At 60.1% G+C, this 57671-nt stretch carries 45 protein-coding genes, 1 pseudogene and 1 riboswitch (1 of these 47 cut by a window edge); of the genes and pseudogenes, 24 read left to right on the top strand and 22 right to left on the bottom strand.

The window, feature by feature from the left end; genetic code table 11:
- Positions 1-141 precede the first annotated feature (141 nt).
- The 3 genes from clpX to tig all read right to left on the bottom strand — a co-directional run bounded on the left by clpX (position 142) and on the right by tig (position 3507).
- Positions 142-1416, bottom strand: coding sequence for an ATP-dependent protease ATP-binding subunit ClpX (clpX, locus tag G5380_RS01180; protein ID WP_005336977.1), 1275 nt, complete (start codon positions 1414-1416; stop codon positions 142-144).
- Between the two features lie 70 nt (positions 1417-1486).
- Complete coding sequence (gene clpP / locus G5380_RS01175) at positions 1487-2110, bottom strand: ATP-dependent Clp endopeptidase proteolytic subunit ClpP (RefSeq protein ID WP_005336979.1); 624 nt, start codon at positions 2108-2110, stop codon at positions 1487-1489.
- Between the two features lie 86 nt (positions 2111-2196).
- Positions 2197-3507 (bottom strand): trigger factor, encoded by a 1311-nt coding sequence (gene tig, locus G5380_RS01170; RefSeq protein WP_421249223.1) that lies wholly within the window; start codon positions 3505-3507, stop codon positions 2197-2199.
- A 441-nt stretch (positions 3508-3948) separates the two neighbouring features.
- Between tig and G5380_RS01165 the strand changes: the two genes are divergently transcribed.
- Complete coding sequence (locus tag G5380_RS01165) at positions 3949-4383, top strand: YccF domain-containing protein (protein WP_005336982.1); 435 nt, start codon at positions 3949-3951, stop codon at positions 4381-4383.
- A gap of 92 nt (positions 4384-4475) precedes the next feature.
- Positions 4476-5066, top strand: a complete 591-nt coding sequence (yfbR, locus tag G5380_RS01160) for a 5'-deoxynucleotidase (protein WP_421249222.1) — start codon at positions 4476-4478, stop codon at positions 5064-5066.
- Positions 5067-5154: 88 nt separating this feature from the next.
- Here the strand turns inward: yfbR and lolE are convergent, their stop codons facing one another.
- The 3 genes from lolE to G5380_RS01145 all read right to left on the bottom strand — a co-directional run bounded on the left by lolE (position 5155) and on the right by G5380_RS01145 (position 8418).
- Positions 5155-6396: a lipoprotein-releasing ABC transporter permease subunit LolE gene (gene lolE, locus G5380_RS01155; protein WP_005336986.1), complete on the bottom strand. Its 1242-nt coding sequence runs from the start codon at positions 6394-6396 to the stop codon at positions 5155-5157.
- On the bottom strand, positions 6396-7094 hold the full coding sequence (gene lolD / locus G5380_RS01150; protein ID WP_421249221.1) for a lipoprotein-releasing ABC transporter ATP-binding protein LolD: 699 nt from the start codon (positions 7092-7094) through the stop codon (positions 6396-6398). The genes lolE and lolD overlap by 1 nt, the downstream gene beginning before the upstream one ends.
- An 88-nt stretch (positions 7095-7182) precedes the next feature.
- The gene (locus tag G5380_RS01145) at positions 7183-8418 is read right to left on the bottom strand and encodes a lipoprotein-releasing ABC transporter permease subunit (RefSeq protein WP_421352232.1); all 1236 of its coding nucleotides are present in this window, start codon (positions 8416-8418) and stop codon (positions 7183-7185) included.
- Positions 8419-8494: 76 nt separating this feature from the next.
- On the opposite strand from G5380_RS01145, the gene G5380_RS01140 reads away from it, so the two are divergent.
- Together G5380_RS01140 and mfd are read left to right on the top strand one after the other, a co-directional pair.
- A complete protein-coding gene (locus G5380_RS01140; protein WP_005351323.1) occupies positions 8495-9070 on the top strand; it encodes a hypothetical protein in 576 nt (191 codons plus the stop codon).
- A gap of 55 nt (positions 9071-9125) precedes the next feature.
- A complete protein-coding gene (gene mfd, locus G5380_RS01135) occupies positions 9126-12593 on the top strand; it encodes a transcription-repair coupling factor (protein ID WP_421352379.1) in 3468 nt (1155 codons plus the stop codon).
- Between the two features lie 245 nt (positions 12594-12838).
- Here the strand turns inward: mfd and fbp are convergent, their stop codons facing one another.
- A complete protein-coding gene (gene fbp / locus G5380_RS01130; RefSeq protein WP_005336993.1) occupies positions 12839-13873 on the bottom strand; it encodes a class 1 fructose-bisphosphatase in 1035 nt (344 codons plus the stop codon).
- A 382-nt stretch (positions 13874-14255) separates the two neighbouring features.
- Here fbp and G5380_RS01125 point away from each other — a divergent pair, with 382 nt between their 5' ends.
- Positions 14256-15872 (top strand): peptide ABC transporter substrate-binding protein, encoded by a 1617-nt coding sequence (locus G5380_RS01125; RefSeq protein ID WP_421352231.1) that lies wholly within the window; start codon positions 14256-14258, stop codon positions 15870-15872.
- A gap of 104 nt (positions 15873-15976) precedes the next feature.
- On the opposite strand, the gene G5380_RS01120 is transcribed toward G5380_RS01125, so the two are convergent.
- The 3 genes from G5380_RS01120 to sixA form a co-directional block, all read right to left on the bottom strand.
- A complete protein-coding gene (locus G5380_RS01120) occupies positions 15977-16894 on the bottom strand; it encodes a DMT family transporter (RefSeq protein ID WP_266133916.1) in 918 nt (305 codons plus the stop codon).
- A 164-nt stretch (positions 16895-17058) separates the two neighbouring features.
- Positions 17059-17265, bottom strand: a complete 207-nt coding sequence (locus G5380_RS01115; RefSeq protein WP_005336998.1) for a DUF1107 domain-containing protein — start codon at positions 17263-17265, stop codon at positions 17059-17061.
- Positions 17266-17398: 133 nt separating this feature from the next.
- Complete coding sequence (sixA, locus tag G5380_RS01110; RefSeq protein WP_005351311.1) at positions 17399-17866, bottom strand: phosphohistidine phosphatase SixA; 468 nt, start codon at positions 17864-17866, stop codon at positions 17399-17401.
- Between the two features lie 162 nt (positions 17867-18028).
- Here sixA and G5380_RS01105 point away from each other — a divergent pair, with 162 nt between their 5' ends.
- Positions 18029-20815, top strand: coding sequence for an insulinase family protein (locus G5380_RS01105; RefSeq protein ID WP_421352230.1), 2787 nt, complete (start codon positions 18029-18031; stop codon positions 20813-20815).
- 332 nt (positions 20816-21147) lie between these two features.
- On the opposite strand, the gene G5380_RS01100 is transcribed toward G5380_RS01105, so the two are convergent.
- From G5380_RS01100 to G5380_RS01090, 3 genes and pseudogenes are all read right to left on the bottom strand, one after another.
- Entirely contained in the window at positions 21148-21795 is a 648-nt protein-coding gene (locus G5380_RS01100; protein ID WP_421352229.1) for a thiopurine S-methyltransferase, read from the bottom strand.
- 292 nt (positions 21796-22087) lie between these two features.
- Positions 22088-23458 (bottom strand): annotated as a pseudogene (locus G5380_RS01095) (leucine-rich repeat-containing protein kinase family protein).
- A 251-nt stretch (positions 23459-23709) separates the two neighbouring features.
- Entirely contained in the window at positions 23710-24501 is a 792-nt protein-coding gene (locus G5380_RS01090) for an alpha/beta fold hydrolase (RefSeq protein ID WP_040066426.1), read from the bottom strand.
- 118 nt (positions 24502-24619) lie between these two features.
- Here G5380_RS01090 and G5380_RS01085 point away from each other — a divergent pair, with 118 nt between their 5' ends.
- Genes G5380_RS01085 through G5380_RS01075 form a run of 3 tightly spaced genes read left to right on the top strand, consistent with a single transcriptional unit; the run spans position 24620 to position 25881 of the window.
- The gene (locus tag G5380_RS01085; protein WP_421352228.1) at positions 24620-25003 is read left to right on the top strand and encodes an MmcQ/YjbR family DNA-binding protein; all 384 of its coding nucleotides are present in this window, start codon (positions 24620-24622) and stop codon (positions 25001-25003) included.
- Positions 25000-25488, top strand: a complete 489-nt coding sequence (locus tag G5380_RS01080; protein ID WP_216948452.1) for a GNAT family N-acetyltransferase — start codon at positions 25000-25002, stop codon at positions 25486-25488. The genes G5380_RS01085 and G5380_RS01080 overlap by 4 nt, the downstream gene beginning before the upstream one ends.
- Before the next feature lie 57 nt (positions 25489-25545).
- On the top strand, positions 25546-25881 hold the full coding sequence (locus tag G5380_RS01075) for a DUF3802 family protein (protein WP_005333735.1): 336 nt from the start codon (positions 25546-25548) through the stop codon (positions 25879-25881).
- A 261-nt stretch (positions 25882-26142) separates the two neighbouring features.
- On the opposite strand, the gene msrA is transcribed toward G5380_RS01075, so the two are convergent.
- Complete coding sequence (gene msrA / locus G5380_RS01070; RefSeq protein ID WP_421352227.1) at positions 26143-26775, bottom strand: peptide-methionine (S)-S-oxide reductase MsrA; 633 nt, start codon at positions 26773-26775, stop codon at positions 26143-26145.
- 268 nt (positions 26776-27043) lie between these two features.
- On the opposite strand from msrA, the gene argA reads away from it, so the two are divergent.
- Positions 27044-28372, top strand: coding sequence for an amino-acid N-acetyltransferase (gene argA, locus G5380_RS01065; RefSeq protein ID WP_005345063.1), 1329 nt, complete (start codon positions 27044-27046; stop codon positions 28370-28372).
- A gap of 107 nt (positions 28373-28479) precedes the next feature.
- Positions 28480-28703: riboswitch (Lysine riboswitch) on the top strand.
- Positions 28704-28793: 90 nt separating this feature from the next.
- On the top strand, positions 28794-30146 hold the full coding sequence (gene lysC, locus G5380_RS01060; RefSeq protein WP_227340700.1) for a lysine-sensitive aspartokinase 3: 1353 nt from the start codon (positions 28794-28796) through the stop codon (positions 30144-30146).
- Positions 30147-30228: 82 nt separating this feature from the next.
- Here the strand turns inward: lysC and G5380_RS01055 are convergent, their stop codons facing one another.
- On the bottom strand, positions 30229-31314 hold the full coding sequence (locus G5380_RS01055; protein WP_266133911.1) for a hypothetical protein: 1086 nt from the start codon (positions 31312-31314) through the stop codon (positions 30229-30231).
- A gap of 255 nt (positions 31315-31569) precedes the next feature.
- On the opposite strand from G5380_RS01055, the gene G5380_RS01050 reads away from it, so the two are divergent.
- On the top strand, positions 31570-33825 hold the full coding sequence (locus G5380_RS01050; protein WP_421352226.1) for an LTA synthase family protein: 2256 nt from the start codon (positions 31570-31572) through the stop codon (positions 33823-33825).
- Positions 33826-33917: 92 nt separating this feature from the next.
- Here the strand turns inward: G5380_RS01050 and aroG are convergent, their stop codons facing one another.
- From aroG to G5380_RS01025, 5 genes are all read right to left on the bottom strand, one after another.
- Positions 33918-34973, bottom strand: a complete 1056-nt coding sequence (aroG, locus tag G5380_RS01045; RefSeq protein WP_421221552.1) for a 3-deoxy-7-phosphoheptulonate synthase AroG — start codon at positions 34971-34973, stop codon at positions 33918-33920.
- A 220-nt stretch (positions 34974-35193) separates the two neighbouring features.
- Positions 35194-36477: a 3-phosphoshikimate 1-carboxyvinyltransferase gene (aroA, locus tag G5380_RS01040; RefSeq protein ID WP_247822662.1), complete on the bottom strand. Its 1284-nt coding sequence runs from the start codon at positions 36475-36477 to the stop codon at positions 35194-35196.
- A gap of 227 nt (positions 36478-36704) precedes the next feature.
- On the bottom strand, positions 36705-37793 hold the full coding sequence (gene serC, locus G5380_RS01035) for a 3-phosphoserine/phosphohydroxythreonine transaminase (protein WP_421270293.1): 1089 nt from the start codon (positions 37791-37793) through the stop codon (positions 36705-36707).
- 225 nt (positions 37794-38018) lie between these two features.
- Positions 38019-38945: an electron transfer flavoprotein subunit alpha/FixB family protein gene (locus tag G5380_RS01030; protein ID WP_406595290.1), complete on the bottom strand. Its 927-nt coding sequence runs from the start codon at positions 38943-38945 to the stop codon at positions 38019-38021.
- On the bottom strand, positions 38942-39694 hold the full coding sequence (locus G5380_RS01025; protein WP_069553891.1) for an electron transfer flavoprotein subunit beta/FixA family protein: 753 nt from the start codon (positions 39692-39694) through the stop codon (positions 38942-38944). The genes G5380_RS01030 and G5380_RS01025 overlap by 4 nt, the downstream gene beginning before the upstream one ends.
- 169 nt (positions 39695-39863) lie before the next feature.
- Here G5380_RS01025 and G5380_RS01020 point away from each other — a divergent pair, with 169 nt between their 5' ends.
- From G5380_RS01020 to G5380_RS00970, 11 genes are all read left to right on the top strand, one after another.
- Positions 39864-41507: an electron transfer flavoprotein-ubiquinone oxidoreductase gene (locus G5380_RS01020; RefSeq protein WP_421208345.1), complete on the top strand. Its 1644-nt coding sequence runs from the start codon at positions 39864-39866 to the stop codon at positions 41505-41507.
- A 505-nt stretch (positions 41508-42012) separates the two neighbouring features.
- Positions 42013-42960 carry a magnesium/cobalt transporter CorA gene (corA, locus tag G5380_RS01015; RefSeq protein ID WP_266133904.1) on the top strand — a complete coding sequence of 316 codons (948 nt, stop codon included), beginning with the start codon at positions 42013-42015 and terminating at the stop codon, positions 42958-42960.
- A 146-nt stretch (positions 42961-43106) separates the two neighbouring features.
- The gene (locus G5380_RS01010; protein WP_421352225.1) at positions 43107-43583 is read left to right on the top strand and encodes a DUF2919 domain-containing protein; all 477 of its coding nucleotides are present in this window, start codon (positions 43107-43109) and stop codon (positions 43581-43583) included.
- A gap of 299 nt (positions 43584-43882) precedes the next feature.
- Complete coding sequence (locus G5380_RS01005; RefSeq protein ID WP_005352687.1) at positions 43883-44332, top strand: hypothetical protein; 450 nt, start codon at positions 43883-43885, stop codon at positions 44330-44332.
- A gap of 4 nt (positions 44333-44336) precedes the next feature.
- Positions 44337-47327 (top strand): YncE family protein, encoded by a 2991-nt coding sequence (locus G5380_RS01000; protein ID WP_421352224.1) that lies wholly within the window; start codon positions 44337-44339, stop codon positions 47325-47327.
- The gene (locus G5380_RS00995; RefSeq protein ID WP_421352223.1) at positions 47327-48166 is read left to right on the top strand and encodes an FTR1 family iron permease; all 840 of its coding nucleotides are present in this window, start codon (positions 47327-47329) and stop codon (positions 48164-48166) included. The genes G5380_RS01000 and G5380_RS00995 overlap by 1 nt, the downstream gene beginning before the upstream one ends.
- 102 nt (positions 48167-48268) lie before the next feature.
- Positions 48269-49693 carry an FAD-dependent oxidoreductase gene (locus G5380_RS00990; protein ID WP_421352222.1) on the top strand — a complete coding sequence of 475 codons (1425 nt, stop codon included), beginning with the start codon at positions 48269-48271 and terminating at the stop codon, positions 49691-49693.
- Between the two features lie 126 nt (positions 49694-49819).
- A complete protein-coding gene (locus tag G5380_RS00985) occupies positions 49820-50380 on the top strand; it encodes a hypothetical protein (RefSeq protein WP_337072111.1) in 561 nt (186 codons plus the stop codon).
- A gap of 106 nt (positions 50381-50486) precedes the next feature.
- The gene (locus G5380_RS00980; RefSeq protein WP_421249293.1) at positions 50487-51815 is read left to right on the top strand and encodes a hypothetical protein; all 1329 of its coding nucleotides are present in this window, start codon (positions 50487-50489) and stop codon (positions 51813-51815) included.
- Between the two features lie 58 nt (positions 51816-51873).
- Positions 51874-53568, top strand: coding sequence for a hypothetical protein (locus tag G5380_RS00975; RefSeq protein WP_421352221.1), 1695 nt, complete (start codon positions 51874-51876; stop codon positions 53566-53568).
- A 113-nt stretch (positions 53569-53681) separates the two neighbouring features.
- Positions 53682-54893, top strand: a complete 1212-nt coding sequence (locus tag G5380_RS00970) for a Bcr/CflA family multidrug efflux MFS transporter (RefSeq protein ID WP_201936403.1) — start codon at positions 53682-53684, stop codon at positions 54891-54893.
- A gap of 85 nt (positions 54894-54978) precedes the next feature.
- Here G5380_RS00970 and nhaD read toward each other — a convergent pair whose 3' ends face one another.
- Both nhaD and G5380_RS00960 read right to left on the bottom strand, forming a co-directional pair.
- Positions 54979-56403: a sodium:proton antiporter NhaD gene (nhaD, locus tag G5380_RS00965; RefSeq protein WP_058060016.1), complete on the bottom strand. Its 1425-nt coding sequence runs from the start codon at positions 56401-56403 to the stop codon at positions 54979-54981.
- 107 nt (positions 56404-56510) lie between these two features.
- The gene (locus G5380_RS00960) at positions 56511-56978 is read right to left on the bottom strand and encodes a DUF4357 domain-containing protein (RefSeq protein ID WP_005333716.1); all 468 of its coding nucleotides are present in this window, start codon (positions 56976-56978) and stop codon (positions 56511-56513) included.
- Between the two features lie 197 nt (positions 56979-57175).
- On the opposite strand from G5380_RS00960, the gene G5380_RS00955 reads away from it, so the two are divergent.
- Positions 57176-57671 carry the 5' portion of an ABC transporter ATP-binding protein gene (locus G5380_RS00955; protein WP_421254796.1) on the top strand. The gene runs 185 nt beyond the window's last position, so only the first 496 of its 681 coding nucleotides appear in the window; its start codon is at positions 57176-57178; its stop codon lies beyond the right edge, outside the window.

The raw sequence follows: 57671 nt of genomic DNA, 5'->3' as shown, positions 1-57671 counted from the left end.
ATATGTCCTCTCGGCTTGTTATACCGTTGGCAAAGCGCTTGGCTGAGTATATGGGGGCGCTGAGATGAGATTCAATCGCCGAAACCGTAAAAAGCATGAAAGGGGCAAAAAGCCCCTTCCATTTGATTAAAAATCAGACATTTACTCTGATGCAGCAGCCTGGGTTTCGGGATTTTCGTAGATCATCAAGGGCGCGGAGTCCCCTTTGATCACGGTCTCGTCGATCACCACCTTGCTGACCCCTTCCAGAGAAGGCAGGTCATACATGGTATCCAGCAACACGGCTTCCACGATGGAACGCAGACCACGAGCACCGGTTTTACGCTCCATCGCCTTGCGGGCAATGGCGTTGAGTGCGTCGTCACGGAACTCCAGCTCGACCCCTTCCAGATCGAACAACGCAGCGTACTGTTTGGTCAGCGCGTTTTTCGGCTCTTTCAGGATCTGGATAAGCGCAGACTCGTCCAGCTCGGTCAGGGTCGCGACCACCGGCAGACGGCCGATGAACTCGGGGATCAGACCATACTTGATCAGATCTTCCGGCTCTACCTTGGCGAAGGTCTCGCTCAGGGTGGCCTTGGCATCCTTGGATTTCACCTCGGCGCCAAAACCGATACCGGTTCCCTTCACGGAACGCTGCTCGATCACCTTGTCCAGACCGGCAAAGGCACCGCCACAGATGAAGAGGATCTTGGAGGTATCAACCTGCAAGAACTCCTGCTGCGGATGCTTGCGACCACCTTGCGGCGGCACGGAAGCGATGGTCCCTTCGATCAGCTTGAGCAGTGCCTGCTGTACCCCTTCCCCGGAGACATCGCGGGTGATGGAGGGGTTGTCCGACTTGCGGGAGATCTTGTCGATCTCGTCGATATAGACGATGCCACGCTGGGCTTTCTCTACGTCGTAGTCGCACTTTTGCAGCAGCTTCTGGATGATGTTCTCCACGTCCTCGCCCACATAACCGGCTTCGGTCAGGGTGGTCGCATCGGCCATGGTGAACGGCACATCCAGCAGACGAGCCAGAGTCTCGGCCAGCAGGGTTTTACCGCTACCGGTCGGGCCAATCAGCAGGATGTTGGATTTGCCGAGCTCCACACCACTGTTTTCGCCGCTGTTGCGCAGACGCTTGTAGTGGTTGTAGACGGCAACGGCCAACACCTTCTTGGCGTACTCCTGCCCGATCACATAGTCATCGAGATGAGCGCGGATCTGATGAGGGGTCGGCAGCTCGTTACCATCGCGCTTGGGCGAGATCTCGCGGATCTCTTCGCGGATGATGTCGTTGCACAGCTCGACACACTCATCACATATGTAGACGGAAGGGCCAGCGATCAGCTTGCGCACTTCATGCTGGCTTTTGCCGCAAAAAGAGCAGTAGAGCAGCTTATCACCCTCACCCTTGCGTTTCTCTGTCATTCAGCAACCTCGTTTTATCAATAGAGGATGGATCGGCCTGTTGAGTTTACAACAGACCGGGACACCCTGCTCAGCTACGCTGGCTCAGGACACCGTCTACCAGACCATAGGCCACGGCCTGCTCGGCGGACATGAAGTTGTCACGATCGGTGTCACGCTCGATGGTAGCCATGTCCTGACCGGTGTGGAACGCCAGGCGCTCGTTCAGGGTATTTTTAATCTTCAGGATCTCCTGGGCGTGGATCTGGATATCAGATGCCTGACCCTGGAAGCCACCCAGCGGCTGGTGGATCATCACACGGGCATTAGGCAGGCAGAAACGCTTGCCCTTGGCGCCACCGGCCAGCAGGAAGGCACCCATGGAGCAGGCCTGCCCCATGCAGACGGTGCTGACATCCGGCTTGATGAACTGCATGGTGTCGTAGATGGACATGCCCGCAGTCACCGAACCACCCGGCGAGTTGATGTAGATATAGATGTCCTTGTCCGGATTCTCGGACTCGAGGAACAGCAGCTGGGCAACCACCAGATTAGCCATGTGATCTTCAACCTGACCAGTCAGGAAGATCACCCGCTCTTTCAGCAGACGGGAGTAAATATCGTAGGAACGTTCACCCTTGGCAGTCTGTTCGACCACGATGGGGACCAGCGCATTGCTGGGAGAATCGGTCATATCGTTATAGTTCTTGTACATAAGGCATTGTCCCTAAAATAAAATGGCCCGAGTGGAGATCACACGAGCCATTATACTTAACAGTCTTGACCTTAAGTCAAATGTTCTTAGGCAGCGGCGCCAGACTTGTTGATCACTTCGTCAAAGGCAACTTCTTTTTCGGTCACTTGCGCTTTGGACAGGATCAGGTCGATGGCTTGATCTTCTACTGCCAGGTTACGAACGCCGTTCAGCATCTGTTCGTTCTTCTGATAGTACTCGATCACTTCCTTCGGATCTTCGTAGGCAGTCGCCATGGACTCGATGATGCTGTTTACACGGGCATCGTCAGCCTTGATCTCGTTGGTGCGGATCACGTCTCCCAGCAGCAGGCCTACGCGTACACGACGCTCGGCTTGAGCCTGGAACAGTTCAGCCGGCAGCTCGGGAGCGTTACCGCCCTGGAAACCACCGAAGCGCTGCAGAGCCTGCTGACGCAGAGCATCGATCTCTTGAGCAACAGCTGCTTTCGGCAGGTCGATTTGGTTGGCTTCAACCAGACCGTTCAGAACCTGCTCTTTCACGCTGTTTTTCAGGGCTTGAGCCAGTTCGCGCTCCATGTTCTTGCGCACTTCGGCTTTCAGCTCTTCAACAGAACCGCTCTCGATACCGAAACGCTTGACGAACTCTTCGGTCAGCTCAGGCAGGATCTGCTCTTCAACCTTGATCAGCTTGGAAGCGAACTTGGCTTCTTTGCCTTTCAGGTTTTCAGCGTGGTAGTCAGCCGGGAAGGTCACTTCAATGGTGAACTCGTTGCCCGCTTTCTTGCCCAGGATGGCGTCTTCAAAGCCCGGGATCATGCGGCCAGCGCCCAGCACCAGGTTGAAGCCTTCAGCTTTGCCGCCGTCGAACTCTTCACCGTCGATGGAACCGACGAAGTCCATGGTCACACGCATGCCATTGGCAGCGGCAACATCGGCATCAGCCCAGGTAGCGTGCTGCTTGCGCAGGGTGTCGATCATGTTGGCCAGATCTTCATCCTTCACGGTCGCAACCGGCTTCTCGACCTTGATGGTCTCGAGACCTGCAACTTCGAACTCCGGGTACACTTCGAAAGTGGCGGTGAACTCGAAATCCTGACCTTCTTTGATCTCTTTCGGATCCATGGTCGGGGCACCGGCCGGGCTCAGTTTGTTTTCGATGATGGCTTTGATGAAGTTGCTCTGCATCATTTCATCAGCAACGCGGGCGTGAGCCATGGCGCCGAACATCTTCTTGATGATGGCAACCGGAGCCTTGCCAGGACGGAAACCGTCGATGCGACGAGTTTTGGCCAGGCCATTCAATTCTTTACGCACAGCGGCGTCTACGGTAGCAGCCGGTACAGTGATGGTAAGACGGCGTTCCAGACCCTGGGTTGTCTCTACAGAAACTTGCATTCTTCTACCTCGTTCAACTCAGCACTGTGTGCTGACCCTTTATTGCCCCTGGGCAAAGCCCGGAGTCTTCCTGTTTATAAAGACAACGATATGTCTTTGTGATGAGAAAATATGACGCGGCATTATAGCGGCGCACTTTGGTCGAGTCGAGCCACACATCCCCCACATTGAGCGGCGTGCAAGCACAATTCGTGCAAAACTGCCCTTTATATGGGGAGAGAGGTGCCCGACTTCAACTATCCGATGGCAATAATTTTGCGTTTGTTCACCTTTTTTCATCCGAACGCCGCTTTATTGCCCATTTTTCACCGAAAAACAGCCCACCGTTGCGGGCGGCGACTCAATTTGTCCAGCCAAATGGCGATTGGGCCAATCAACCATTGCGTCCCTACCCCTCCCTCGTTATGGTGGCAACCAAATTGATGATCTGGAGTCACTCACATGGCCTTTTTCCGCTTCTTGTTCAATCTGCTCTGGTTTGTACTGGGAGGTGTCTTTATGGGCCTGGCCTGGTGGCTGGCCGGTCTTGTCTGCTTTATCTCGCTGGTCGGCATCCCCTGGGGACGTGCCTGCTTCGTGATCGGCACCTTTACCTTCTTCCCGTTTGGCAAGCAGGCCGTCAATCGCAAGACCATGACTGGCCAGAGCGATATCGGCACCGGCACTCTGGGGCTGATTGGCAATATCCTCTGGTTCGTGCTGATCGGTGTCTGGCTCGCCATCGGCCACATCGCTTCCGCGCTGGCCTGCTTCGTGACCATTATCGGTATCCCGTTCGGTATCCAGCATCTCAAGCTGGCACTCATCAGTCTGGCGCCTATCGGCCAGATGATTGTGACCAATCAAGAGGCTGAATCGGGCCGCTATATCCGCTAAACACGGGAAATGCGCGGGCAGACGCTGCCCTGCAACGAAAAAAAGGGCAGACTAGGGTCTGCCCTTTTCTATTCTCTTTTGTTGAGGCCGTCATGTTACCCAGCCACTTTTTCGCCAATCTCGCCCGCATGAAACTCATCTACCGCTGGCCCCTGATGCGCAACATCCAGCCGGAAAACATTGCCGAGCACAGCCTTCAAGTGGCCATGGTGGCCCATGCCCTCGGCATCATCAAAAATCGACTGTTTGGCGGCAGCGTGAATGCCGACCGCGCCGCCGTGATGGCCCTCTACCACGATAGCAGCGAGGTGCTGACCGGCGATCTGCCCACCCCGGTCAAATACTTCAACCCCGAAATTGCCCGCGAGTACAAGAAGATAGAGCTGGCCGCCGAGCAGCGTCTGCTTGGCATGCTGCCGCCGGAACTGGTGGAGGACTTTCGCCCCCTGCTCGATTCGGCAGCCCAGGATGACGAGCTGGCCAGGCTGGTCAAGGATGCCGACACCCTCTGCGCCTATACCAAGTGTCTGGAGGAGATCAACGCGGGCAACCGGGAGTTCGAACCGGCTCGCAAGCGCCTCGAGGCCATGCTGGCAGCCCGGATGAGCGAGGAGATGCGCTACTTTATCGATATCTTTGTGGCCAGCTTCTCCCTGCCGCTCGATGAGCTGAACGCTCACTAAGCCAGTCTACATGACCTGAAAACAGAAGAGCCCGCCGGTTTAACACCGGCGGGCTCTTCGTCTTTATCAGCGGATTAGATGCAACCCATCAGTGACCCAGCTCGCGAGATGGCACCAGACCGCTCGCCCGCCAGGCGGGATAGAGGGTCGCCACCAGACTCATCAGGATGGCGGCGCCCGTCACGATAAGCAGATCCTGCATATGCAACTCGGTCGGCAAAAAGTCGATAAAGTAGATATCCGGATTGAGGAAGCGGTGACCGATGAGCTTTTCGACAACGCTCAGGATCTGGGTCAGCTTGCTGGAGAGCAGCCCGCCCAGCAGGGCGCCGAGCAGGGCACCGGCCACGCCGTTGACCATCCCCTGAATGACGAAGGTGAGCCGGATCTGGCCGGGGCTCGCCCCCATGGTTTTCAGGATAGCGATCTCGCTGCGCTTCTCGTTCACCGCCATCACCAGGGTGGAGACGATGTTGAAGCAGGCCACTGCCACCACCATCAGCATCACCACATACATGACGGTACGCACCATCTGGATGTCCTGATAGAGATAACCCTGGCTGTTCATCCAGCTGCGGATGTAAACATGATGAGGGAACTGCTGCGCCGCGGCGATCGTAATATTTTGTGCATTAAGCACATCGCTCACCCGCAGGCTGAAGCCCTCCACATCGCTGCCCATGCCGGTGATCGCTTGCGCATCGGCCAGATGCATAAAGCCGAGCAGGCCGTCGAGCTGACCGCCGATCTCCAGCAGCCCTACCACGGTCAGGGCTTCGCGGCGGGGATTCTTGATCCCCGCCTGATCGCCCCCTTGCGGCAGCAGCAGGGCAACAGAATCCCCCACCTTGACCCCCAGCTTGTCGGCGATGGTCTTGCCAAGGATCACCCCACGTTCACCCGGTTGCAGCTCACGCAGACCACGGCCCGTCATGTATTTGCCGGCATCCGACAGATTGGCTTCCAGATCGGGCAGCACGGCGCGCAGTTGCACCCCCTTGAGGGCAGAGCCATGCTCCAGCAGGCCATTGAGGCGAATGACCGGCGCAGCCGCCTCAACGCCCGGCTGGGCCAGCAGATAGTCACGCAGACGTGGCCAATCCGGCAGCGGCCGCTCGACGGCGTCCAGCTCACCTTGCGGCACGACCGAGAGCACCCGATCTTTAAGCTCCCGCTCGAAACCGTTCATGGCGGAGAGGCCCAGGATCAACGCCATCACCCCGAGGGCAATACCGATCAGGGAAGAGGCAGAGATAAAGGCGATAAACCCGTTGCGACGGCGGGAGCGGCTGTAACGCAGGCCCAGAAAGAGGGGCAGCGGTTTGAACATCAGGCAACCTCCGCCATCACGCCGCTCACCAGGGTCACCCGGCGATGGAGCTTGGCCGCGAGGCTCAAGTCGTGAGTCACTACCACAAACGCAGTGCCCAGTTCACGATTCAGTTCACACAGCAGTTCGTACACCGCGGTGGCACTGGCGTGATCCAGATTGCCGGTAGGCTCATCCGCCAGCACCAGACTCGGTTCGTTGACCAGCGCCCGGGCAATGGCCACCCGCTGACGTTCGCCACCGGAGAGCTCGGAGGGACGGTGATTCAAGCGATGGGAGAGCCCCACCCGCCCCAGCATCTTGGTTGCCTTTTCGGTGGCAACCGCCACCGACTCACCGGCGATCAGCAGCGGCATGGCCGCATTTTCCAGCGCACTGAACTCGGAGAGCAGGTGGTGGAACTGGTAGACAAAGCCCAGCTCGCGGTTGCGAAAACGGGCCTGGCTACGGCTGTCCCAATGGTGGATATCCTCCCCCTTGAACAGCACGGCGCCGCTGGAGGGGTTGTCCAGCGCCCCCATCAGATGCAGCAGAGTGGTCTTGCCGGAGCCCGAGCTCCCCACCACCGCCAGCATTTCACCGGGCGCGACGCAGAGATCGATCCCCTTGAGCACCTGAGTCTCCAGCTCCCCCTCTTTATAGACATGATTGAGCGCCTGGCAGCGCAGCAGAGGTTCACGGGATACGGCTTCATTCATAACAGGGGCTCCACTTGCCTCGGTAACAACGCTGGCACCCGCAACTACGGGGGCACCAGTCACAACAGAAGATGTATTATTCACGGCATTACTCATAACGCAGCGCCTCGGCCGGTTTCACCCGCGCAGCGCGGGCCGCCGGATAGAGGGTGGCACTGAAGCTCAGCAGCACGGCGCCCAGCAAGATGGTGATGACCTGAGCCGGCTCGACAATCACCGGCAGGCCACTGCCGCCCGCCGCCATATAGAGGTTGAGCCCCACCGCATTGAGCAGAGGGTTGAGACCCAGGGAGAGCGCAAGGCCTGCCAGTCCGCCAAACAGGGCGCCAATCACCCCGCTGGAGGCGCCAAGCACCATGAAGATTTTAACGATCCCTGATTCACTCATACCCATGGTGCGCAGGATGGCCACTTCGCCCTCCTTGTCCGTCACCACCATCACCAGCGCGGAGAGGATGTTGAAGGTAGCGACGGCGATGATCAGTACCAGCATCAGCCCCATCATCCGTTTTTCCATGGCGACCGCCTGGAACAGCTCGCCCCGCTCGCGGCGCCAATCCTGCCAGACCAATCCGTCAGGCAACGGCGTCTTGATCACCTCATCGGCCGCAAACGGATCATCGAGCCAGAGGCGAATGCCACCGACGGTTTCTGGCGGCAGACGCAGCAGCCGCTGGGCATCCCCCAGCGCGATCAGCGCAATCTGGTTATCCACATCGGCGCCAACCCCGAAGATGCCGGAGACGGTAAAGAGGCGCTGGGCCGGTACCCGGCCAAACGGGGTGAAGCGGGTCCCTTCGGTCAGGATCAGGCGAACCTGATCGCCGATGGAGACATTGAGGCGGCGTGCCACCCCCTGCCCCAGCACGATGCGGTAGTGACCCGCCTGCAGGGTATCGAGGCGCCCCCCCAGCATCTGGCTGTGGAGGATGTCATCCTTGGGCCACTGCGCAGGGTAGATCCCTTGCACGCTCACCCCGGTCAGCTGGCCGGGGCTTTGCAGCATCCCTTCGCTGTCGAGCATGGGGGCCGAGGCGACCACATGGGGTAATTTGGCCAGATCCGGCAAGCCTTGCGGGTCGGCATCAATGCGGCCAGCCTCATTGGTCACCACCACATGGGGGATCACCCCGAGGATGCGCCCTTTGAGCTGCCCTTCGAAACCGTTCATCACCGAAATGACCACCATCAGGGCGGCGACCCCGATGGCGATGCCAAAGGTAGAGAACAGGGAGATAAATGAGACGAAGCGATTGCTGCGCTTCGAGCCTGCATAACGCAGGCCGATGGCCAGCGAAAGGGGCTGAAAAAGTCCGGTCTTCAAGGATATGTACGTTGCCAACAAAATAAGATACCGGATAATAAAGGGAAACCGTCCATGACAACAAGGGATAGCCTCCATGCAGGAACAGTTCTTCAGCGTCACTCATGCCACGCCGGTCAATGTGATCCCCATGCCGGCCGACTTCCACCTCCCCTCGCTGGAGGAGCTGGACGCTGAGCTGCCGGAGCCCTTTCGGATCTCTTCGGCCATTACCTCCATCGATCTGGTGACCACTCGCCTGCTGCGCAACCAGAACGAGTCGATGCACGATCTGATCGAGATCGTCAATCAGCAGTCCCGCAAGATCGACATGATCATGGGCTATGTGCTCTCCCTGCAGGACCATCCGGAGCAGCGCTTTCACACCCTGCGCTTCGGGGCTGGCCAGCTCACCTACCTACACCCCTATCATGATCACGGGGATGCGCCGCACCTGCACCAGATCGTCCGCCTCAAGATCTTCCTGCGGGAAGAGGCGGCCGCCATCTACTGCTATGGCCAGGTCAAACAGCTCGACGGCGGTGAACATGGCACCCATGTGCAGCTCGACTATGTGCGGATCCGCGAAGATGACCGTGAACTGCTGGTTCGAGCCAGCCTCCACGTGCAATCGAAGCAGCTCAAGCTGCGCGCCCAAGAACGCCAGCGCTAACCAGAGCGAACGTCGCGATAGATAACGTCAACGTTAAAAGAATCGAATCATGCCAATGACACTCCCCGCCTTGCCCGCCAAAGCGGGCCAAAAGATCACGCTCGGCCAGCTGGTCGGCAGCAGCCTCTCGCTGATTGCAGCCCGTCTCACCAATGAAGCCAAGGGGCCGGTACTGCTTATCACCGCCGATACCCCGAGCGCCCTGCGCCTGGAGCAGGAGCTTCAGTATTTGCTGGCAGACAAGCAGCTAGCCGATCAGTCCGCCCCCGTATTACTGTTCCCCGATTGGGAGACCCTGCCCTACGACACCTTCTCTCCCCATCAGGACATCATCTCCCAGCGGCTCGAGACTCTCTACAAGCTGCCGCAGATGAACAAGGGGGTGCTGATTGTCCCCATCTCCACCTTGATGTTGCGCTGCGCCCCCCGGGTCTATCTCGACAAATACAGCCTGATGGTGAAGGCCGGTCAGCGCCTCAATCTGCAACAGCTGCGCGGACGCCTGGCCGAGGCGGGTTACGTGGCGGTGGATCAGGTGCTGGAACATGGCGAATTTGCCGCTCGCGGCTCCCTGCTCGATCTCTTCCCCATGGGCAGTAGCAGCCCCTATCGCATCGACTTCTTCGACGATGAAGTGGACTCCATCCGCCCGTTCGATCCCGAGACCCAGCGCTCCAGCGAACCGGTCAAGACTGTCAGCCTGCTACCCGCCCGGGAATACCCTACCGACGAGGCGGCCATCGAACTGTTTCGCGGCCAGTTCCGCGAGCAGTTCGAGCTGTCGCGGGCCGAGGGCTCCGTCTATCAGGAGGTGAGCAAGGGGCGCTGGCCCGCCGGCATCGAGTACTATCTGCCGCTCTTCTTCAACCAGACCGCCAGCCTGTTTGACTACCTGCCGGAAGAGACCCTGCTGCTCACGGTGGGGGATATCTACCCCGCCGCCCAGCGTTTCTGGAACGACATCGGCCAGCGCTATGAAGACAGACGCTGGGACAACACCCGCCCCCTGCTACCCCCAGCCCAGCTCTATCTACCGGTGGAGCAGCTCTTTGCCTCTCTGGGCCAATATGGCGCGGTGCGGCTGCAAGAGGCCGCCACTGCGGGCGATGCAGGTCAGCACGATCTGCCTATCTCGGCGCTGCCGGATCTGCAACTCGATCACAGCAAAGAGCAACCCCTGCTGGCGCTTAACCAGTTCCTCCAAGATTTTGCCGGGCGCACCCTGTTTGCGGTGGAGTCCGAAGGACGGCGGGAGGTGCTCGGCGATCTGCTGGCGCGTATCTCGCTGCAACCTAAAGAGTTCCCCTCCCTCGACGCCTTTATGGCGAGCCCGGATCGCCACGGCCTATTGGTTGCACCGCTTGAACGTGGCTTCCTGTGGCAGGAGGCAGGTCAGGATCCATTGGCGCTGATCACCGAGACCGAACTGCTGGGCGGCAAGGTGCGCAGCAAACGGGCGCGAGAGAAGAGCAAAAACTTAAGCTCCGATGCGGTGATCAGAAACCTGGGCGAGCTGACCCAGGGTCAGCCGGTGGTCCATCTCGATCACGGGGTCGGCCGCTATCTGGGGCTCGAAACCATCGACGCCGGTGGTCTACCCACCGAGTTTTTGACCCTCGAATATGCCGGCGGCGACAAGCTGTTCGTGCCGGTCACCAGTTTGCACCTTATCAGCCGCTACACCGGCTCTGATAACCCACCCAGCCACAAGCTCGGCGGCGAGGCCTGGAGCAAGGCGCGGCGCAAGGCGGCGGAGAAGGTGCGCGATGTGGCAGCCGAGTTGCTGGATGTCTACGCTCATCGCGCCGCTCGCGCCGGTTTTGCCTTCAAGCACGACAAAGAGGCCTATCGCCAGTTTGCCGCCAGCTTCCCGTTCGAGGAGACCGACGATCAGCTCAACGCCATCAATGCGGTGCTGGGGGACATGTGTCAAGCCAAGAGCATGGACCGACTGGTGTGCGGCGACGTGGGTTTCGGCAAGACCGAAGTGGCTATGCGGGCTGCGTTTGTGGCCGTGCATGGCGGCAAACAGGTCGCCGTGCTGGTGCCCACCACCCTGCTGGCGCAACAGCACTACGACAACTTCCGCGACCGCTTCGCCAACTGGCCGGTGCGGGTCGAGGTGCTGAGCCGCTTCCGCTCCACCAAGGAGCAGAGCGCTGTGATGAAAGAGCTGGCGGAGGGCAAAGTGGACATCATCATCGGCACCCACAAGCTGCTCGGCTCCGAACTAACCTTCAAGGATCTGGGACTGCTCATCGTCGATGAGGAGCACAGATTCGGGGTGCGCCAGAAGGAGAAGATCAAGGCATTGCGGGCCGATGTGGATATCCTCACTCTCACCGCTACCCCCATTCCGCGCACCCTCAATATGGCGATGTCGGGCATGCGGGATCTCTCCATCATCGCCACCCCGCCCGCCAAGCGGCTCGCCATCAAGACCTTCGTGCGTCAGCACGAACCGGCGGTGGTGCGCGAGGCGGTGCTGCGGGAATTGAAGCGTGGTGGTCAGGTCTACTACCTGCACAACGACGTCGAGAGCATCGAGAAGTGCGCCGCCGATCTGGCGGAGCTGGTGCCAGAGGCCCGCATCGGCATCGCCCACGGCCAGATGCGCGAACGCGACCTTGAGCGGATCATGTCCGACTTCTACCACCAGCGCTTCAACCTGCTGGTCTGCACCACCATTATCGAGACCGGTATCGACGTACCGAGCGCCAACACCATCATCATGGATCGGGCGGATCATCTCGGTCTGGCCCAACTGCACCAGCTGCGGGGCCGGGTTGGCCGCTCCCACCATCAGGCCTACGCCTACCTGCTCACCCCCCATCCCAAGCTGATGACCAAGGATGCGGCGAAGCGGCTGGAGGCGATCGCCTCGCTCGAAGATCTCGGCGCCGGTTTTGCGCTGGCGACCCACGATCTGGAGATCCGTGGCGCAGGCGAACTGCTCGGCGACGATCAGAGCGGTCAGATCGAATCGGTCGGCTTCACCCTCTACATGGAGATGCTGGAGCAGGCGGTCGAGGCACTGAAAAATGGCAAAGAGCCGTCGCTCGAGCAGCTGATGAGCCAGCACACCGAGGTAGAACTGCGCCTGCCTGCGCTGCTGCCGGATGACTATATTCCGGACGTCAATATGCGCCTCTCCATGTACAAGCGGATCGCCAGCGCGGCGGACGAGCAGGAGCTGCGGGAGCTAAAAGTGGAGCTGATCGACCGCTTTGGCCTCTTGCCGGAGGCGACCAAAACCCTGCTGGAGCTGGCGGCCTTCCGTCAGCGTGCCACCGCCCTTGGCATTCGCCGGGTGGAGATGAGCGAGCGTGGCGGCTATCTCGACTTCACCCAGGAGACCAAGGTCAATCCGGCCTATCTGGTCAAGCTGCTCTCCAGCCAGCCAAGGGTCTACAAGATGGACGGGCCGACCCGGCTGCGCTTCCAGGTACCGACCCAGGATCGCGCCATGCGCCTGAAACTGGTGGATGGTTTGCTGGCTGATCTGGCCAACAACAGTCTGTGAATCTCTGCAACGCTAGCGGCGAGCCAGAGAGAGAATGCCAACTAAAACGGGAGCCAAATTGGCTCCCGTTTTGTTTACGTTGGCTGGTGACTAGCGTCTCCCTTCTCCCCTTGTGGGAGAAGGGTCGGGGATTAGGGGGCAGTGAAAACCATTCCTCTCACCCTGCCCTATCCGTTCAGGAGAGGGAATCGCACCGGTAAATGTTGGGCTTCGCTGCGCTCAGCACCAACCTACACCTCTGACGATCAGCCCTGGTTGGCTGGATCCTCATGGGCGGAGAACTCGCGCATAAAGGCCTCGGCCCGCTCCACCATCTTGGTCGAGCCAACAAAGTAAGGGGTGCGCTGGTGCAGCGCAGTGGGTTGGATATCCATGATCCGGCCAAAACCGTCGGAGGCCTTGCCACCAGCCTGCTCCACCAGAAACGCCATCGGGTTACACTCATAGAGCAGGCGCAGCTTGCCGTTCGGCGAGTTGGTGCCGGACGGATAGATGTAGATGCCGCCCTTGAGCAGGTTGCGATGGAAATCAGAGACCAGGGAGCCGATATAGCGGGAGGTGTAGGGTCTGTGGGTCGCTTCGTCGCGCTCCTGACAATATTTCAGGTACTTCTTCACCCCGTCCGGAAACTTGATGTAGTTGCCTTCGTTGATGGAGTAGATCTTGCCCTCTTCCGGAATGCGGATGTTCTCGTGGGAGAGGCAGAAGCAGCCGATGGAGGGGTCGTAGGTAAAGCCGTTGACGCCAAATCCTGTGGTGTAGACCAGCATGGTGGAGGAGCCGTAGACCACATAACCGGCGGCGACCTGACGGTTGCCCGGTTGGAGGAAGTCCTCCAGCGTCACCGGCGAACCCTGCGGGCTCAAACGGCGGTAGATGGAGAAGATGGTCCCGACCGAGACGTTGACGTCGATATTGGAGGAGCCATCGAGCGGGTCGATCAGCACCACATACTTGGAGTTTTTGGAGAGCGGTGAGTCAAAGGCGACGAAGTCCTCTTCCTCTTCCGAGGCCATGCCGCACACCTCGCCGCGCGCTTCGAGCGCCGCCTTGAAGCGTTCGTTGGCATAAACATCCAGCTTCTGCTGCACCTCGCCCTGTACGTTTTCAGCGCCCATGGAACCGATGATATCCGCCAGTCCCGCCTTGTTGATCTCCCGGTTCACCACCTTGGCAGCAAGGCGGATCGAGCTGAGCAACGAGGTCAGCTCGCCGGTCGCGGTAGGATAATCCGCCTGCTTTTTGACGATGAACTCACCCATGGTGATCATGTTTCGCATTTTTGTTCCTTTAGATCGCATCCGTTGGCATTGAAAACGTTTGCAGGCGTCGGCAAAAAAAATGCCGATCACCGGCGGCCTTGATTTGTAACCTAATGTAACGTCTGTTTTTTGTTTTTGCAGCGAATTAAGCGGCCTATTAAATAAGCTATTTCGCCTCACGTTATGGTAAAAGACGCGTTTCATTCGGTTTCAATCGATAACTTTCGGACCCTTAATTCGTGGCAATAACCTGCGACAAGCCATGAGCTGACTGGCCTTGAGCCATTAAAAATGGAGTCTGATGGGCCTGCCGTTCCCTCAACCATTGCCTCTTGAGATCCGATCGCCAATCCAGCACACTGATTTCGCTTTGGAAGCAAATAAAACTCAAGGATTATCAATGAACAAGACTCTCATTGCCGGCATGGTAGCCGGACTGTTTGCCCTTCCCGCCTGGGCTGCCCAGGTGCCTGCCGGTACCAAGCTGCTGCCGGATGCCCAACAAATCTACGTGACCAATATCGGCACCGAACCTACCACCATCGACCCCCAGCTGGTAGAAGAGACCGCCGGTAGTGCCATCGTCAACGATCTGTTTGAAGGGCTCTACGAGCTGGATAATACCGGCAAGATCAAGCCAGCAGGTGCCATCAGCTACGAGGTCGACAAGACAGGTACCGTCTACACCTTCAAACTGAGGCCCGAGGCCAAGTGGTCAAACGGTGAACCGGTCACCGCCGCCGATTATGTCTACGGCTGGCAACGGGCGGCCGATCCCAAGACTGCCTCCAACTACGCCTGGTTTATCGAGTTGACCGGTGTGGTCAATGCAAGCGAGGTGACCCACGGCAAGAAGAGCCCGTCAGAGCTCGGGATCAAAGCGCTCGATGACCACACCCTGCAGGTCACCCTGAAAAATCCGGTCCCCTTCTTCCTGAAGACGCTGGCCCACTACACCACGTTCCCGGCCCCCAAAGACACCATTGAAAAATTCGGCAAGGATTGGGTCAAACCGGGCAATATCGTCTCCAACGGTGCCTTTGTACTCAAGGAGTGGACCCCCAACGAGCGGCTAAGTGCCGAGCGCAATACCCACTACTGGAACAACCAGCACACCGTCCTGAACAAGGTGATCTATCTGGAGATCGTCTCCGAAACCGCCGCCTACAACCGCTATCGCACCGGTGAACTGCACTACACCCCTTATCCGTTGGAGCAGTACAAGCAGCTCAAGAGCAAGAGCCCGGAAGAACTGGTCAGCGTCCCCACGCTGGCCAGCTATTACTATGTCTTCAATACCCAGCGCAAACCGTTCGATGACCCGAAAGTACGCAAGGCGCTTTCGCTCGCCATCGACCGGGAGACCATCACCGACAAGATCCTGGGACAGGGACAAATTGCCGCATATAGCTTCACGCCCCCCATTGTGGACGGTTTTGAATTGAAAAAACCGGCCAGCCAGCTGCAGAGCAAAGAGGAGCGGATCAAGCAAGCCAAAGCCCTGTTGGCCGAAGCGGGCTATGGCCCGGACAAGCCACTCACAGTGGACATTCTCTACAACACCAACGAGAGCCACAAAAAGATTGCGCTGGCCGTCTCCTCCATGTGGAAACACAACCTAGGGGTCACTGCCACCCTCAACAACATGGAGTGGAAGACCATGGTCTCGGCGCTGAACGAGGGGGATTTCGGGGTTAGCCGCTATGGCTGGAACGGGGATTATAACGACGCCTCCACCTTTCTCGACATCATGACCTCCAGCAGCAGCGCCAACAGCGGCAAGTGGTTCAACAAGGAGTACGACGCCCTGCTGGCCAAGGCCCACGACTCGCTGGATCCCGCTGAACGCAATGCCCTGTATCAGCAGGCAGAGGCGCTCATTGATGCGGATGCCCCCATCGCCCCCATCTATTTCTCGGTCAAATCAAGGTTGCTCAAACCTTTCGTGAAAGGCTATCCCCACCTTAACCCGCAGGATGTGGTCTACAGCAAGGAGCTCTATCTGGTTGCCCAGTAACCGGCTCGGCAAGATGTGACCATAAAAAAGCGCCGGCATTGCTGCAGGCGCTTTTCATTGGCGGCCAAGCGGGCCATTGGGCCCATCTACGCTTTCACGCAAGATTACTCTTCGGGACAAGGAGCCAACACCTCCCGGCGACGACCCATCACCACCGGACGCACCAGCAACTGAGCCAGCAAAACCCCCAGCAGAGTCAGACCGCCCCCGATCAGGTGATAGCTGGTCAGCCGCTCTCCCAGCAGGGTGATGGCAAGGCCAGCCGTCATCACTGGCAGCAGATTCATAAAGATGGCGGTACGATTGGCACCAAGCAGGGTGATCCCCTGCATCCAGAGCCAGGGACAGAGGGCCGACGCGGGGATCCCCGCATAGAAGATCAGCCAGATCGCACGCCCCTCTGGCAGCTGACCATCCACCAGCAGAAAGAAGGGGGTCAGGATCAGCACACTGCAGAGCACCTGACCGTAGAGCAGCGACCAGTTGTCGAGCCCCAAATCCCACTTCTTGAGCAGCACGCTATAAAGGGCATAAGTGCCCGCCGAGAGCAGCATGTAGACAGAGCCGATATGAATACCCTGGGTAAACAGTCGGGTCGGATCCCCCTGCCCCAGCAAGATAGACAAGCCAAAGATGGAGAGCAGCGCCCCCAGCACGGCGCCCCAGGTGGGCCGCTCACGCAGCAGCCAGATGCTGAGTAACACGGTCAACAGTGGCGTCAGCCCCATCATCAATCCCATCTCGGTGGCCCCCATGGTCTGTGCGGCGTAGTACCCAAAGGTCTGATTAAGCACCATGCCCAGCGAGGCCAGCATGGCGATCTGCCAAAGGCCGGCACGAATGCGGGCACGCGCACGCCATACTCGACGGGCCAGAAACGGACTTAATACCAGCGCAGCCACCACCCAGCGCGACCAGGCCAAGGCTGCCGGGGACAACACACCAACCGCCAGTTTGCTGACGATGCCATTGCCAGCCCAAATGGCAATGCAGGAGAAAGGAAACAGAAAGGCAAAGGGCATGAGAGGATCCAGACCGAAGAGACAACAGCGGGCCAGTATAGGGGGCGATGGAAGATAAACAAAGGTGTGGGCCTGAACAGCCACATGGTGAACGCCAGTAGCCAGAAACAAATATGCCCGCAAAAGTGCGGGCATATCAGTGCAGAAACAGGTTCAGAAGCGCATCACGCGGCATCCATGTGCAGTCTGGAGATCAGCTCGTTGACCTCGGTGACTGTCTGGCGATGGGGAATATCCGCCGGATTCGGCATCAGCAACAAACCGGATTGGAAATCAAACCGCCCCCGACCATGAATGTAAATCCGACCTTTAAAGAAGGTTTTGACATGCTTTGCCACCATCAGTGGCAGGTACTTCTTGAACACTCTCATCGTTTGCAACCTCTTGCAGTTGTATCCGTATGACAGCAGCTTCTGCGAATTAATTCCGTAAAATATTTATAAAAATCCGGAAAACTCGCCCATCTCTTCCCAAAAAATTCAATCTATAACTTTTTATTAACTTTTAGCCTATTGTATGCGGCCCTTCGAGCCAGAGCAAGGCTCCTTTGCCATCGTGCCACTCGATACAGGCGATCCCCGAGGTGGCAAACATGGGTGCTCCTGCGGCCGGACAGAGGCTTTGCACCAGATAACCCACTAGCGGCAGATGGCTGACCATCAGGATCTGGTCATGTTGCTGCGCCAAAGTGGTAAGGTAGCTGGCCACGAAAGCGGGATCACCGTAAGGGGTAATGTCGCCACTCTCTTCAACGGCTGCTGCGTCAGGCAATTCACTGCATATGGCTTGCCAGGTCTGGCGTGCCCGCAGATAGTTGCTGTGGATCACCCGATCCAGCGGGCCAATCAGCTGAGGCGCCAGCCAGCGGGCCATCTGGATAGACTCTTCAATACCCTGCTCGGTCAATGGACGCTGTTCATCTGTTTTCGCATTCATGCCAGCCTGGCCATGACGCATGATATAGATCTTCATTACAACCTCGCCCAACGGGCCTGTTTTGATAGCCGGGGGATCTTACCCCGCCACGGGTGTGGAAACAATTGCGCTACCTCTCAGAAAAGGGTTTGCCTGACGGTATAGCGGGGTCGATAATCATGTTTAAATTCAAATAAATCCAACGTGAGTCACACGCCAATGAGCCCATATGCCAGTCCCAATGACCATCGGCAATACCATTTTCTGGAGCTGGCCAACCGGCTCAGGGTCTTGTTGATTTGTGATCCCGACACCGACAAATCCGCCGCCTCACTGGCGGTCAATACCGGCCATTTTGACGATCCCGCTGACCGGCAGGGAATGGCCCATTTTCTGGAGCACATGCTGTTTCTCGGCACCTGCACCTACCCCAAGCCTGGTGAGTACCAGCAATTTATGAGCCGTCATGGCGGCAGCAACAACGCCTGGACCGGCACCGAGTTCACCAACTTCTTCTTCGAGATCGACAACGGCTTCTTCGAAGCAGGGCTGGATCGCTTCTCCCAGTTCTTTATCTGCCCCACCTTTGATCCGGAGTGGGTGGACAAGGAGCGCAACGCGGTCGACTCCGAGTATCGCCTCAAGCTGCAGGACGACATGCGCCGCAGCTATCAGGTGCATAAAGAGACGGTCAACCCGGCGCACCCCTTCTCCAAGTTCTCGGTAGGCAACCTCGATACCCTGGCCGATCTGCCGGGACGGGATCTGCGCTCCGACCTTATCCGTTTTTACGAAAGCCACTACAGCGCGGATCGCATGGCGCTGGTGATGATCTCGCCGGAATCCATCGATACCCAATTGCAGTGGTGCTGTCGCTACTTTGCTCCCATTTTGAATCGCAATTTGGGAACCCCGACCCTCACCATGCCGCTCTACCGACTCGACGATCTCGGCGTGCGCATCCACATCAATCCGGTCAAGGAGACCCGCAAGCTGTCGCTCTGCTTCCCCCTGCCCAATGTGGACGAGTTTTACGACAAAAAGCCCCTCACCTTCCTGAGCCATCTGATTGGCTACGAGGGGGATGGCAGCCTGCTCTCCCTGCTCAAGGCGAAAGGCTGGGTCAATCAGCTCTCGGCGGGCGGTGGCATCAGCGGCGCCAACTTCAAGGATTTTGGCGTCAACTTCGGCCTCACCCCTCTGGGCCTTGAGCATGTGGACGACATCCTCGCCGCCCTGTTTGGCTATCTGAAACTGATTGGCCGCGAAGGGCTGCAGAGCTGGCGCTATGACGAAAAACGGACCGTGCTCGACTCGGCGTTCCGCTTTCAGGAGCGCGGCCGCCCCCTCGATACGGTGTCGGGGCTGGTGCTCAACATCTTTAGCTACCAGCCTGAGGATCTGCTCTACGGCGACTACATGATGCGCGAATATGACGAGGGGCTGATCCGCCGCTTCCTCGCCAAGCTCACCCCGCACAACCTGCGTATCACCATCACTGCGCCGGAAGTGGCAACCGATCGGCTGGCCCGCTGGTATCAGACCCCCTACAGCGTGGCAACCATTACCGAGGCCGAGAAAATTCGCTGGCAGCAGAGCGAACCGGATCCGGCGCTGGCGCTACCCAAGCCCAACCCCTTTATCAGCAGTAGGCTCGATCCGCGCACGCCAGAGCTTGCCGCCGACATGCCCGCCTGCCTTATCGATCGCCCCGGTTTTCGCCTCTGGCACCTCCATGAGCACCTGTTCAGCGTGCCCAAGGGCAATCTTTATATCTCCATCGACAGCGAACATGCGGTCAAAAATCCGCGTAATATCGCCATGGCGCGCCTCGCCGTGGAGCTGTTGGCAGACCACCTCAACGCCCTCACCTATCCGGCGGAGCTGGCGGGGCTGGGCTACCAGATCTATGCCCATCAGGGGGGCTTTACCATCAACCTGAGCGGTTTTGCCGACAAGCAGCCGCTGTTGCTCGACATGATCCTCGGCAACCGCACGCTGGGGTATCCGGATCCGGGCCGCTTCGCCGAGATCAAAGAGCAGCTCATTCGCAACTGGGACAACCAGTCCAAGGCTCGCCCCATCTCCCAACTCTTTAACCAGCTCACCAGTTTGCTGCAACCCAACAACCCGCCGTTCGAGCAGTTGCTGCGCCACCTGCGCACCGTCGAGCTGGAAGAGATGCCCGGCTTCGTGGCACAGCTGTTTGGCGAGGTGCATGTCGAGGCGCTGGTGCATGGCGACTGGACTGCCGCCGAAGCACTGGAGCTGGCCGCCCTGATGGAGCGCCACCTGAGCGACATCAATGGCACCAGCAGCAAGCCGAGCTGCGAGACACGCCGCCCGCTCATATCCATTCAGGACAGGGGCACCCTTATTCGCGAGCAGGGTTGCGATCACGAGGACTCGGCACTGCTGGTCTACTACCAGTCCCGCACCACCCGGGCGCGGGATCTCGCCTGCTTTACCCTGGCGAACCACATCATGTCCTCCACCTTCTTCCACGAGCTGCGCACCCGCCAGCAACTGGGGTATGTGGTGGGCGCTGGCAACCTGCCCCTCAATCGCCACCCGGGGCTGATCTTCTATATCCAGTCGCCGGTGGCGGGACCGCAGATCCTGCTCGATGCGGTGGAGGAGTTTATCGACCTCTTCCCACTGGCCATGCTCGAATTCACCGAACAGCAGTGGCAGGAGAGCAAGGCGGGGCTGCAAGCCCAGCTGAGCGAGCGGGATGCCAACCTGCGCAGTCGCGGCCAGCGGCTGTGGGTCAGCATCGGCAACAAGGATCTGGGGTTCGATCAGCGGGAGCGGGTCTGCGACGAGGTGGGCAAGTTGAGCCGCGCCGATCTGGTGCGCTTTATCACCCAACTGCGTTCGCGCACCTCCGATCGGCTGATCCTCTGCAGCTATGGTCAGGGGCACGAACATGACGAGCGGATCACCGGCCAGTTTATCGACGATCCACGGGCATTTCGGCTCAATGCCGCCACCTTCGAGGCCTGATCAGGCCTCGACATCCCCCGTTTTTCCATTCCCACGGCATATCGCAGGCAATAAAAAGCCGACCCATCAGGGTCGGCTGGAAAAACCATAACAATTGCGACCAAAGCCGCCAAAAGTGAACATGAGCGTGAAAATCAGACACTGAGTTGCTGATCAGCAAGCGGGAAAGACCCAATACTCGCTTTGCAATGCCAACAGTGATTGAGAAACAGCCTCATATTAGGCACTCCCCCCGCCAGTCACGTTGATCTACGTCAAAGGAGGTAGCGAAGAGCGCGTAGCCCGATGATTTGTCGGCGCAGATCACCCTTTGGCCGCTCGTTAGCTGCCCGTTAACCCCGGCGAACCAGCCGGTAGGCCACCTCATCGAAGTAGGAGAGCTGACCCGACAGTACCCGCGGGTGATCCACTTCGGCAGCGCGCCCCAGCACCTCGATACGAAAGTCCCGTTCGAACAGGGCTCGCACCTCCATCTCACCCACCGAGAAGGGGGGCTGACTCTGCTGCTCAGGCTGATATTCGAGGGTCACCAGCAGGATCTGGCCACCGGTCTCGACCAGCGAACTGATCAGGGCTGCATACTGGCGACGCATCGCGGTCGGCAGGGCGATCAGCGCCGCGCGATCATAGACCAGCCGGTAACGGCGACCCAGACTGGGGGCGGCGAAAAAATCCCCCTGAAAAATGCGCAGGCTGTCCACTTGATGGCACTGATAAGGGCCCACTTCGCTGACGGTAGCGGCGAGCTGGTTTTCACTGAAGAACTGGCTGACGGCAAGGCTCGATAGCTCGAAACCGTCGACCGGATGGCCCTGAGCGCTCAGCCAGAGCATGTCGCGGGACTTGCCGCACAGGGGAACCAGCACCGGCTCGTCCGCTTGCTGGGCCGACCACCAGGATTGCAGCCAGTGGTTTAAGTCCGCCTGATGAAAGCCAATCCGGTTCTCTTCCCAACGTTGATGCCAAAACGCAGCTTCCATCGTTATTACCCTTCTGTACTAAAGATGCCTCAATATCACAACTTAACCGGCACCGCGCAACCCTCTCCCCTCCCCCTTTTTGCCGCGCAGCCTCTGCGTGTTATCGGGCGAATGACGGGACGTCCCCATGCCCTGCGCCTCGCTGTCGCAATGGGCGCTATTGGCTGCGTTTATGACGGACAAGACATACCAACCCATGCAAAAACGTCATGGGTGTATGGCGATGAAGGAATGAAAGGAATGAAAGGAATGACGTTGGCAGGCCAAAACGTGCCCGCCAACGCCAGAAAGATCACGACAGCGTGGCGCGAGCGGCCGCCAGCTGGCGCTCGATATAAGCAAAATCGGGACGATCGGCGGGGAGTTCCGAGAGGCAGGCCGCTTTGAGCTGATGCAACCCATCAAGCGGTGAGTCTTGCGTATCGCAATGGGCCAACAACTCTTCAAGCAGGCAACCAAAGGCACGCACTTCCAAACGCTCAAGTCCTACGGCCCGCTCGCGGTCGCTGCGCTCATATAAGGAAGCCGCACCAAAATCCCCCAGCAGAGCGCGAGCCGGGGCGTCAAACCCACGGGCAAACAGAATATTGTGGCCGTAGAGGTCCCCGTGCATGATGCCCGCGCGGTGCAGATGGCCCGCTACCGAGGCAATGCCGTGGGCCATCGCCAGCGCATCCGGCATACTCAGATGCAGCTCCTCTGGATAGACATCCCGGGTGCAGGAGTCTAGGCTCGGCGGCCCGGCCAGATTGGCAAAGGCCGGGTCGATCAGCTCCATCACCAGCGCCGGAATGCCGGAGGGGTGATCCGCCACCTTGCCTATCACCTTGATAAGGTTGGGATGAGTGCCCGCCGCCAGCGACGCCGCCATCTCGCAGCGGGGCAGCCCGTCACTGGTCACCGCCCCCTTGAACAACTTGACCGCCACCTGACTATCATCGCCTCTATCGCTCGCCTGAGTCACTTCATCAGCAGTATTACCCACAAGGGTGGCGCGATGGATAACGCCAGATGCTCCCTGCCCCAGCAACTCGCCCAGCGCCAGCGTCTCCCAGGCAATGGGCGCGACATGGGCATCATCGATGGCCCGCGCCTCCTCCCCTTCGCTAAAGGGGTTGCCTGAGTAGGCAAGCCAGGAAAGGCGCGGCAGCGAGAGCAGCCACTCGGGGAAGCGTTCGATGCGGTTGGCGGCGATGCGCAGCAGCTCCAGCTTGCGGCAGTTGGCAAGGCTGGCCGGCAGCTCGCGCAGGCGGTTGCCCGCCAGCATCAGCTTTTGCAGGGCGTCGCACTGGCCCAGCTCATCAGGCAACTGTTCCACTGCGTTGTCGGTCAGGATCAGCCAGCGCAAACCGGCGGGCAGCGCCTTGGCCGAGACGGTAGCAATCCGGTTGACCTTAAAGCCCAGCATGGTGAGCGCCGGGCAACGCCCCAGCACCTCGGGCAGCTCGGTAAAGCGGTTCTCGGAGCAGAAGATAATGCGCAGTTTGCCAAACTCGGCCAGCTCGTCGGGGAGCGTGCTTAGCTAGTTGCCGGTCAAATCCAGCACCTCCAGCGTCTCTTTCAGGCTCAAAATCTCGGTGGGGAACTCCGTCAGGTTTTCACAAAGCTTCAGATGGCGGGCACCGCACAGTTCACCCGCACGCAGCTGTTCCAGAGTATGCATAACCGTTTCTCAATCCTGATAATCTGCCTGATGACGTAGCCAGCCATCAGCGCGCGCCGAACCGGGGTCCGGCGGTTTTAAAGGGGGGCATTATAAAGAATCAGGGGGGCAGATCACCCCTTGTAGCTTGAAAGTATGCGGCTTATACGATCGCCAAGACAGCGGCATCTATTGCACGTTGGCAGCGCTTTGCTCGCGGCCAGCTTGCAATGCCGCTGTAGCATGACCTGAATGCACAGCGTAATGAATCCTTATTTCCGTCCGCTCCCCAGCGATTGAATAAATGCCAGCGTACGGCGATTAAACTGCTCCGGCTGCTCCACATTGCAGACATGGCCGCACTGTTCAATAACCGCCAGCGAGGAGCTGGCATCGCGGGCCACCTGTTCGCGCACCGGTGCCAAAAACATATGATCCTCCTCCCCCATCACATAGAGGGTGGGAATGGGCAGGGAGCGTTCGCGAAAATAACGCATCAGCGGGTTGACCTCGGTGGCGAGGCGGAACCAGCGCTTGAACTCTTTCTGGCAGAGCTTGCGGGCCTCGCGCACAAAGAGGTTGCGCGACTCCTGATGGTGCTGGCGCGGCATGATGATGAAGGCAAACAGCCGGTAGAGCCACATATAGGGCAGGAAGTGCTGGCCGAGTCGGCCCAGTTGCACCAGCACCCGCGAGCGGATATCGAGCCGCAGGATGGCGCCGCCCAGTACCATGCTCTTGACCCGCTCCGGGCAGAGCTCGGCCAGATGGCGAATAAGGATGGTGCCAAGGGAGATGCCGACAAAGTGGGCGCGGCGGATATCGAGATGATCGAGCAGTCGAACGATATCTTCGGTCACTTCCCGAAAGCTGTAGTGGCCCTTGACCACCTGTTGCAGCTGGTGGGATTGGCCGTGGCCGCGCAAATCCAGCAGCAACACGTTGAAGTGTTCGCGATAGGCGCGCAGCTGCTTGAACCAGATGGAGGAGCTGCCACCGGCGCCGTGGACAAACACCACCCAATCCCGCTCGGGACCCAGTTCGAAAGTCTTGTGATACAACATCCTATAGGCTCCCTTGGTGATGGGGGGTATACTCGGCTGCGCGCATATTAACAGAACAGGCCCGCCGATAGATATGCGCCTGACATGACCCGGATCACCCCTTGCGCGAGAACTTTCCATGGATTTGACCCGTTTGCGCCACTTTCTGCTGACCCTGCCGGGCGCCATCGAAGATACCCCGTTTGGCCCGGAGATCCTGGTCTACCGCATCGCGGGGAAGATGTTCGCGCTGGTGGATTGGCAGGCCGAGCCGCTTACCATCAACCTCAAGTGCGAGCCCGAGCTGGCGTTGCTGCTGCGCGAGATCCACCCCGAGGTCAAACCGGGCTGGCATATGAACAAGCAACACTGGAACACAGTGACCCTGAACAGCACCTTGCCGGATGATCTGTGGCAAGGCTGGGTGCACCACTCCTATGAGCGGGTTGTCGCGGGTCTGCCCAAAGCCAAACGGCCACAGGCGCCGCGCCCCCTCTCCCCCACTGACGATCCAACCTTATGACCCCAGCACTTAATCCAGCACTTTGTATTGTCCCCCTTGGCGAGGCACATATCCCCGCTCTCGTGACCCTGTTTGAGCAGGCGGTGCGACGCTGCGGCCCCGAGCACTACAGCGCCGAGCAGGTGGAGCAGTGGGCCCTCGGCTCACAACATCCGGGCTTTGTCAGCCAGCTGCGCGAGCACCACGGCTGGGTGGCGGAGCAGGCAAATGTGCCTCTCGGATTTGTCACTCTGAGCCCCGATGGTCACCTCAGCCTGCTCTATGTGAGCGCCGACCATCAGCGCCAGGGACTGGGCAATCTGCTGCTCACCACGGCGCTCGCGGGGGCCCGAGGGCTCGGTATGACCCTCATCACCACCGAGGCCAGCGCCTTCAGTTATGAGCTATTTTTACGACATGGCTTTACGTTGACCGGGCTGGAGTGCGTGGAGCGGGGCGGAGTCAGTTTTACTCGCCATCGCCTGCACTGCTGCTTGCCAAGCTAGGGCAAGCCACTAAAATACGCTTAATTTTCGTATTGTTACTGTATTGAGGCAGCAACCATGGTGGTAGAAAGTGAAGGCTATATCTCGCTGATCGAGTATCTGGTGGAGAGTTTGGGATTGTTTGAATCCCAGCAGCAGAACGATGGTGAAGAGACCATCGAAGATCTGGTCAGTGGTCGTGTTGCCAGCAACCTGATGGCCATTTGCGAGCAAAACCCCCAGCTCGATCCCAAGGTGCGTTTCGCCATCATGCAGGAGGCCGACGCCGTGGTCGCCGATCTGGAAGAGGTGCTCTCTGCCGTCTGGCTGCGCGCCCCGACCCCGGAACAGAAAACCTTCCTCATCGAATTTATCGATCTCATCAAGAACCTGTTCGACAGCGCCATCGGCTGATCTGCCGTCCGGCTCTCCCGCCCAACGCAAGATTTCAAAGCAGCAGATAAGGAAAAGGGCCGCCTTGGTGGGCAGCCCTGCTTGCTATCATTTTCAACCCGCCAGTGCGTTCATTCATCAGGCGGTTATCAAGGCAAGAAATGTGTCTGGACTTTGCATCCGATCCCTGGACGCTACCTAGTTAGTCCCGACTGGTCGCAATAAGTTCCCCCCTCAGACCATTTATTTTCACTTTTATTAAGAAATCGACTACAAACCTGTTCAGCGGTTCAGGCTGGGCGGCAAGCAGACTCCAATGCCACCCAATCCGCAGTAGCCATCCGGGTTTTTCTCCAGATATTGCTGATGGTAATCCTCGGCGTAATAGAAGGGTGCCAGCGGCAGAATGCGGGTGGTGATGGCACGGCTGTCGCCGCTTGCCGCCATCGCCTGCTGGTAGGCCGCCATGCTCTGCTGGGCAATGATCTGCTGGCTCTCGTCGCCATAGAAGATCACCGAGCGATACTGGGTGCCAATATCCCCGCCCTGACGCATCCCCTGCGCCGGATCGTGCTGCTCCCAGAACAGTCTGAGCAGGTCGCCGTAGCTGATCACCGCCGGATCAAACACCACCTGCACCGTCTCGGCATGGCCGGTCAGCCCGCTGCACACCTCTTTGTAGGTGGGATTCTGGGTCACGCCGCCCTGATAACCTGCCGCGGTGGAGTAGACGCCCGGCTGCTGCCAGAACAGGCGCTCCACGCCCCAGAAACAGCCCATGCCAAACCAGGCCACCGCCATCCCTTCCGGCCAGGGGCCCTGGGTCGGGTTGCCGTTCACCGCATGCTGCTGACCAATCACCATCGCTTCGCGTCGTCCCGGCAGGGCCTCTGCCGGTGAAATAATCTGTTCCATGAATTCTGTCCTTGTATAAAACCCTGTGAAATCACACAGCTGACGAAAAGGAGCATCGAAGATAGCAGTTTATCGCGCCGGATCAACTGGCGGGCCCCTCACCGCTCGCTCCGGCGGCTATCTGCACCGTCCGTCACCCTTTCACAATCCGCACGGCCAAGCCGCCCCTCGTAGACCAGAAACGGCCAAAATCAATATTTAGTCTTGATTTGTGAATTAATTTTCATATATTGAGCCAATCGCTGTTTTTTTATGGAAGAAATATCAAGTGCGTGAACGCGAACCCAGTCTGGTCAATGCCTTCCGGCAATCCACCCCCTATGTCAATGTGCATCGGGGTGCCACCTTTGTGCTGATGATGGGGGGAGAAGCCATCTGCCACCCCAATTTCGCCAATATCGTCAGCGATATCGCCCTGCTGCAGACACTGGGCATACGCCTGGTGCTGGTGTTTGGTTCACGTCCGCAAAACGATGAAGCGCTGGCCCGCGCCGGTATCGAGGCCCAGTATCACAAGCGGATCCGGGTCACCGATGACGAGAGTTTCACCATCATCAAACAGGTGTGTGGCGGCCTGCAATATGACATCACCGCCCAGCTCTCCATGGGGCTCGCCAACACACCCATGCAGGGGGCGCGGATCAGTGTGGTGAGCGGCAACTTCGTCACTGCCCAGCCACTGGGGGTGGATGATGGCATCGACTTTTGCCACAGCGGCCGGGTGCGCCGCATCGACGTGGAGGGGATCACCCGCCAGCTCGATCAGAAGAGTCTGGTGCTCATCTCCCCCATCGGCTGCTCGGTCACCGGCGAGAGCTTTAACCTGAGCTCCGAAGAGGTGGCCCGCCGGGTGGCGGTCGATCTCAAGGCAGACAAGCTCATCTGCTTTAGCAGCACCCAGGGGGTGATGGACAGGCGCGGCGAAGCCATCTCCGAGCTCTTCCCCGAGCAGGCCGAAGAGCTGCTGGTGGAGCTGGAGCAGGCAGGGGAAGAGATGTCCGGCACAGCACGCTATCTGCGCGCGGCCATTGCCTCCTGCCGCGGCGGGGTGCCCCGCTCCCATCTGGTGAGCTATCAGGATGATGGCGCCATGTTGCAGGAGCTGTTCAGTCGCGATGGCCTCGGCACCCAGATCGTGCGGGAAAGTGCCGAGCAGGCCCGCGCCGCCACCATCGAGGATATCGGCGGCATTCTGGATCTCATTCGCCCGCTGGAGGAGGAAGGCATTCTGGTGCGCCGCTCCCGCGAGCAGCTGGAGATGGAGATCGACAAGTTCACCATCATCGAGCGCGATGGCCTCATCATCGGCTGCGCGGCCCTCTACTGCTTTATGGAAGAGGCGATGGCGGAGATGGCCTGCGTCGCCATCCACCCCGACTATCGCAACTCCAACCGGGGGGATCAGCTGGTGGCCAAGGTGGCCGAGCGGGCCAAACGGCTTGGCATTCGCCGTCTGTTCGTGCTCACCACCCGCTCCATCCACTGGTTCCGGGAGCGGGGCTTCGATCCGCTGGAAGTGGAAGATCTGCCGGTGGCGCGCCAGCGTCTCTACAACTGGCAGCGTCGTTCCAAGGTTTTGTCAAAGACCATTGCCTAAGCCATTGATTCTGTGTTGAGTTAGCCGACAATTTGAACTTTTTCACAAACTCGATTGACAGTGCAATCCAACGCAGGGTATTTCTAAATGCACTCCACCGCCCTGGTGGAGCCAGAAGAGGAGCGCTGCCCAGGCAGCCCAAGGGAGGACGCCAGCGTCCGGTGAACTTGGGTCAGGGGGAGCAGCGCCGAGACGAGTGAGGAGACTGGTAACCTCAACGTCGGCTGCGGGGGCTGAATCCCCCGGGTTGTCATCGGTAGTGATCATCCCCCACCGCGCCCTGTCAGGGGCGGTACGGGATGGGCTCTGCAGGTGGAGTGCTTCTGGCCGGGATAGCTTCGTTCATTCCTGCCATTTTCAGCCTCCTCCTCTCTTTTTTGCCCGATGGAACCGGAATCTTAAAATAAGACAGGAGTAAGCAATGAGCCCGATCAATGTCGCCAAGTTTGGCGGAACCAGTGTCGCCAACTTCCCGGCCATGAACCACTGCGCCGATATCGTGCTGGCCAATCCCGCCACCCGGGTGGTGGTACTGAGTGCCAGCGCCGGTGTCACCAACCTGCTGGTCGCTCTGGCACAAGGGGAGCTGGACGAAGCGGGCCGCGACGAGCAACTGGCCAAACTGGCCGGGATCCAGCAGGCCATTCTGACCGATCTCGGCAACCCTGTTGATGTGAGCGCCCTCATTCATGGCCAGCTGGACGACATTCGCCTCATGGCCCAGCAAGCCCACCAGCATACCGATGCGGAGCTGGCCGATCGCCTCATCGCCTGCGGCGAGCTGATGTCTACCCGCCTCTTTACCGAGCTGCTGCGCCAGCGCGGCGTCAAGGCCCACTGGCAGGATGTGCGCCAGCTGATGCGCACCGACAGCCGCTTTGGCAAGGCCACCGTCGATCTGGCCACCACCCGTACCCTCTGCCAGCAGACGCTGGGCCCGCAGCTTGGCGACAGCCTCATCATCACCCAGGGCTTTATCGGCGCCGATGGCGATGGCCGCACCACCACGCTGGGACGCGGCGGCTCTGACTACAGCGCAGCCCTCTTGGCCGAAGCGCTCGATGCCGCCAGTATCGAGATCTGGACCGATGTGCCCGGCATCTACACCACGGATCCGCGCCTCGTCACCCGCGCCCGCCCGATCCCCGAAATCAGCTTTGTCGAAGCGGCCGAGATGGCCACCTTCGGCGCCAAGGTGCTGCACCCCGCCACCCTGCAACCGGCGGTACGCCAGAATATTCCGGTGTTTGTCGGCTCCGCCAAGGATCCTGCCGCCGGTGGTACCTGGATCCGCGCCAGCACAGATTCAAGCCCGCTGTTTCGCGCCGTCGCCCTGCGCCGCCAGCAGGTGCTGGTGACCCTGCACAGCCTCAACATGTTCCACGCCTACGGCTTTCTGGCCGAAGTGTTCGGCATTCTGGCCCGTCACCGCATCTCGGTCGATCTCATCACCACCTCGGAAGTGAGCGTGTCGCTGACCCTGGATCACACCGGCAGCCAGAGTAACGGCGAGCCGATCCTGAGCGACAAGGTACTGGCCGAGCTGGGCCAGCTCTGCAAGGTGGAGGTGGAAACCGGTCTGGCACTGGTGGCGCTCATCGGCAACCGGATGAGCGAAGTGAACGGGGTGGGCAGTCAGGTCTTTGACGCCCTGCGCGAGCACAACATCCGGATGATCTGCTACGGCGCCAGCGCCCACAACCTCTGCTTCCTGGTCAAGGAGAGCGAGGCGGGCAATATCGTCAACCGCCTCCATCAGGAGTTGCTGGACTGACCCTCACCGCGAGGCAATTCCGGCCATGCAACAGGGCGCCAACACGGCGCCCTGTTCATTTGTACTCCGCAAAGGTATTGGCTCAGGCAAGGCTGGTGGCTGGCAACTGACAGGCGACGGCTTCCCGGCGCAGCTGCTGTAAGCGGGCCAGCAGCCCGGTCTGGCCCAGCTCCGTCTCCTGAGGCGAGAGATTGTCCACCAGCAGCGAATAGTGATCCGTCACCGCCTGCATCAGCCAGTCGAGGCGACGCAGGGTGAGCGGGCCGCAGCTCTGGCCGCTCAGATCATCGGCCACATCGAGCCGGTGGCTGCGATACATGTCCCGCCACCAGTTGGCAACCAGCGCCTCGTCGCTCACCAGCGCGGCGCTCCACTCCCCCTGCAGGGCGTGCAGGCGGGCCAGCACGGGCGCGCTGGCCCCTTCGCGGATCAGGTGGTGGATCTCCCGTTTGACCCACTTGAGGCAGAGTTCACGCCAGTAGCGAAATTGCGGCAGAGGATCGGCCTCATCGAGCCAGAGTCCAGAGAGGGTGCGGGTCTCCAGCCGCTCCGGTACATGGAACTGCGGATCGACCAGACCGTTGGAGTTGTATTCAAAGCGGGGATCGAAGGTCCACATATAGCCAAAGTCGAACACGCAGATCTGCTCGCCGTCATCGAGCAGGTTGCCCGGACTCGGGTCCCAGTCAAACCAGCCCCAGCGGGCCAGCTCACCCTGCACCTCCAGCATCTGGGCCAGATTGCGTTCGTTGAGCTGATGGACCGGCACACCCCGCAACCAGGGGGAGACCAGTACCCCGGCCCGCGCCGAGCCGAAACTGGTGCAAACCACGTGGGAGAGGACGGTGGGATGCAGCTCGCGCAGCGCCTCGATTTCACGCCGCCGCTCCAGCTCGGTCAGAAAGGCGGTCTTGCCATCGAGGTTGGCCACCAGTGAATCCTGACGTCGCCGCTTGAGGCACCAGTGATGCCCCTCCACCTTGAGGTGAAACACCTCGGCGGTGAGACCGTGGCGATAGACCTTGACCACTGCGGGATGAGTATCCTTCAGCTTGACCAGTTGGGCCAGCGGCAGCGGGCAGTCGCGCTCGCGTCCGATCCGGATCTCTTCCTTGCTCTCCAGCATGCGCAGCAATCTGGCCTGACGTGCCATCACTTTGGGATTCATACATGTACCTCCAGTCGCTATCGAGAGACTAAACAGCAGCTCCCTCCCAAGCCAGTGGCAAAACCCCATGATGACGCTTTCATCACATATTCCGAACAACCCCTCGATCGGGATCACAATTTGCAAGGTTGGGCTGTAACCAAATATTCATTAAGTGGTCATTAAATTGACAAGCTGAAACAAGGCCCGCACCATCGGGTCAAACTCTATACGGATGAACGATCTCTCCCTTACTCGCTCAAAGGATGAGCTTATATGAATCGCCCCTCCTCAGGCCGCCCCCGTGCCCTGAGTCTGTCCTCCGGGCTACTGGCCCTGCTGGGCGGATTGCTGCTGCTGACGCTGTTATTACCGCTGATCAATCCCGGCAGCTGGCTGGGCCGTGCCCAACCGCTGGTGCTGGGCCCCGCCGACAATCCGCTGGCCACCCTCACCCGCCACGCCCTGCTCTATAAAAGCGACAGCCGCGGCCTCTATCTGGTGGTGCGCAGCCAGTGGCTGTTGCGGGGGCCGCTGCAAGCGGGGGACAAGGTGCGAGTGGAGCTGCTCAACGACAAGGGGGAGCGGATCGACCAGCTCAGTCAGGCGGTGGATAAGCGTCAGGTGTGCCGCAATAACCGCTGCTCGCTGGATCTCAACAGCACCCTGCGGGCACCGGACGATGCACTGGCCAGCCGTTATCAGCTGCGCATCGGTCTGCTGCTCAAGGATCGCCCCGAGAGCGGTGATTTCAGCCAGATCCTGCAAACCCTGCCGGAGCAGGGCTTCAACCTCACCTATCTGGTGGTGAGCCTGACCCTAGTGCTGGCCCTGAGCGCCGCCGTGCTCAAAACGGTGCTGCCAAAGCTGCGCCGCAGCCTGCGCTGGCGGATCATCGGCAGCCTGCTGCTCGGCAACCTCACCTTCGTGCTGCTGCACGGCTTCGTGGTGTTCAAGCTGGGGGAGTTTCTGCTCTGGTCAGGCTTTCGGCCGGAGCACTACTATCTGGCCTGGGGCAGCATGGTGCTGGGCTGGAGCCTCTGCGCACTGGCGGGCTTCAACCTCTATATGGGGCTGGTCTTTACCGCGCTGTCAGGCATAGGTCTGCTGGCCAACTTTATGAAGATCGCCATCTACGGCGTGCCGCTCGGCGGGGACGATTTTGGCAACCTGCTGGCGCTGCTGCGGATCCTGCTCGACCAGCACCCCATCCTACCCATCTTCACCGTTTTACTGGCACTGTTTCTCTGCTGGCGCTTTGCCCTGTCACGCTGGGTGTTGCGCACAGCCGCGGCCACCGTCGCCTTCTTTGCCCTCTGCGTCTTTGCCACCCAGACCGGCAACAAGCTGCTGGGGGCCAACATTCGCTACGTGGATCGCGCGGTTAACTACCACAGGGACATCATCCGCTCCGGCCCCGGCCTCTATCTGTTCAATCTGGTGGACGAGATGCTGCAAAGCGGCAGCGTGTTTCGCTACCCCTTGCAGATCAACGAGCTGACCCCGCAGCTGAGTTATCCGCCCCAGGGCATTGCGCCGCGCTGGGATCTGGTGATCGTACTGCAATATGAGTCGCTCTGGCTCGACTGGAAGGGGCGGATCTGCGCCCCGGCTCCCACCCTCTCCCTGCCCGCCAGCGTGCAGCAGTGGCAAAAGACCATCCACTCCCCCACCACCGGCGGCATGACGGTACTGGCGGAGTTCGAGATGAACACCGGCCTGCCGGTGGGCTTGCTCAAGCAGGGGGTGGTGCCCTACTACTACCTCTCGCAGCAGGTGCCGGGGCTGGCCCAGAGCGCCAGACAGAGCGGCTACCAGACCCTGTTCGCCCACCCCTATGTGGAAAAATTCTGGGGCCGCGCCAAGGCGATCCCGGCGCTCGGCTATGAGGAGCGCTGGTTCGACAGCCGTTTTTCCACCCTCGAGCACAAGGGACTCTATATCTCCGATGATGCGCTCATCGACCACCTGCTCAAACGCAGCGAACAGGATGACCAACCGCTGTTTGCCTATGCGGTCACCATGCAGGGGCACGGCCCCTTCGATAGCCCCCGCTATCAGGGGCAGGAGCGCAGCGGCGCCTGCCCGAACCAGAGCGAGAGCGACACCCAGTTACTCAACACCTATTACACAGGGGTGGTGGATGCCATGGCCTCGCTGGAGCGACTGCTCAAGACCCTAGACCAGTCGGACAAGCGCTATCTGGTGGTGGCCTTTGGCGATCACCAGCCGTTTTTGATGTCCGCCGGCAAGGGGATTCACGGTGACAAGCCGGCGCGCGATGCCACCTACCAGATCCCCATGATGGCCTTCACCCGCGCCGATGACCCCCTCAATCTGGCGACCCAGTTTGCGCCGGTGCGCCAGCTCTACCAGATGGGTCAGGCGACTCGCCAGCTGCTGGCGGGGGATATCACCCCCATAGAAGAGAAGCCCCTGCTCCATCCGGTGTTGGGCGAAGAGAAAGGCTTCGACCCATCAAGCCTGGTGCCGCAGATCCGCGCCAGCTTCCGGCCCGATGCCCTGCCCTGAGCCTTAAGCACCGCAATACGAATAGATGAGGCCGCAATAGCGGCCTCTGGTTATCACTTTCTCTTTGTCACTGCGACTGCGAAATCCGGTCTTTAGCAGGCGTTACGGGTTGCAACGGCATCCGCCAGGTTGCGCAGCAGCACTTCGGTATCGGCCCAACCGATGCAGGCATCTGTGATGCTCTGGCCGACGGTGAGTTCACACCCTTCCACCAGATCCTGACGGCCTTCCACCAGATGGCTCTCCACCATCACACCAAACACCGCCTTGCTACCGGCACGCAGTTGGCCGGCCACATCCTCGGCCACCAGCATCTGGTTCTTGAACTGCTTGCTGCTGTTTGCATGACTAAAGTCGATCATCACCTTCTGGGGCAGACCGGCCTTCTCCAGCCCCTTCACCACCTCGTCCACGTGGGCGGCGCTGTAGTTCGGCTCACGACCACCACGCAGAATGATGTGACAGTCCGGGTTGCCGCGGGTCGCCACGATGGCGGAGTGACCGTATTTGGTGACCGACAGGAAGTGGTGCGGCGCACTGGCAGCGCCAATGGCATCGATGGCAACCTTGATGGTGCCGTCAGTGCCGTTCTTGAAGCCCACCGGACAGGAGAGACCGGAGGCCAGCTCGCGGTGTACCTGGGATTCGGTGGTACGGGCACCGATCGCGCCCCAGCTCATCAGATCCGCCACATATTGCGGGGTGATCATGTCGAGGAACTCGGAGGCAGTCGGCAGCCCCATGTCGTTGAGATCCAGCAACAGCTTGCGACCAATACGCAGACCGTCATTGATCTTGCAGCTGTTGTCGAGGTACGGATCGTTGATCAGCCCCTTCCAGCCCACTGTGGTACGCGGTTTTTCGAAGTAGACCCGCATCACGATCTCCAGCTGATCTTTCAGCTCGTCGCGCAGCGCCTTGAGGCGCTTGCCGTACTCCAGCGCGGCAACCGGATCATGGATGGAGCAAGGGCCAATCACCACCAGCAGACGATCATCTTCGCCGGCCAGGATATTGTGAATGGCCTGACGGGATTCAAAAACGGTGGACGAGGCCACCTCGGTAGCCGGAAACTTCTCAAGCACCGCAACCGGGGGTAATAACTCTTTGATTTCACTGATACGAACGTCGTCGGTTTGATGCTGCATGACAAGGCTTCCTGCTAGATGACTACGATTAGGAAATCTCAACATAGCCCGCGACAACGCATGTGTAAATAGGAAATTACAGTAATCACAAAACTATTTTATATGGCAATCTTGCAAGTTATTGAAATGATGCTAAGCGAAATGACGATGCTGGTGAGGAAGGCAAAAAAGCCCGCTCAGCGCGGGCCCGAAGCGTCGGTGATGACGGGTTTGTCAGTGATCAGCCACGCTGGCTGATACTGGCCAGCTTGTCGAAGTAATCCGGGAAGGTCTTCGAGGTGCACTTGGGATCATTGATGGTGACCGGGGTATCCGACAGCGCCACCAGCGAGAAGCACATGGCGATACGGTGATCGTTGTAGGTATCGATCTCGGCATGCTTGAGCTGGGTCGGCGGGGTCACGGTGATGAAGTCATGCCCCTCCTCCACTTCGACGCCCAGCTTGCGCAGCTCGGTCGCCATGGCGTGCAGACGATCGGTCTCCTTCACCCGCCAGTTGTAGATATTGCGAATGGAGGTCGGCCCCTCGGCAAACAACGCCGCTACGGCGATGGTCATGGCCGCATCGGGAATATGGTTCATATCCATATCCACTCCGTGCAGCGGCGCCTGCTCCGCCTCGATGAAGTCATCACCCCAGGTGATGCGCGCGCCCATCTTCTCCAGCACGTCGGCGAAGTGGATATCACCCTGAATGCTGTGCTTGCCGATACCGGTGACCCGCACCTTACCCTTGATGGCACCCGCCGCGAGGAAGTAGGAGGCGCTGGAGGCATCCCCTTCCACCAGAAAGTCACCCGGGCTGATGTAGGTCTGGTTGCCCTTGATGTAGAACAGCTTGTAGTTGTCGTGCTCGATGACCACCCCAAACTGCTTCATGATGTGCAGGGTGATGTCGATGTAGGGCTTGGAAACCAGCTCCCCCTTGATGTGGATCCGGGTATCGCCCGCCGCCATCGGCGCCGCCATCAAAAACGCGGTCAGGAACTGGCTGGAGACGGAGCCGTCGACGTGCACATCGCCGCCCCACAGCCCCTTGGCGTCCACCACCAGCGGCGGATAACCATCGTGTTTCAGGTACTGGATATGGGCACCCGCTTCACGCAGGGCATCCACCAGATGGCCGATGGGACGCTCTTCCATGCGCGGCTCGCCGCCCAGAGTATATTCACCGGAGCCCAAGCACAGCGCGGCGCACAGCGGTCGCATGGCGGTACCGGCGTTGCCGAGGAACAGATTGACCGGCTCTTTCACCGCAAAGCTGCGGCCCAGCCCCTGCACGGTACACTCGGTCTTGTCGGCGGAGAGCTTGTACTTGACCCCGAGCTGGGTCAGCGCAGCCAGCATATGACGAATGTCATCGCTGTCGAGCAGGTTAGTCAGACGGGTGGTGCCACGAGCCAGCGCCGCCAGCAGCAGCGCACGGTTAGAGACACTCTTGGAGCCGGGCAAATTGACCTCACCGACCACACGAGAAATGGGTTCCAAACGCAACGAATTCATAGACTTCCTGTGCTATCTCAAAAATAAACGCCTGTCCGGACGTTAACAGCCTGCGTCCCGCTCGGCAAGGGCACTTTCAGGGGAAATCGCACGGCAAACGCCAGCGAGCTGGTTCTGTTGAAAAAAAGACGCCGGGGTATCCCCGGCGTCTTGAATCACTGCAATAGCTGGAAGCGGCTCACTGGTTGTCACGAGAGGCCGCCAGCAAGCATGTGAGTACTCTCTTCTCAGCCGTGGCGCTTGGCAAAACCATCCATAAAGCTCACCAAGGCCTTCACTCCCTCCAGCGGCATGGCGTTGTAGATGCTAGCGCGCATGCCACCGACAATACGGTGCCCCTTGAGGGCCAGCAGGCCAGCGGCTTCCGATTCGGCCAGGAACTGCTTGTCCAGCTCGGCATTTTTCAGCTGGAACGGGATGTTCATCCGCGAACGGCAGCTGACATCCACCTGATTGCTGTAAAAGCTCGACTGATCGAGATAGTCGTAGAGGAAGTCGGCCTTCTCCTTGTTGCGCGCTTCCATCGCCTCGAGACCACCCTGTTCTTTCAGCCACTCGAACACCAAACCGGCCAGATACCAGGCGTAGGTGGGCGGCGTGTTGAACATGGAGTCGTTCTTGGCAGTGAGCTTGTAGTCAAAAATCGAGGGGACATCGGCTCTGGCCTGATCCAGCAGGTCATCGCGCACGATGGCGATGGCAAGCCCGGACGGGCCGATATTTTTTTGGGCACCGGCATAGATGATGCCAAAGCGGCTCACATCGAGAGGACGGGAGAGAATGGTGGAGGAGAGATCCGCCACCAGCGGCACCTCGCCGGTGGCCGGGATGTCGAACATCTCGATGCCATCAATGGTTTCGTTCGGGCAGTAGTGAACATAGGCCGCATCGGCGCGAAACGCCGGGGTCGGCAGCAGGTGGGAGATCCCCTGCTCGTTCTTGGCAACCCCTTGGAAGGTCTGAATATCGCCATACTTTTTGGCTTCATCCACCGCGCTCTGGGACCAGACACCGGTCAGCAGGAAGTCCGCCTTCTTGTTGGCCCCGCCAAGCAGGTTCATGGGCACGGCGGAGAACTGACCGCGGCCGCCACCGTGCATGAAGAGCACCTTGTAGTTGTCCGGCACCGCCAGCAGCTCGCGCAGATCCGCTTCGGCCTTCTCGGCCACCGCCATGTAGGGCTTGCCACGATGGGAAAGCTCCATGACCGAGGCTCCCAGCCCCTGAAAATTACAAAATTCGCGCTGGGCGCGCTCCATGACTTCAACCGGCAGCATGGCGGGGCCGGCGCAGAAGTTGTAAATCTGTTTGCTCATGACGCTTTCCGTGAGTGGATGAGATTAATCGATGACTTGTCAGGTTTTACACAAGAGCAGCCAGCGGATCAAAGGCTTTTTGGGAGCTGGCTCAACCTTTTACCGTCACTCTGCCTCCCCCTTGCAGGAGAAAAAGCCCTGAACGGGTCAGGGCTTGCAGGGAACATGCACAGAAATGGCGGGCAGAGCGCATAAACGACCACTGCTCAGCCATTTCTGACAAATTTACAGTTTGGCGGTGAGCTCCGGCAGCAGAGTGAAGAGATCCCCCACCAGCCCGTAGTCCGCCACCTGAAAGATGGGGGCATCGCTGTCCTTGTTGATGGCCACGATCACTTTCGACTCCTTCATCCCCGCCAGATGCTGGATGGCCCCCGAAATGCCGACCGCGATATAGAGCTCGGGCGCCACCACCTTGCCGGTCTGCCCCACTTGCAGATCGTTGGCGACATATCCTGCATCAACGGCGGCTCGCGATGCCCCCACGGCGCCGCCCAGCTTGTCGGCCAGCGCCTCAATCAGGGCAAACTGCGCCTTGGAACCAAGGGCGCGGCCACCTGAGACAACCACCCGTGCTGCGGTCAGTTCGGGCCTGCTGGAGCGCACCGCGCGGCGCTCGACCAACCGGGTACGACCAGCGAATTCGGGCACGGCCAAGTGCTCGATGGGAGCCTGCCCGCCTGTCGCCGCCTTGGCAAACGCGGTGGCCCGCACCGTCATCACTTTCACGGGCGCCGAGCTTGCCACTCTGGCAATGGCATTGCCCGCATAGATGGGGCGCAGGAAGGTGTCGCTGTTCTCGATAGCCGTCACCTCGGAGAGCATCTCCACCCCGAGCCGAGCCGCCACCTGTGGCAGCAGCGCCTTGCCCATGGCACTCGCCGCCATAAGGCAGTGGCTGTAACCTTCGCACCAGCTGGCCAGCAGCTTGTCCACCCCATCCAGCAGCCCGTCGGCCAGCAGGGGATGCTCGGCAAGCAGAACCTTGTCGACACCGCTGAGGGCTGCCGCCTGTTCACCCGCCTCGGTCAGCCCCTGCCCCAGCAACAGCAGGTCAACTTGACCGCCGATGGATCCGGCGGCGGTGACCAGTTGTGCCACGTTGTCGGCCAGATGGCCCTGATGATGTTCGGCAATGATCAGCACGCTCATGGCAGCACCTTCGCTTCATGTTTGAGTTTGTCCACCAGCTCGTCCACCGAGCCCACCTTGATCCCGGCGCTGCGGGCTGGCGGCGCCATCACCCCGAGCAAACGGGTCTGGTTGGCCACCTCAACGGCGAGTGTCGAGAATGGAGCGCTATCAAGCGGCTTGCGCTTGGCCTTCATGATGTTGGGCAGCGAGGCAAAACGCGGTTCATTCAAACGCAGATCGGCGCTCACCACCGCAGGCAACGGCATGCCGAGGGTCTCGAGGCCACCGTCGATTTCGCGAGTCACCAGCAGTTCTCCCGCTTCCACCTTGAGGGCTGACGCGCAGGTCGCCAGCGGCCAATCATTGAGGGCTGCCAGCATCTGAGCCACCTGATTGTTGTCTGAATCGATGGACTGCTTGCCGAGCAGCACCAGATCCGGCTGCTCCTGCTCACACACCTTGTGCAAGGCGCGGGCAACCGTCAGCGGGGTGAGCGTCTCATCGGTGACATAATGCAGCGCCCGATCCGCCCCCAGCGCCAGCCCATGGCGCAGTTGCTCGGCGGCAGCGTCAGGGCCAAAGGTCACCACCACCAGCTCGCTGGCAACCCCGGCTTCCCGCAGCCTGACCCCCTCCTCCACCGCAATTTCACAAAAGGGGTTGATCCCCATCTTCACATTGGCGAGCTCCACGTCGGAGCCGTCTCCCTTCACCCGGATCTTGACGTTGTAGTCGACTACCCGTTTGATTGCGACCAGCAGCTTCATGGGGTCATGCCTCGTCTCTTTGGATTGAATTCATTAGTGTGCCTCTGCGTTTGTTGCAGTACGCTCTTCCCTGATTTTTTGCTTTTTCTTGCTCAGTTTTGCTTACAACTGCTTTACGTTTACGTAAACTACCAGCATTACCCTAGGCCAACCAGAGCGCAGAGGCAAGATGGAACGGGAAGCAATGGAATTTGATGTCGTCATCGTCGGCGGCGGACCGGCGGGGCTCAGTGCAGCCATCGCCCTGAAACAGCAGGATGCCACTCTCTCTGTCTGTCTGCTGGAGAAGGGGGCGGAAATTGGCGCCCATCTGCTCTCCGGCGCCCTGTTTGATCCCGTCGCCTTGCAAGAGCTGCTGCCGGATGGCTGGCAGCAAGCGCCGCTCGGCGTGCCGGTCAGCGACGATCAGGTGCATCTGCTGCAAAGCGAGCAACGTTCCCTGCAACTGCCCGCCTGGGCGGTGCCGCCCCGGATGCACAATCAGGGTTGCCATGTGGTCAGTCTGGGCAATCTCTGCCGCTGGCTTGGCCAACAGGCGGAAAAACTGGGAGTCGAAATATACCCGGGATTTACCGCCAGCGAACTTATCATGGAAGCGGGCCGGGTCAAGGGGGTCATCACCGGCGATCTGGGGCTGGATCGGGCTGGGAACCCAAAAGCTGATCATGTGCCCGGCATGGCGCTGCTCGGTCGCTACACCCTCTTTGCCGAAGGGGCACGCGGCCATCTCGGCAAGCAGCTGATCGCCGAGTTCAATCTGGAAAACCCAGCCCAACCCCAACACTACGCCATCGGCTTCAAGGAGCTGTGGCAACTGCCAGCAGGTCGGGGCAAGGCGGGACAGGTGCTACACGGTAGTGGCTGGCCCCTTGGCAAGCAGGGGGGCGGCAATAGCCACGGTGGCTTCTATCTCTATCACATGGAAGGGGATCAGGTGGCAGTCGGGCTGATTGTCGATCTCAACTACCAGAATCCCTGGCTCAGCCCGTTTGACGAATTCCAGCGCCTCAAGCATCACCCGCTTATCGCTGGCGTGTTGCAAGATGGGGAGCGCATCAGCTATGGCGCCCGCGCCATCACCAAGGGGGGCTGGCACGCCCTGCCCCGCATGCACTTCCCGGGCGGCCTGCTGATCGGTTGTGATGCGGGCACCCTCGACTTTTCCCGCATCAAGGGGATCCACACCGCCATGAAATCGGGAATGCTGGCGGCAAAAACCGTCGCGATGGCCCTGCGGGGTGGCGATGAAGGGGGCCGGGATCTGGCCCAGTATGGCGACGAGCTGCAACAGAGCTGGCTGGCCCGCGAGCTCAAGGCGGCGCGCAACTTCGGCGCGGCGCTTCACCGCTATGGTCCCTGGTTGGGCGGTGCCTTCAACTGGCTGGAGCAACGGCTGTTTGGCGCAAACTCGCCCTTCAGGTTGCTCGATAAAGCTCACGATTACCGTCAGCTGCGCGTGGCCAGCCGCTGCGAGCCCATCCATTATCCCAAACCCGATGGCAAGCTGAGCTTTGACAAACTCTCGTCTGTGTATCTGGCCAACACCAGTCACGACGAGGATCAGCCTTGTCACCTCAAGCTGCAGGACGAGCGTATTCCGGTCGAGGTCAATCTGCCCACCTGGGCCGAACCCGCCCAACGCTACTGTCCGGCCGGGGTGTTTGAGGTACTGGAAATGGAAAGCGCGGCCAAACTGCAGATCAACGCCGCCAACTGTATTCACTGCAAAACCTGTGACATTAAAGATCCCAGTCAAAACATTATCTGGACGCCGCCACAGGGGGGCTCCGGGCCCAATTATCCGAATATGTGATGGAACGGCAATGCCAAGATGCGGTGACATCAAAGATACTCAGTCCCAAAACATCGTCTGGACACCGCCACAAGGAGGATCCGGGCCCAACTATCCCAATATGTGATGGAATACGGCGATGCCAAGATGCGGTGACATCAAAGATACTCAGCCCCAAAACATCGTCTGGATACCGCCACAGGGGGCTCCGGGCCCAACTATCCCAATATCTGATGAAGCGGGGTAGCGGCAACAAGCAGCCCCAGCCATCCCTCCCCCCGCCAAAGGCTGGTTCTACACCGCATGGCTGCTAAGGTGATCCGACCTCGCTGTTTTTTTGGACAAACAAGCTGAATCCCTGATGAATAGCCCCTGACAAGCGGGGCCCACCCCTGTATAGTTCGCCGCATTCAGGTTTTCCATCGGCCCGATCTGCTTATCCACGGGATCGCCTTCTTCAGCGATCTAAGGCCGCATGACCTGTGCAACCATCCCTGATTACCCATGACTTTTTAAGGGGGGACAGATGATCACCGCCTACATTCTCAATAACAAGGTGCTGGACATAGTCACGCTCGGGCCTGACGACATAGTACCTGACAACACGGTCTGGCTGGATGCCTACAAGCCGGACACGGCAGAGCGAGAATGGTTGACGGGCCTGTTCCTGGAAGAGGTTCCCGACAAGGAGGAGCTCGACGACATCGAAGCATCCGCCCGTTTCTACTGGGATACCGATGGTCTGCACATTCACTCCCTGTTTCCCCAGCGGATCGGTCGTGACACCAAGGGTGTCCACGTCTCCTTTACCCTGCGCAACAACCTGCTGATCAGCATTCGTGAAGATGACATCGGGCTGGTGCGCCTGCTGCGCCACTATATGCGCCAGGATCGGCTGGAGGTGGAGGATGCCCTCGATATCCTGCTGGAGGTACAAAACCTCAAGGTGGAGTACCTCTCCGATCTTATCGAAGATGGTTACAAGACGTTGGAAAACACCGCCGATCAGATCTTCGAGCCGGATCAGATCAACCCTATGCTCAAGGAGCTGTTGGCACAGGAAGAGGCCAACGGCCAGATCCGTCTCTCCCTGCACGATACCCGCCGCGCCCTGCGTTTCCTCAAACGCAGCCTGCGCCAGCGCATGAGCCTCGAGCAGAACAAGTGGATCGACGAGATGCTGCACGACGTGGAGTCACTGCTGCCTCACACCCAGTTCCTGTTCGACAAGATCAACTTCCAGCTGGAGGCCTCCATGGGGGTGACCAATCTAGAGCAGAACAAGGTGATCAAGATCTTCTCGGTTGCCGCCGTGATCTTCCTGCCGCCGACCCTGATCGCCAGTATCTACGGCATGAACTTCGGCCGCATGCCTGAACTCGCCTGGGAGTATGGCTATCCCCTCTCGCTGGTGCTGATGGTGATGTCATCGCTGGGCACCGGGCTCTTCTTCAAGCGCAAGGGGTGGCTGTAACGCCAGCCGCTCGGCACAAGACAACTTTTCGCGGATTGGGGGGCATGGCCCCCCGATTAATTTGCGCCACGCCCAACGCCTTGCAAAGGACGCTTCGTCGCCCCATATCCCCTTCATCACTCAATTCAAGTGGATAACGGGCAACCATGACCCTCTACCCCGAACACCGATATGACGATCACGGCCAGTTGCGCCCGCCTCTCTGGTTCTGGCCCATCGCCCTGTTGCTGACCCGCTCGGTCTGGCTCTTTTTGATGGCAGGGGTCACCCGCGAGAGCGGCAGCGAGATCCTGACCCTCTTCTATCCGGACAAGATCACCCTCTACATCAGCCTGCTGACCGACGTGCCCGCCATGCTGGCGTTGCTCGCCTGCGGGGGCACCTATCAGCAGACCCAGAGCATTCGCGCCAGACTCCGGCGCCACAGCCCGCTGCTGCTGCTCTGCTCTGCCGTCAGCGGCCTGTTGATGCAGTTGCACAGCCTCAATCTGCAGAAGTGGTCGTTCAGCTGGCCCACCGCGCTGGTGCTGGTCGCCAGCCTCTGGGCGCTCTGGTATCTGCTGCGCAGCCGCCAGCTACGGGAATATGCTGCTGATGATCCTCATCAGGAGTCGAACATCTAGCCAAGTTTTAGCTGCAATCAATTGAAATAAATATAAAAAGCCTCTTGGTGAGTTGAACGCCCGACGCGCGGCCATAACCCCGAGCCGCAAGCTGCCCCGCTGTCGAGGAGCGGCTGCGCCCGCACTCTCGCCCCATAGGTGGCGGCCAAGCGGATAAGGAATTATCAATCGTCGTGTTAGGTCACCCCGTTCATTCAGGCTTGATTCATTATCAATGGAATTGATAACACTTTTCATTACTCTTACTGCGTTATAAACTTGCTCCCCCCGGGCTGCCCCGCCCGGGTGCTGGAGCCTTTATGACAAGCCTTTCTCTCTCACCCCGACAATTCTGGCAGTGGCTGGCCTACCACCATCAGGCCGCCGAGGGCACCCTCTATCTGATGTTCTTCTCCGGCCTGCTGCTGTGGGAGCCGCTGACCCCGCTCTGGTCGCTGGCACGCTGGAATCTGTTTTTCCATGTGATGCTCTCGCTCACCCTGTTCCCGCTGCTATTTGGCGCCTTCTGGCTCTCCCATCGCAGCTTGTTGAACCGCAGCAACAAACCCTTTTTGCGCACCACGGGGCGGATTATCGAAGCCCTCCTGCTGATCTGTCTGGCCAGCGGCCTGCTGCTGGTGCTGCACGGCACTCCGGGCGATGCCATGGGCAACCTCGCCAGCTGGGCCCACTGGTTGAGCGCATTGGCGTTAACTCCTCTGGTGCTGCGCCACGCCTGGCGCTGGACCATCTTGAAATGGCGCTCCTGATCCCATGTTGAAGTCATCGTTCTCTGCATATTTGTCACTCCTGCTGGCCCTCCTCCTGCTGCTGGCCAGCCCCTTTGCGTTGGCCCAACAGATGGGCGCAGGGATGCTCGCCTATAAGGAGGGAAGCGCCCCGCGCCTCGTCACCGCCAACCTGAGTGCAGGTTCCGTCACCTTGCTTGAGCGCGATAGCGGCAAGCGGCTCAAAGAGGTGCCGCTGGGCGGCGATCTGCGCCAGCTAGCCCGCGCCGATGATGGCACCCTGCTGGTCACCGACTACAGCGGTGATCGCCTGCTATTGCTGGATGATGATCTCGATCTGGAAAAGGCGATCCCCACCGGCCACCGCCCCTATGGGGTCATCTTCGATGCCAAGCGGCAGTGGTTCTGGGTCACGCTGTTCGAATCCGCTCGCCTGCAAGCCTACGACACCACGGGCAACCTCAAGCTGGATGCAGAAACCGCCGAGACTCCCCGCGGGCTGGCCCTGACCGACGACGATCGCCTGCTGCTGACCCACGCCATGACCGGCCAGCTCGCCATCTATGATCTCGCCAAGCTTGAGAAGAACGCTAAGGGGGCTACCCTGCCCAAGCCCAAGCTCATTACCCTGGCCGAGACCCACAGCGACACGCCGAGCGACTCCCAGGGATTGCCGCGCCTGCTCGACGGTATCGCCCTCTCCCCCGATGGCAGCGAGGCCTGGCTGCCCCATGTGCTGTGGAGCTTCAGCCACCCCTTCCAGTTTCAGAGCACCGTCTTTCCGGCGGTCTCCATCATCGATCTCGATGAGGAGAAAGAGCGGGTCGATGAAAGAAAACAGCTATTTTTGCAGATCAACCTGCCCAGCGTCGGCAACCGCAGCCAGATCGTCTCCAACCCGTTCGCGGCGCGCTTTGCCACCGACGGCAAGCGGGTCTATCTGACCCTGGCGGGCTCGGAAGATCTGCTGGTGTTTGATCTCTCCCGCAGCGGCAAGTCCAACAACAACCGTCACCGCCGCAAGAAGTTTCAGGGGGGAGCCAAGGCGACCCAGCTCTTGCGCCACATGCCGGGCCAGAATCCGCGGGACTTGCTGATCGACGGTGACCATATTCTGGTGCACAACGCCATGGGGCAGGATCTCACCCGCCTCAATAGCGGCGGCAGCGGCCCGTTTGCCCGGGTCACGGTCGATGTGCCCCACTTCGCCAAGCTGGTAGAGACGGATCCGCGCCCCGCGCCGCTTCAGCGCGGCGAGCGGCTGTTCAACTTGGGCAACACAGCGTCCAACTCACGCTTCCCCATGGCGGGGGACAACTGGATGAGCTGCAACTCCTGCCATCTGGACGGGTTCAATTTCACCAACCGCTATCTGATGGCGGCCCATCGCCAGAAGAGCGGCGACAACGCCATCAACGGCCACGCCAACCTCACCAACATGGTGGCGGGGGATTTTGTCGGCGAATACCTGCGCATGACCCAGCAGACCCAGGGTGGCATGGGCCATGACACCCGCGATGGGGCCGAGGCAGTTGACCCCGCCAAGCCCCAACCGGAAGTGAAAGCGATGATGGAGGACTTGCACGCCTTCGTCACCGCCGATGGCAACCTCCCCTATCTTGCCAACTGGCTGCGGCTCGATGCACCGCGCACGGATCCCGCCAAGGCGCCGACCACTCACCCGAAAGAGTGGCTCAACTCCGCCTCCTGCCAGAACTGCCACAGCCAAGCGTTCAAGGACTGGAGCGAGAGCAACCACCGGCTGATGGGCAACTCCCACCCCTACTACAAGGTGGTGCAGGCGTTGGCCCGCGAAACCGAAGGGGAAGCGTTCGGCCAGTGGTGTCAGGGCTGCCACATGCCCCAGCAGGTAATGAACGGCCAGCAGGATCTACCCAAGGGCTCCCACATGTTCGAGCAGGGCGGCGCCTCGCTGATTGCCGCCCACAAGGCGGGTGAACCTGTGGTTGAGGAAGGGACCGGCTGTGTGCTCTGTCATCGCATCACCAAAGTGGAAGATGCGGGCGGCAACAGCGCCTTTACCGTGAATTTGAAAGACCGCGAGAGCTATGTGTTCGAGGATGCCGCGGGTGGCAGTCTTAAGCACTGGCTGGCCGAGCGGCAGATCAACGCCCGTCCGGCGGCCCACAAAGCCTCCTATCAGAAGGATTTCTACCGCGATGCCGCCCTGTGCAAGTCGTGCCACAACGAGTTTGCCCCGGGCTCCGGCGCCAATATCGTCAACACCTGGGACGAGTGGGAAAAATCCAGCTTCGCCAAGGCCGAGGATCCCGCCAAACGGCGCACCTGCATCGACTGCCATATGAACCCGGAGCCGGGCAATGGCGGCGCGCCGGTGGCGGGCCAGTCCACCGAAAACGGCACCATGAAAGCCCGGCTCTATCGCCACAACTTTACCGGCGCCCAGCACCAGCTGGTGGGGCTGCGCAATCCCGACCTTGAACAGGAGAGTCTGGCGCTCTTGCGCTCCAGCGCGACCCTCTCCGCCCGTATCGAACAGGCGGCCGATAGTCAGCGGCTGGTGGTGCGGGTCGCCAATACCGGCGCGGGCCATGCCCTGCCCACCGGGGTGGCCGATTTTCGTGAACTCTGGCTGGAGCTGACCGTCACCGACGCCAACGGCAAGGTGGTGCTTGCCAGCGGCCAGCCGGTGGATGGTGCCGTCCCTGAGAATGCGAGACTGTTTCGCAAAGTGTTCGGCGATGCCGAGGGCAAGCCGGTGGGGCTCAAGTTCTGGCGCTACGCCAAACTGCTGGAAGATACCCGCATTCCGGCCGATGGCTGGCGCGATGAAGCCTGGTCGCTGCCCGCAGAAGCCCAAGGGCCCTTCAAGGCCGATATCAAACTCAATTTCCGCACCTACCCCAAGTGGGTCAATGATGCGGTGCGCGCCGCCGAGCCGAGCTTGCCGGAGCCACCCATAGTGCAGCTAAATCGGTTGCAACTTACCCTGCAGCCTCTCCCCGTCACGCCCGCTACGGAGCCTCAATCCTGATGTTTGCAAGTTTTCTGATTACCCTGCGCGAGGGGCTGGAAGCCTTCCTGCTGGTCGGCATCTGCCTCTCCTACCTCGCCAAGCTGGGGGCGAGCCGCTACAACAAGTTCATCTATCTGGGGGTGGGGCTTGGCCTTATCGCCTCACTTGTCGTCGCCTTCCTGTTCCAGGTGGTGGTGAGCCAGTTCGAGAGCGAGCGCTACAACCACCTCTTGATGGCGGGGATCCTCATCTTCGCCACTCTGGTGCTCACCTATATGGCGATCTGGATGCAAAAGCAGGCCAAATCCCAGGTGGGGGCCATGACGGCGCGCATCGATGCGGCCATCGATGGCGGCAACCTGTTTGGGCTGGTGCTGCTCGCCTTTCTGGCGGTGATGCGCGAAGGGTTTGAAACCGTGCTCTTCTTCTCCGCCCTTCTCTATTCGGGGCAAGGGGTGGATCTGCAATCCGGCCTGATGGGTGCGCTGGTGGGGCTGCTGGTCTCCATCGCGCTGGTGTGGGGGCTGCTGCGCTCCACCCGCAAGGTGGCGCTGGCGCCTTTCTTCCGCTGGACCGGCCTGCTTATCATCATCATCGCCGCAGGCTTGCTCTCGTCCGCCGTCAACATGTTGCAAGCGGCAGAGATCATCACCTTCTGGACCACGCCGGTGTTCGACATCAGCCACATTCTCGACGATCAGGGGGTATTTGGTACCTTCCTGCGTGCCCTGTTTGGCTACAATGCCTCACCCGCTGGCTTGCAGCTGCTGACCTGGGCCCTCTATCTGGCGATCTTCGTTACCCTCTGGCAGCGCAGCTATCGCCCGCAGGTGAGCGCCGCGACTAGCAAAGGCTGAGCCAACACGCCATGTGGCAACAAAGCCACGGGGTAACAACACTATTCGGGAGCCGCGCCTTGGCGCGGTTCCCTTATCTATCAAGCAGTTTCGGAATAGGTCATGAGCGATAACAACAAGAAAAGCATTGCAGTGCTGGGTGCTGGCCCCGCCGGTTTGATGGCGGCCTGGCGCCTGCGCTGCGCCGGTTTTGCAGTCACCCTGTTCGAGCAGGAGCCGGTGGTCGGTGGCATGTGCGCCACCCAGACCTTCAAGGGGCGCGATGGGGAGTATCGCTTTGACTACGGCGGCCACCGCTTTATCACCAAAAACCCCGAGCTGCTCGCCTTTATCGACGAGCTGATGGGGGACGATCTGCTACACGCCGAGCGCAAGAGCGTGATCCGCTTTGGCGGGCGCACCTATGACTACCCATTGAACCTGCCCAACCTGCTCAAGACGGCGCCGCTCTCCCTGATGGCCGGTGCGGTGAAAGACTTGCTGCTGTTGCCCTTTAGCAAGAAGCCGGACGATTATGCCAAGGCGAGCTTTGCCGAGTGGATCCAGAGCCACTTTGGCCGCACCCTCTATCGCCAATTCTTCGAGGGCTACACCGGCAAGCTGTGGGGCATCAACCCGGACAAGCTCTCCGCCGACTGGGCCGGTCAGCGCATCAGCCTCATCGATCTCAAAGACGTGGCGCGTCGCCTGTTGCCAAGACGCAACGGCAGTATCTCGGTGCGCACCTATGCCCGCAAATATCGTTATCCAAAGTATGGGTTCGGCCAGATATTCACCACTCTGGGTGAGCGACTGGTGGCAGAGGGCGTTGAGCTGAAAACCGGCGCCACCATCACCCGCCTTGAGCAGGCTGATGGCCGCATCGAACGGGTGTATTGGAAACAAGATGACGTTGAACAGAGCGAGCGCTTTGATCAGGTGATCTCCACCCTGCCGCTGCCGCTCACCTGCCAGCATCTGGGCTTGCCGTGCGATCTCCAATACCGGTCGCTTCGCTTCGTCAATATGCCCATCAAACAGGAAAACCTGTCGGACAACACCTGGCAGTACCTCTCCGATCCCCATATTCTGGCCACTCGTTTGCAGGAGCCGCGCCGCCGCAGCCCCTTTATGGCGCCCCAGGGCCAGACCTCGGTGATGCTGGAGATCCCCTGTAATCCGGGGGATGCCACCTGGCAGGCGCCGCTCTCTGATCTGCGCGGTCGGGTTACCGCCGATCTGGCGAGCCTCGGCGTCGATACCCAGAAACTTGGCGATGAAACTTTTGAAGCGCGCAGCGAATACGCCTATCCGCTGATGGACCTTGGCTATCAGGCGCGCCGCAACGAAGCCATCAAGGCACTGATGCCGATCACAAACCTCATCATGACCGGCCGTCAGGGGACATTTCGCTACATCTTCACCGATACCGCCATGGAGATGGGAATGATGGCCGCCGACATGGTGATCGACGGGGTGGACAGACGCCACGCCATCTTTAACCATCGCAACGAAAACACCGTGATCGAAACCCAGAGCGTGGCGTGAGGCTTGTCGGTGTCCAACAGGTAGACAGACGCCGCAACACCTTTAACCATCGCAACGAAAATACCGTGATTGAAACCCAAAGCGTGGCCTGAGTGCCGCGCCATTGGCATAAGTAAGGAGAACAGGATGACCATACGCCCGGGTTTACTCGCCCTCACCCTGCTGCTGACCCTGAGCGGGCAGGCGCAGGCATACTCCTACGCCGCCGCCGGCAAGGAGCCACTGATCGATGCACGCGAGGCGCTGCTGGGCGCCGCCACTGACGGCAAGGATGCCAGCGCCACCTTGAGCGAGATTGCCGACGAACTGACCTATCTGGAACAGCACCACAAGGTGGAGCTGCAAGGGCCGCTGGCCGCCGCCATCAAGGGGAAAGACGCCGCAGCAACCGCCGCCCTGCTCAACCGGGCCTACAAGGCGGAGATCGAGCGCCGCCTCGAAGGGGCCAGCCAGAATCTTGGCGACTACCAGACCGCCAAGGTGCTGGTGGTCAAGAGCAAGCGCTTCCTCGATCTGATCCTCCCCTCCCTTAGCGAGGGGGATCGCAAGGCGGCCGAACAGGCGTTGGCCAAGGTGCTGGATGCCATCGGCAACCCGGGGGTATTCGGGGTGGGCGCCAAGCCCGCCGACGCCGCCGCCTTTGCCGCAGCGGAAAAAGCGCTGATGGCCGTGCTGGCGCCGCTTTGATGGCCTCTCATCGATGATGACAGCCCCCCTCATCCCCAACCCTTCTCCCGCAAGGGGAGAAGGGGGGCGTCACCACTGCCGATTACGCTTCGCTAATCGACCCTACTTGCTGATCCTGCTGCAACTGGCCTGGCTTGGCTGGCTGCTAGCCTTCCCTGTGGCGCTCGATTCCGATGATGCCCTCAATTTCGCCCACGGGGTGACGCGCTTTAGCGTACTGGAATTCTCCCCCCACTTTCCGGGCTACCCCGCCTTTATCTGGCTGGCGCGGCTGATCAATCTGCTGGTGGACGATCCGGCCCGTGCGGTGCAGTGGGCAAGCCTGCTCGGTAGCAGTTTGCTGGCGCCGCTCGCCGCCTTGCTGGCGGTAAGGCTGTGGCAACGGCCAAACCTTTTGGCACCCGTCTGGCTACTGGTGCTGGCACTGCCGCTAACCCCGACGCTGGCGCTCTCCAGCCTCTCGGACGGGCCAGCGCTCGCCGCCTGGCTCGGGTCGCTGCTGGCCTTGCAGCAGCGCAGAATTGCGCTGGCGGGTCTGCTGCTGGGCCTTATGCTGGCACTGCGCCCCTCCTACTTCGTGCTGGCGCTGCTGCCGCTGTGGCTCGGGCTGGCGCAGCAGGGCACGCGCGTCAGGTTTGTGCTCCCCATCGTGCTGGTGGGGCTTATCAGCCTGCTGTTTGTCTGGCAAGCCGATGGCTGGGCCTATTTCAGCGAGGGGCGGCGCTTTACCGACGGCCACTTTACCCTGTGGGGCAACACGGCGGCGGCCCACGGCGATCGGCTGCTGAGCTGGGCGCGCACCTTCAACGGTCAGCTCACCCCGCTCTGGCCTATGTTAATGGGGGCCTTGCTGGTGCTGCCGCTTTGGCAAAGATCAAAAAACCACCCTGCCGCCCTCCCCCCACTCTGGACACTCTACTGGCTCGCCCTGCTGCTCTGGACCCTGTTTGGCCAGAATCCCGACAATCCCCGCCATCTGGCCCCCGTCACCCTGCTCGGTATCGTGCTGCTGGCAGGTTGGCTGCCGCGCCGTGGCGAGGGGGTGGTCGCGGTGGCCGGATTGCTGCTGCTCGGAGTAACCTTTACCCTGCCCCGTCCACCCGCCATGGTGCAGGCAGCAAGGCTCGCAGAAAAAGCGTGTCCGGCATTGGTGACCCAGTGGGGAGTGCGGCTGCTGCGGGAGACCACAGCCTTGGCCGTCACCGATGGCTGGTACAAGGGGGATGCGGCGCTGGCACTCTCTCAGGGAGCCTGCCGCCTCAGTCGCCGCCCCATCGCCGCGAACGAAATGCCCAGCGCGGTGCGCCAGCACTGGTTTGCCCCACGCTTTGCCGCCGAGCCCGGACTCTGGCTCGCCATTCCCTCGCGGCAGACAACCCATGGGGAAAGTGACAAGAAACATATAAAGAGCACAAAAATCCGCCAAGGCAACTAAAAAAGAGGGGAACAACTCGGGTACACTCACAGCGCATCCATAACAGACGAGTCTCCTTATGCGTGTAACCAGAGAGTGGCTGTGGGTTTTGTCGGTGCTGACCGGGGCCTGTGCCCTCCTGTTGCTACCATTCTGGCTGCGCGGCGGCAGTCAGGGCCATGATCTGTTTCACCACCTGCTCTCCGGTCACTTCTTTGCCGTGCAACTGTGGCAAGGTGAGCTCTATCCGCGCTGGTTGATGGAGATGAACGGCGCCTTCGGCAGCCCGGTCTTTTTCTTCTATCCCCCCCTGCCCTACTATGTGAGCGCACTGTTCGCCGGCCCCACCCCACTGGCCCACGAGGCGATGACGCCGCTGCTCTGGAGCAGCAGCGTGGCACTCTGGCTCTCCGGCCTGTTTGCCTATCTCTGGTTGCGTACCTTTGCCGGCCACGGACGGGCGCTGGCAGCCAGTTTGCTCTATATGGCGCTGCCCTATCATCTGGCCATCGATATCTACGCCCGCTTTGCCCTGGCGGAGAGCTGGGCCTTCGTCTGGGCGCCGCTGGCACTGCTGGCGCAGGATCGCCTCTGCCGCGGCGCCCCCTTTGCGCTACTGCTGCTCGCACTGGCCGTCTCCATGCTGACGCTTTCCCATCTACCAAGCACCCTGCTTATTCTGGGCTTGCTCACCCTGCGCAGCCTGCTACTGGTCTGGCGCTACAAGGGGAGCACAGCGCTTGTCAGTGTCCCTGTCACCGCCTCCCCGCTTATCGGCACCCTGCTGGGCCAGCTCTGGGGGTTGGCGATGGCCAGCCTGTTGCTGCTGCCCGCTCTGCTGGATCAGGGGGGGATCTCCATGGAGCAGATGCGTACCGGCATGTTCGAATTTCAGCGCAACTTTCTCGATCGTTTGCCCCAAAGCCGTGATGACTGGCGCTTTCGCGGCCATCTCGCCTGGCTGACGCTGCTCACCCTGGCTCTGCTGCTGGTAGCTTGGGCTGCCGCCCGCGAGCCGCGCCATCCCGAGTTGCTGCTCTGGGGGGTCATTGGCACCCTGAGCTTTCTGATGATGCTGCCACCAAGCGAGCCCCTGTGGCGCCTGCTCACTCCGTTGCAACTGGTGCAATTTCCCTGGCGCCTCAATCTGCTGCTGGTCATCGCTACCGTCGCCGTGGTGGCGCTGGGTACCCCCACCTATCGCCCGTGGCAGTGGGTCTGGTGGCTACTGCTTGCCCTCACCCTGCTCTCGCAGGGACTCTATGTACGCGAGGCGCCGCTCACCCAAGCTCCCGTAAAGAGTCAGCTCGACGGGGAGTTCGATAGCAAGCGCAGCGCCCGCGAATACCGTCCAAAGCAGGTGCCACACGGCATGTTTGCCCCCACCCTGCTGGCCTGGAAAGAGGAATTCCAGCCCGCCATCACCAGTGACCATCAGGGGGTGAACTGGCAGATCCAGCGCTGGCAGCCTCGTCATATCGAATTGACGGTGGATGCCCCGGCGCCCGCCAAACTGATCCTGCACCAGTTTGATTACCCGGGCTGGCAGGCAAGGCTCGACCAGCGCCTGCCGCTGAGCGTCAGCAGCACCCGCAACGGGCTGGTGCAGGTCTGGGTGCCCGCCGGACAACACAGCCTCACCTTTACCCTCACCGCCCGCTGGCCGGAGCGGCTCGGTTACGCCATCTCGTTGCTGGCCTGGCTGCTCTGGCTGGGGGGGGTGATCCGCGCAGCGCGCCGACATGACCGAAAGCTTGATCCCCAAGGTGCCTGAGCGATCGGACACCTCCCCCTTTTGAGGGGGTAGGAACGTCATGCCGAGCGGGGGCAAACCTGATAGACTCGCCCTTCTCCCTTTTTCAACCAAGGTTCACCAGCGGATACCCTATGCCCCACGCACAGTCCCCCCAGGCCACCATGCTCTCTCCCCGTTTCCTGTTTATCCTGCTCGGCGCTCTGGCGGGTCTGACCCCGCTGGCGGTGGATATGTATCTGCCCGCCATTCCGGCCATCGCTCGGGATCTAGCCACCAGCATCGACGGTGCCCAACTCACCATCAGCGCCTTTCTGGGCGGTTTTGCCATCGGCCAACTCTTCTACGGCCCGCTGGCCGACAGCTATGGCCGCAAGCCGGTGATCTTGGCGGGGCTGGTGATGTTTGCCATCGCCTCGGTGGGCTGCGCCATGGCGGACTCCCTGCCCGAATTGCTGGCCTATCGGATGTTGCAGGCAGCGGGCGGTGCGGCGGGCTCGGTGGTGGTCAATGCCCTGCTGCGCGATCTGTTCGAGAAGGATGCGTTTTCTCGCGCCATGTCGTTCGTCATTCTGGTGATGACCTTGGCGCCGCTGGTAGCCCCTGTGGTGGGCGGCTATATCAGCGCCCACGCCGATTGGCGGGTGATCTTCTGGCTACTAGTGGGGATCAGCCTGCTGATCTGTCTGGTGATGCAGTGGAAAATTCAGGAGACCCTGAAACCCGAGCACCGTCAGCCCCTTAATCTGGGCCAGATCCTCAAGAACTACTGGGGGGTGCTCTCCCATCGCGGCGCCATGGGTTATGTGCTGTGCGGCTCCCTCTCCAGCTCCGGCATGTTCGCTTTCTTAAGCGGCTCCCCTTACGTCTATATCGAGTATTTCAAGGTGCCGACCGAGCACTACGGCTGGCTGTTTGGCCTCAATATTCTGCTGATGATGGTGGTCACCTTCGTCAACAGCCGACTGGTGAAAGGGGTGGGCGCCGAGCGGATGCTGCAATACGGCCTGCTGGTGCTGCCCTGCGCGGGCGCCCTGCTGGTCTACAACGCCTGGAGCCAGACCGGCGGCCTGTGGGGCATCGTCATTCCGGTGGTGCTGTTTGTCGGCCATATCAGTCTGGTGGGCGCCAACGCCATGACCGGCCTGATGGGCCACTTCCCCCAATCTGCGGGCACCGCATCGGCACTGGCGGGCACCCTGCGCTTTGGCATCGGCGCCCTGGTCGGCATTCTGGTCAACCTCAATCCGCCCCACTCGCCGCTGCCCATGGCCATCGCCATCGCCTGCTGCGGCGTGGGCTCCACCCTGAGTTACTGGCTGCTGACCGGCAAGCGAGGCGATTGATCCCCCTCCCCCGGTCAGAAAAACGAAAGAGGCTTCCGTCAACGGAAGCCTCTTTTCGTACTGGCTCGTACTGGCGCCCGGACGTTCAGAACTGGGCACTGTTGAGCCAGAGGTGCGCCCCTATGCTCACCAGATAACCGAGCAAGATGGCAGGCAGCCACTTCAGGTGGCCAAAGAAGGTATACATGCCGTGGGCCTGTCCCATCAGGGCTACCCCGGCCGCAGAGCCGATGGAGAGCAGGCTGCCGCCCACTCCGGCGGTCAGGGTCACCAGCAGCCACTGCCCCAGCGCCATATCCGGGTTCATAGACAGCACGGCAAACATCACGGGAATGTTGTCGATGACGGAGGACAAGACCCCAATGAAGATGTTGGCCATGGTGGGATCCCCAGCGTCATACAACCAGTGTGATACCAGCTCCAGATACCCCATAAAGCCCAGCCCACCGACACACATCACCACCCCGTAGAAGAAGAGCAGGGTATCCCACTCCGCCTTGGCCACCTTGTTGAACACGTCAAATGGCACCACAGAACCCAGACTGCGCAACCGTACCTCATCACCATTGCGTTCATAGAGCGCACGCTTGCGGGCAAGGGATCGCGGCAGTGACTTGCGCAAATAGAAGCCGAAAAACTGCAGATAACCGAGCCCCAGCATCATGCCCAGTACGGGTGGCAGATGGAGGAAACTGTGGCATAGCACAGCCGTGATGATGGTCAGCAAGAACAGCGCGACGATGCGGCGGGCCCCCCGCTTGAGATCGACCACCTCGTTATCAGCTTCCGGCACATGACGCGGCACCATCAGGCTCATCAGGATGGCCGGCACCAGAAAATTGAGCAGAGAGGGTATCAGCAGGGTGAAGAACTGGCCAAATTGCACCTTGCCCGCTTGCCACACCATCAGGGTGGTGATATCGCCAAAGGGACTGAACGCCCCTCCGGCGTTGGCGGCGATCACTATGTTGATGCAGGCAAGATTGACAAAACGCCGATCACCGTTGGCCACCTTCAACACCACGGCGCACATCAAGAGCGCAGTGGTCAGGTTGTCTGCCACCGGCGAAATACAAAAAGCAAGCCCGCCGGTCAACCAGAACAGGGTGCGCAAGTGAAAGCCGGATCGTACCAGCCAGGCGCGCAGGGCATCGAACAGCCGCCGATCCTCCATGGCGTTGATATAGGTCATCGCCACCAGCAGGAACAGCATCAGCTCGGCATATTCCAGCAGGGTATGGCGAAATGCCTGCTCGGCGACAGGGCTCATCCCCTGCTGTGCATAGGCGATACCGATCAGGATCCAGATCACCCCGGCGGCCACCAGCACGGGTTTGGACTTGCGCAGTTGCAGATACTCTTCAGCCATCACCAGGGCGTAGGCCAAGACAAACAATCCGACACAAAAAAGTCCGATTGAGGAGGATGTCAACAGAACAGGGCCACTACTGGCATGGGCGGGAGGGATAAACAGGGACAGCAGCAAAATAACAGGGGTGAGCGCAGACATGGTCTCTTCCTTTTAGAACCATCTGGCAATGATGCTAGCACCTGGATGAAAAGAAAAATTCATCCAGGTCAATTAACGCTTAATTGGTTTGCTGTCGAAACGCGGGATTACTTCTTGCCGAAACCCGACTGCTTGAGGGTATAGCCTGCGCTGTTTTGCCAGGCATCCAGACCGCTGCGGTTATTGCCCGCCACCAGACTGGCGGCCAGACTCGGGCTATTGAACAGCTGATCGGCGGTAAAGACAAAGCCGCCCTGACTGCGGGGCACTATGACCCCCTTTTCCAGCAGTTCGTGACGCAGCTCGATCACCGCTTCACGCAGGGAAGCGGCATCCTCGCCATTGGCGGTGGAACCGGCCAGCACCATAAAGCCCGGATTTTGCCGCTTGCCCACCGGATAACCGTGGGCCTCGGCCCCTTTGCCGTTGAAGTGGTAGAGCTCGCGCTCCCCCGGCCGGTTGTCGGAGAGTGCCTTTTGCAGGGTCATCAGCTCGTTGTAGATCTCGATGGGGACGACGGCAGCCTGCTTGTTGCCCTTGCTATCGATGATAAAACTGACTTGCTTGTGTAACATCCTTGCTCATCCTGTGACCCATGGAAGCCCCTATTCTAACCACCTCGGGCAAGCGGGATCCAGCGAGGATCCACTGCTCTTTTGCCGCCTTGATCACTAACTGGCACTCTTGAACAACCGTAAGGGGTGTTGATCATTGCTGGCCGTGCTAGCGTACCAAGCATGATGAAAGCCATTGACCATCAAACGGTTATCCCATGCTGACCCTGCGCAACCTCTGCAAGAGCTTCGATAACGGCAGTGAACGACTGCCGCTGTTCCACCATCTCGATCTCGCCCTCCCCGCTGGCGAGATCACCCTGCTGCTGGGCCAAAGCGGCTGCGGCAAGTCCACCCTGCTCAATCTGATCGCCGGGCTGATTGCACCGGACGAGGGGGAGATCTGGCTAGGGGAGACCCGGATCGACACCCGCTCACCCGACGAGCGGGCGCGCCTGCGGGGTCGCCATTTCGGTATCGTCTATCAGGATTTCAACCTGCTGCCGACCCTCAACGTGGCCGAGAATCTGGCCCTGCCGCTGGCCATCAACGCTCTGCCACCGGATGAGGCAAAGATTGACCAGTTGCTGCACCGACTCGATATGAGCCACAAGCGCCATGCCTGGCCGGAGCAGCTCTCCGGCGGTCAGCGTCAGCGGGTGGCGCTGGCCCGCGCCCTTATCCATCAGCCCCAGTGGCTGCTCGCCGACGAAC

It is taken from the genome of Aeromonas sp. 604443, from assembly GCF_049170315.1.
GTDB classification, from domain to species: domain Bacteria; phylum Pseudomonadota; class Gammaproteobacteria; order Enterobacterales; family Aeromonadaceae; genus Aeromonas; species Aeromonas veronii_A.
The sequence above is the reverse complement of the archived record's forward strand: the minus strand, read 5'-3'. Positions and strand labels throughout refer to the sequence as shown.

Excerpts from the sequence above, each read along its gene's own strand:
- G5380_RS01055 (WP_266133911.1), bottom strand. The coding sequence starts at position 31,314 with ATGAATCCCAAAGTGATGGCACGTCAGGCCAGATTGCTGCGCATGCTG.
- G5380_RS01165 (WP_005336982.1), top strand. The coding sequence starts at position 3,949 with ATGGCCTTTTTCCGCTTCTTGTTCAATCTGCTCTGGTTTGTACTGGGA.
- G5380_RS00990 (WP_421352222.1), top strand. The coding sequence starts at position 48,269 with ATGAGCGATAACAACAAGAAAAGCATTGCAGTGCTGGGTGCTGGCCCC.
- fbp (WP_005336993.1), bottom strand. The coding sequence starts at position 13,873 with ATGCGAAACATGATCACCATGGGTGAGTTCATCGTCAAAAAGCAGGCG.
- G5380_RS01000 (WP_421352224.1), top strand. The coding sequence starts at position 44,337 with ATGTTGAAGTCATCGTTCTCTGCATATTTGTCACTCCTGCTGGCCCTC.
- lysC (WP_227340700.1), top strand. The coding sequence starts at position 28,794 with ATGAGCCCGATCAATGTCGCCAAGTTTGGCGGAACCAGTGTCGCCAAC.
- G5380_RS01140 (WP_005351323.1), top strand. The coding sequence starts at position 8,495 with ATGCAGGAACAGTTCTTCAGCGTCACTCATGCCACGCCGGTCAATGTG.
- msrA (WP_421352227.1), bottom strand. The coding sequence starts at position 26,775 with ATGGAACAGATTATTTCACCGGCAGAGGCCCTGCCGGGACGACGCGAA.
- yfbR (WP_421249222.1), top strand. The coding sequence starts at position 4,476 with ATGTTACCCAGCCACTTTTTCGCCAATCTCGCCCGCATGAAACTCATC.
- clpP (WP_005336979.1), bottom strand. The coding sequence starts at position 2,110 with ATGTACAAGAACTATAACGATATGACCGATTCTCCCAGCAATGCGCTG.
- G5380_RS01050 (WP_421352226.1), top strand. The coding sequence starts at position 31,570 with ATGAATCGCCCCTCCTCAGGCCGCCCCCGTGCCCTGAGTCTGTCCTCC.
- G5380_RS01105 (WP_421352230.1), top strand. The coding sequence starts at position 18,029 with ATGAGCCCATATGCCAGTCCCAATGACCATCGGCAATACCATTTTCTG.
- G5380_RS00970 (WP_201936403.1), top strand. The coding sequence starts at position 53,682 with ATGCCCCACGCACAGTCCCCCCAGGCCACCATGCTCTCTCCCCGTTTC.
- G5380_RS01005 (WP_005352687.1), top strand. The coding sequence starts at position 43,883 with ATGACAAGCCTTTCTCTCTCACCCCGACAATTCTGGCAGTGGCTGGCC.
- lolD (WP_421249221.1), bottom strand. The coding sequence starts at position 7,094 with ATGAATGAAGCCGTATCCCGTGAACCTCTGCTGCGCTGCCAGGCGCTC.
- G5380_RS01100 (WP_421352229.1), bottom strand. The coding sequence starts at position 21,795 with ATGGAAGCTGCGTTTTGGCATCAACGTTGGGAAGAGAACCGGATTGGC.
- mfd (WP_421352379.1), top strand. The coding sequence starts at position 9,126 with ATGACACTCCCCGCCTTGCCCGCCAAAGCGGGCCAAAAGATCACGCTC.
- G5380_RS01120 (WP_266133916.1), bottom strand. The coding sequence starts at position 16,894 with ATGCCCTTTGCCTTTCTGTTTCCTTTCTCCTGCATTGCCATTTGGGCT.
- G5380_RS01020 (WP_421208345.1), top strand. The coding sequence starts at position 39,864 with ATGGAACGGGAAGCAATGGAATTTGATGTCGTCATCGTCGGCGGCGGA.
- G5380_RS00985 (WP_337072111.1), top strand. The coding sequence starts at position 49,820 with ATGACCATACGCCCGGGTTTACTCGCCCTCACCCTGCTGCTGACCCTG.
- G5380_RS01075 (WP_005333735.1), top strand. The coding sequence starts at position 25,546 with ATGGTGGTAGAAAGTGAAGGCTATATCTCGCTGATCGAGTATCTGGTG.
- G5380_RS00975 (WP_421352221.1), top strand. The coding sequence starts at position 51,874 with ATGCGTGTAACCAGAGAGTGGCTGTGGGTTTTGTCGGTGCTGACCGGG.
- G5380_RS01025 (WP_069553891.1), bottom strand. The coding sequence starts at position 39,694 with ATGAAGCTGCTGGTCGCAATCAAACGGGTAGTCGACTACAACGTCAAG.
- G5380_RS01090 (WP_040066426.1), bottom strand. The coding sequence starts at position 24,501 with ATGTTGTATCACAAGACTTTCGAACTGGGTCCCGAGCGGGATTGGGTG.
- tig (WP_421249223.1), bottom strand. The coding sequence starts at position 3,507 with ATGCAAGTTTCTGTAGAGACAACCCAGGGTCTGGAACGCCGTCTTACC.
- aroA (WP_247822662.1), bottom strand. The coding sequence starts at position 36,477 with ATGAATTCGTTGCGTTTGGAACCCATTTCTCGTGTGGTCGGTGAGGTC.
- aroG (WP_421221552.1), bottom strand. The coding sequence starts at position 34,973 with ATGCAGCATCAAACCGACGACGTTCGTATCAGTGAAATCAAAGAGTTA.
- G5380_RS01010 (WP_421352225.1), top strand. The coding sequence starts at position 43,107 with ATGACCCTCTACCCCGAACACCGATATGACGATCACGGCCAGTTGCGC.
- G5380_RS01125 (WP_421352231.1), top strand. The coding sequence starts at position 14,256 with ATGAACAAGACTCTCATTGCCGGCATGGTAGCCGGACTGTTTGCCCTT.
- sixA (WP_005351311.1), bottom strand. The coding sequence starts at position 17,866 with ATGAAGATCTATATCATGCGTCATGGCCAGGCTGGCATGAATGCGAAA.
- G5380_RS00995 (WP_421352223.1), top strand. The coding sequence starts at position 47,327 with ATGTTTGCAAGTTTTCTGATTACCCTGCGCGAGGGGCTGGAAGCCTTC.
- G5380_RS01080 (WP_216948452.1), top strand. The coding sequence starts at position 25,000 with ATGACCCCAGCACTTAATCCAGCACTTTGTATTGTCCCCCTTGGCGAG.
- clpX (WP_005336977.1), bottom strand. The coding sequence starts at position 1,416 with ATGACAGAGAAACGCAAGGGTGAGGGTGATAAGCTGCTCTACTGCTCT.
- G5380_RS00960 (WP_005333716.1), bottom strand. The coding sequence starts at position 56,978 with ATGTTACACAAGCAAGTCAGTTTTATCATCGATAGCAAGGGCAACAAG.
- G5380_RS01030 (WP_406595290.1), bottom strand. The coding sequence starts at position 38,945 with ATGAGCGTGCTGATCATTGCCGAACATCATCAGGGCCATCTGGCCGAC.
- G5380_RS01085 (WP_421352228.1), top strand. The coding sequence starts at position 24,620 with ATGGATTTGACCCGTTTGCGCCACTTTCTGCTGACCCTGCCGGGCGCC.
- corA (WP_266133904.1), top strand. The coding sequence starts at position 42,013 with ATGATCACCGCCTACATTCTCAATAACAAGGTGCTGGACATAGTCACG.
- nhaD (WP_058060016.1), bottom strand. The coding sequence starts at position 56,403 with ATGTCTGCGCTCACCCCTGTTATTTTGCTGCTGTCCCTGTTTATCCCT.
- lolE (WP_005336986.1), bottom strand. The coding sequence starts at position 6,396 with ATGTTCAAACCGCTGCCCCTCTTTCTGGGCCTGCGTTACAGCCGCTCC.
- serC (WP_421270293.1), bottom strand. The coding sequence starts at position 37,793 with ATGAGCAAACAGATTTACAACTTCTGCGCCGGCCCCGCCATGCTGCCG.
- G5380_RS01115 (WP_005336998.1), bottom strand. The coding sequence starts at position 17,265 with ATGAGAGTGTTCAAGAAGTACCTGCCACTGATGGTGGCAAAGCATGTC.